Genomic DNA, 57,671 nt, shown 5'->3' on the forward strand with positions numbered 1-57,671 from the left:
AGTCCAACGCGTCCCCTGAACTGGGGTGTTGCAACAACCACTAGAAGGGAAGTGACCGGGGGGCGGGGGCCTTCTTGTCCAGGGGCAGCGGGGGCTGGTCGGTCAGTGCAGTGACCGGCTGACCGGGGGTGCCCTGACCGGCCGCTGGCTGCTGCTGACCGACCCGGTCGGTCGGGGTGGCTTCGGCGGCGTCGAGCCGGTCGACCTGACCCGGGTGACCGGCCTGACCGAGGTCCTCGCGGTCACTGCTCTTGACCGGCCTCCGGGCGATGAGGATGTAGAGGTGGACCGCTCCGGCCAGGGCGAGCGGGGCGATGGTGGACAGCACCGCGACCACCGTGTCTCCGAGCCGGAGGCCGGTGCCGGCGACGGTCTGCTCGTTGAGCCGGACGGCGTGGAGGGCGTTGGCCCAGATGCTGGCGGCGGTGGCCGTGCCGAAGAGGGTCCAGACGTAGAGCCTGGCGCGCAGCGGCGCGTCGCGCAGGACCAGGAGCGCCCGGACGCCGTAGGCGATGAACCCGTCGATCACCAGGGGGAAGAGGTAGGTGAGGAAGCCTCGGATGTGGATGGCGACGGCCATCTGCTGGAGGGCGTCATACGACAGCGCGCAGCCCGCGCCGCCGAGGGCGATGACGACCGCGCGGTCCCAGCCGGATATGTGCGCCGTCTTCGGCGCGGTCATGGCGCTCACGCCGCCGTCCCGAAGTCGTCGCGGCCCAGACGCTCGCCGCCGACCTCGGGCGTGGCGGTGGCCGTCTCGGTCTGCTTCAGATCTCGGTTGCGCAGGGCGCGGCGGAGTTCGCGGTACCGCTTCTGGGCATGCTCCTCACTGATCTTCAGGAGTCGGGCCAGGCGCTGCTCGGTCACCCCGTGGCGGAAGGCGGCGCGGATGACCGCGCGGCGCTCGGCCTTGGTGAGGTGGATGTCGCGGCCGGCGATGGTGTCGTTGACCCGGCTGTAGTCGAGGCGGTCGGCGATCTTCTCGTGGAGCGGCTGGCGCTCCTCCTCGGTCAGTCCGCCTCGGATGCCGTCGGCATCGCCGCCTTCCAGCGCCGCGTCCAGGCAGGTTCGGCGGACCGGACACTGGTTGCACAGCGCCTTCGCTGCGGTGATCTTGTCGGTCTCGTCCGGCTCGGGGAAGAAGATCTCGGGGTCCACCGGGTTGTACTCGGTGCTCTGGCAGACGGCGTCGGCCCGCCAGGTCTGGTCACCGAGGAGGCGGTGGCGGGTGGGGCTGTTCGTCGTGGGGGTCATGCGGGGTGCTCCGATCGCTCTCCGCGCGCAGGGGCGTCGGCGGAGAGGTGCGCTGGGTCGGGGAAGGGCTCGGGGCGGCGCGCAGCGGGCGCGGCCCGGCGTGGTGACTTGGGGCTGGTCAGGCCGCGAGGCGGTGCCGTCTGCGGTCGACCTGCTCGAACTCGACCCGGGTGGTCATCTGGGCGAGCCGGGAGGCGACGCGGTCGCCGAGCTGGGCCCGGAGATCGCTGATGCGCAGGTTGGTGGTGATCAGGGTCGGAAGCTCGTAGTTGTACCGGCGGTTGATCAGCCGGTACGTCACTTCCTCGGTCCAGTCGCTGGCCTTGGCGGCGCCGAGGTCGTCGATGATCAGCAGCGGGCAGCGGCTGACGGCAGCCAGCTCTCGCTCGCTGTCGACTCCGGGCCGGGGGCGGAGGTCGGCGTACAGGTCGGCGGCGGTGGTCGCGCGCCAGCGCACACCGACCCCGCTCTGCACCAGAGCCCGGACCGCGCCGTACGCCTGGTGCGTCTTGCCCGCGCCGACGACGCCGGCCATCAGCAGGCTGGGGCCGATGGTGACCTGTCGTCGGGCTCCCCGGTTGGGGGCGACGGCGGCCTCGGCGACGGTCCGGACCCAGGCCAGGACCTGGGGGTGGTCGGCGACGGCGGCCCGGTAGCGCGGGGGCATCCCGGCCGACAGGGCCTCCAGCGGGGAGACGGTCTCGTCCTCGGCCGGTACGGCGACCGTGGCGGGGTCGATGTTGCGGGCGGCCAGGATTCGGGCCATCCGGTCCAGGGTGCCTTCGCCGAGGGTCTGCGGCTCGCGGTGACGGGTGCGCATCACAGCTCCTCGGCATAGGCGGCAGCGGCGTCGGTCGGGTTGGTCCACGCCTGGTGGGCGGGGACGTTAGGCCGGATTCCCGGCCGTGCCAAACCGCTGAGGCGTGCGTTCATGGCCTCGTTGACCATGCTGGTCAGCACGCTGGGGTGCTTGGGGTTGGTGGCGAAGTTCGCCAGCCCGGCGCGGATGTGCTCCGGGGCGATGCCTTCGCCCAGGAGCTTCTTGGTGATCCGGCCGAGGTGTCCGATCACGTCGCTGGGCGGGCGCTCGTCGCAGGCGGCGACGTACTCGCCGACGAGCTGGTTGGCCGAGACGCCGGCTGCGGGCGCCGTGCGCCCCGTAGGGACAAGGGATCCAGGATCCAAGATCCTAGATCCAGGCGCCGAGCCCTCCCCGACGCTTCGGGGAAGGTTCGGAGAACCCTCGGCGAATGCGCCCTGACCTGCGCTTTTTTCCGCCTCGTGCTGTGAGGCTCCGATCATGCCGTCGAGGGCGTCCTGGTGGGCAGCGGGAGCCTCGCCTGCGCGGTCGCGAGGAGACCCGGTGGCCAGAGCACCCGAATCGAGGGTTCGAGGAGTATTCGGCGAACCCTCGGCGAGCCCTCGGCGAGTGGTGGACGAGTCCTCGGTCCGCTTGCTGCAGGTGCCCTTGCAGGGGGCGCACCGGGCAGCGGCCTGGTGCGCCGGGCAGGTCGGGATGCGCGACTGGCTCGGCTTGTCGATCTTCTGGTGCTCGGACCAGGTCACGATGTGGAGGTAGCGGCGGCCGTCGCAACCGGTGTATCGGCAGATCAGGCCGGCGTTCGCGAGCTGGTGCAGGTCGTCCTCGACGTGGACCGAGGTGTGCTCGGCCCGGAGGGGCCAGAGGAGCCCGGCGATGATCGCGGCGTTGTCGCGGTGGCGGCCGTGGTCGTCGGACTGGGTGAGGAGTCCGAAGAAGGTCCGCTCGGCCTCGACGCTCACTTCGGCGAGCGATTCGGAGACGAAAGCCTCCGGCTTGATGGTTCGTATCCGCGCCATGTCAGCGGCCCCGGCCGGCGGCAGCCGAGTCGCTGTGGGTGAGGGTGGCGTCGGCGAGGTCGAAGACGTGCGGCCTGGTCCAGTCCGCCTCGGGCCAGGCCCGCAGGATCCAGCGGGCGGCGACCCTGGCGGTCGTACGGTTCGTCGTCAAGATCCTCCCGGACTCGTTCCTGACGACGGCGTGCAGATGGGGCCACCTCTGCTTCGGGTCGTCGAGACCGACCCGGACCGTGGCCGCGCCCGGGATCATGTCGGCGAGCTGGGTGGCGAGGCGGTGCTGGCGGCCGGTTTCCGGGCAGGCCAGAGTTCCACTCGGCATAGCGAGCATGCGATACTCCGTTGTTCGTAGGAGCGCGGTGCGGTGGTTCTCGTGCAAAAGCCCCGCCGCCCGCGTGATGTGTTGGACACCTCTTGAGGTGTCGGCCCGGCGCTTGGGAGTTAGCAGCTCCCGGGCGCCGGTTCTTTATTGCTGGCGTTCATCACGGGCCGTTCGCCTGCATCGTCCACCTCCCCTGTGCTCTGCCTCTGCGCACGCCTGCCCTCGAGGGCAGGGGTGCGCATCCCTGCGTTTTTCGGTAGCCTGAAGCTATCTTGACCAGCTCGAAAGGTCAACGTCTCGAAATTTCTTCGGCTCTCCCGAAAACGAGGTCTGATGCCAGCTCGCCGCTTCGACAGAACTCGCATGCGCTCGGTGCGCCGGGCTGCCGAGATCTCTCAGTCCGACGTGGCGTCCGCCCTGGGTGTCGCGGATTCGACGGTGGCAGGGTGGGAGCTCGGCTCGTCCACGCCGGATCAGGAGAAGCTGTCCGCCCTGGCCCAGGTGCTCAAGCAACCGGTGGACTCTCTGTTCCCCCGGGACGGCCTGCCCGACCTCACCGACCTGCGGTGCGACGCCGGCCTGCACCGGTACGAGATGGCGGCGGTCATCGGCACCAAGAGCGACGGCCCAGTGGCCGGCGCGGAACAAGGAGTGCGGCGCCTCAAGGACAAGTACCTCCCCTCTTTGGCCGAGGCGTACGGCGTCACCGTGGACGAGGTGAGACGGGCGCAGGAACGTTCCATGGCCAAGGCTCGCGGCGAGGAAGTACAGCGGGAGGCCGCTTTCGTTCCCGAGGCCGAGGAGCCCCCTCGTACGCTGGCCGGGAAGATCACCTTGCTGCTCGAACGCTCGTATCCCGAGGGAACGGCGCCAGGGGACGCGGAGATCGCCAAGGCCGTGAACGCGTACGCCGGGGCGGAGGTCTCCAGCCCCGAGATGATGGCAGCCCTCCGGACGGGCTCTGCCGGAACCCCTGCTCCCGTTGTTCTGGAGGGGCTCGCCGACTTCTTCGGTGTCGCGCGTTTGTACTTCGAGCCTGACGATGCCGTCGTGCGCCAGGTCTATGAAGGGCTGCGCCTGATGTCAGCCGCCAAGCGCGGGAAGGTGGGTCGCGTCCGCGCCCGCGGCCTCGGCTCCGAGGGTCTACCCGCAGAGGTCCTTTCCATCCTGAACGAATTCGCGACCGAGTTCGAGAAGAAGGCCGGCCCCACCGACAACGAGTAGTGCCCTGACTCCGGCTTCTCAGCTTGGGAGGCAGGGCACTTGGGCAGGCGTCCCCTACTCGGCCGCCGACGTCGGCTCGTAGTGCTCTCCGCCGACGAACACGGCACGGACGTTCTTCAGCGCGCCCAGGTCCGAAAGCGGATCGCCGTCGACGAGGAGCAGGTCGGCACGGTGTCCGGGAGTGATCCGCCCGGTCGTGGTGTCCAGCCCCAGCGCCGTGGCCGCTTCGGACGTCGCCATGTCGATGATCGCGGCGGGCGTCAGGCCCAGGTGGGCGTAAAACGAGAGAGCCGGGACCAGTCCGTCGAATCCGGCACGCTGCACGCCGGCGTCCGTGCCGGCCACCAGGCGTACGCCCGCGTCGGCCATCCGGCGCACCATGTCGAACATCGCGGCGGCTCGCTCCTCTCCGAAAATTCGGGGAAGCATCTGCCAGTGAGGGCTGACCGCCGGGCAGACGGCGATCCCCCGGTCGATGATCTGCTGCACCACGTCCTGCCGGAAGTCGAGGCCGCCGCCGGTCATCCAGGTGCAGTGCTCGATGGTGTCCACCCCCGCCTCTACGGCGGCGGCAATGCCATCGGCTCCGTGCGCGTGGGCAGCGACGGGAACGCCTGCCCGATGGGCCTCGTCGACGAGGGCGCCCAGTTCTTCCTTGGTGAACTGGGACTCGTGGCTCTTGGGACCGTCCTTCGTCAGGCCGCCGCCGGTGACCATGGCCTTGATGACTCCGGCGCCGGCCGCGAGATTGCGACGGACAAGGTCGCGGGCCTCGGCTTCACCGGTGATCTCGCCTCCGAGGAAGTGGCAGTGCCCGCCCACTGTGGTCGCCGGCGTGCCTGCGGACACGATCCGCGGCCCCGGAGTTCGGCCCTCGCTGATCTCGGCGGCCAGCCTGAGGGCCAGCCCGCCCCGGTCGCCGAGGTCGCGGGCCGTGGTGACGCCGCTGCGCAGAAGCTGCTCCGCGCGATGGCGCATGTCTTCGAGCAGGACTTCGTCCGTCGAGGTCTGGAGGCCGGCCACCGGGTCGGGGCTGCCGTCAAAGACCAAGTGGACGTGAGCGTCGATCAGGCCCGGCATGATCGTCCCGTCGAACGCGAACCGAGGCGTGTCGGCGCCGGCCTGTTCCTCGACCTCCTTGCGCGGTCCTACAGCAGCGATCAAGCCGTCCTTGACGAGGACGGCCCCGTCTTCGAGGTACGTCCCCGATCCGACGAGGACTCGTCCGCCGGTGATCAGCATGCTGGCTCCTTGGGCGTGGGGGGTCATACGGCGTTCCTCAGAGCGTCGGACACCTCTATCAGTTGTTTCACATCCGACTCGCGGTCGCTTCCCAGCGCCATCGCGAGAGGGACGGCACGGCGCGGCGCCGGAACCCCTTCCTCGATTCGTCCGGCGGCCCTCCGGAGTCGGGCCGCGAGCTCGTCGGTGTCGAGGTCGAGCATCGCGCTGTCGTCGCCGTCGTCCAGAAGGTACGGGCTGATGTCCACCAGGCCGTCGCGGCATTCGACGATGCGACGGTGGTAGCGGCGGTGCACACCGCGGGCACGCCAGCGGTCGAGCGCCGCCGGGGAGGCCGGCCGCAGCACAGTGTCGGGATACGCCTCCGTCAGCAGTTCCCACAGGGGGGCGAGGCGGCGGTGGTCACGTCGATGCCGGAGCCAGAGCCGCAGGGAGGAGAGCCGTGCTCGCGCGCCGGAGTAGGTGATACCGGCCGCGAACAGCAGGATGGATGCGACCAGGAGGAAGGCGACGGCTGCCATCACGGGATGAGGCACCTCGCCGCCGCCCCATCGAACGGCGACGATGACGGCGCGGATCGCGCAGGCGACGGCCATCGCGCCCAGGCCGACGGCCGTCATCCACAGCCCGGTGGAATGCGGCCGGCGAGACATGCGCGCGTACTGGGTCGTCCAGCGGTACGCCATGCCCAGGGCGTACATGAGGTAGAGGCCGGCGCTGGCGTAGAAGAAGGCGATCTGCGGGACCGTCATGTCGGCCGTGCTGAAACTGCCAGCGAAGACCTCGTGCGGGACCGTCAGCGCCGCCGCGCTGATCGCGATCACGACGAGGCCGACGGCGACCGCTTCCTTGCGCGCCCGCCGGCGCCCCGCCTCTTCGTCGGCAGCCGAGAAGAGGTAGAAGCACATCAGGAAGTAGACCGTCAGGAGCAGCAGGACGTTCTGGATCAACTTGGCCGCTCCGTGGCCGGCGACCGTGTCGACGCCGGAGGCGCCTCCCGGCATGGCGACGGGGTACGAGAGCGTGGCGCAGAGAAGACAGAGCGTGACGGAGCGCAGGGGTGCGTCGTGGGGAGAGCGTTTCAGCTGGTAGACCTTCCAGCCGAGGGCGGCGACAAGCACCAGAAGGAGCAGTTCCACGGCTACAGCCACCCTCGCCGGTCACCGAGCGCCGCCTCGACACGGCGCAGCGAGGGGTCGGTCGACAGCGGCGTTGCGCCGGCCAGCAGGGACGACCATTCCAGGATGATCGTGGCCACCAGCTCGACGGAGCACTCCTCGCCGTCGTCGTACGAGCAGCGACGCGCCACGCGCTTGATGGTCTTGGGCGCGAAGACGGGCAGCATGGCGGCCCAGCCTTCGACGAAGACGGCGGTCTCCTCCTCGGCGGCGACCGCAGAATCCGCCTCCGGCCGAGCCTCGACGGCTTCTTCGTTCTCCGCGACGAAGATGTGGCCTACTTCGTGGAGGATGATGTGCTCTTGGTGCATACGGGTCGTTTCCTGCTGATACAGGATCACGTCGTAGTCGTCGTACTCAACCCACATCCCCGAAGGACCCGGCTTCGGCAGAGGGGCTTCCCGCAGGTACAGAGGTCGGCCCCGGCGTCGGCTGAGCGCCTGGCACAGCTCCTCGATATCGAGTGGCGGTGCGATTCCAAGGTCCTGCAGCTCACGCCGAACCAGCCGATGCAGGTCACCTTCCACGGTGCGGTTCACGGTCGGCCGCCAACGACTGAGTCGCCCGGCTCGACCGCCTCCGCCTTGCGAAGGAACCGATCGCCCTACCGCGCCTCGGGCACGATTCTCTGACCACACTGGGTAATCCTCCAACCGTCCAGTGATCGCTCCCCCGAGCAGGGGTAAACCCCCATTGATGACATTTGATCCCTGAGCCCAGTCAGCCTTGGCCGGATGCGACCACAGGCTCCACGAGGTGCCCCACGGTCCGTGACCACTCAATCGTCAGGCCGCGCCACTTCACGGCGATATCGCATACGCGAACATCACGAACCCGCTGATGGGGCACCTTCGGCCAGGCCTCGGGAACCTGATGGACAGTACGTGATCGCGCGGGCGAACCACGAACCCCGACTCATGATCCACTGGGTCAGTACAAATAACCCAAAAACGGCCATCGGTATACCATCAAGTGCCCCCGACCTGGCCTTTTCCGACCTCACCATGCGCACCTCAAGCGCCGAGTTGCAGCACCGGTCCGTTATGAATCCGAGATATTTACACTCAGGCAAACCCTGACAGATGGTCCACGTTTTCACGAAATACTCACCTCAAGGCCACATGTTGCACCGGTCACTATGGGGCACATCGGGCGCTAGCGACCATTACCCTTTCCCGCATGTCGAAAGCCCTCCCCGAACAGACCGACGACTACAAGAAGTTCTGGAGCGAATACCACCTGTGCACGCTCACTACGCTGCGGCCTGACGGCGGACTGCACGTGGTCCCGGTCGGAGTGACCATCGACCCGACCGCTGGCATCGCCCGAGTTATCACCCGCAAATCAAGCCGGAAGGTCGCCAATATCCTGGCTGACGGCGGCCAGGGGCGCGTTGCGGTATGCCAGGTGGACGGAGGTCGGTGGGCCACGCTCGAAGGAACGGCGAAGGTTTCAACCGAAGCTGCCGAAGTCGCAGAGGCCGTGGCCTGTTACGCAGAGCGATACGGACGCATGCCGGCTCCAGACCCCGAGCGCGTCGTCATCCGGATCGCCGTGGAGAGGGCCATGGGGCAGGTTTCCGCCCAACGCCACGGTCCCGCCTCAAGGGCTGCGGCGTAGCACCTCGTTGGAGGGGCTTCCTCAAGCTCTGACTGATCGAGCGTTACTCCTCGTAGGCCCATGCCCGGCCGGTCTGCCGGTACTCCTCGACAGGGATGGGGTCGACGCCGGCCCTCATGCGTGAGGTGTAGAGCAGGCCGTCCAGGTGGTCGATCTCGTGGTGGACCAGCCGGGCGAGCCCGCGTTCGTAGACCGTGGTCACTGTCTGACCTTCGAGGGTGGTGGTCTCCACGGTGATCCGCAGCGGCCGGGGGACGAGGCCGCGTACGTCGAAGTAGCTGAGGCAGCCCTCGTACTGCTCATCCTCGTCGGGGGAACTGTCGGTGATGCGGGGGTTCAGCAGGGCGATAGGCGGGGTCCCGGGGCCCGGGGGCTGAACCACGGCAGCGGCCCGGCCGATCGCGATCTGCGGCGCTGCGAGCCCCATGCCCTTGGCGAACGGGTGGACCTGCCCGATCCGTTCCATGGCGGAGAACAACCGCTCGACGGCTTGCTCGGCTGCCTGGCGCTCGGCGGGCAGGTCGAAGGCGCGGGCCGGTTCGGCGAGGACGGGGGCTCCGCGCTGTACGACTCCGAGGTCGCGCATCTGCTCGCTGGGCCGCACCTGGGTCACCTGAACTCCCCTTGATTCATGTTACGTTCGGGCCTCGCCCGGAATCTCCATTCGAGACGGTACCGGGCGTGGGGGGCAGGTGTGGACGTGCTCCAGGAGAAGATCCGCTTCCCGTTCTCCTCGTGCTGGACCGGTGCCGTCCTGAGCGGGGCGGCCTCGGCGGTCATGGAGGTCTCGGTGCCCCACACGGCGGGGTCTAGGTCGGCAGGGAAGGCGAGTTCGACCGCCAGGTGTTCGGTGGGCAGGCGGACGGCACGCTGGAACCAGCGGCCCCACTGTTCCTCCCCCACGGAGTAGGTGTACTCGATCCAGACCGACTCGCCCGGGTAGAGGGGGAAGCGGCCTTCGCTGTTCTCGAAGCGCAGCCAGACTTCCTTGAAGGCGTCGCGGTCGTGCTTGGCCTGCCAGCGCATCTCTTCACCGCGGCAGGTCGCGGTCAGGGCGAGGTCGTCCCAGGTCAACGGGTTTTCGCGGTAGTGGGCGTTGGAGCGTTCGGGTTCGCCGGGGTAGCGGTCGACGCTGATGCGGATGAGGTAGCGGGTGATGGGCTCGGTGCCGGTGTTCCGCAGGAGCCGGCGCATCGTGAGCCGGTAGAGGCGGCCGTCGTAGTCGAGGCGGGCGGCGTCGTGCTCGACGACGATCGCCGAGCCGGTCGCGTACGGCTGCTCCGGCCTGCGGGGAGCCGGTACGGATGCGGACGGTGCGGTACGGGCCTTCGCCGCCTCGTAGTCGAGCCAGCACTTCCAGATGGCCTTGCAGGCACCGAGGGTCTCCTCGGCGCGGCGGGCGAAGTCCTCGGTCGGTTTGTGCCGGCCCGACTCGATGTGGCTGACGTAGGACGGATCGAAGCCCATCCGCAGGGCTAACGCCCTCTTCGGAAGGCTCCGTACCTCGCGCCAGTGGGCAACGGTCGCCGCGAAGTCCTCGGCAGCTTGGTCGACCGTCTGGGCATCGTTCCGCGCGTCCATCGAAGCCCCCGCCTGGATGCTGGATGAGATGAGTGAACCGTGCGTGATCTCGATTCATCATTCTGTCACGGTCCCGGTCATCGGTTTCCTTCCTTCACTGGCCCAGGTCGATTCCCGGGCCCCGACGAGGAAGGCGGCAGCGATGCGCCTGCTGTATCTGCTCAATGTCTCCAACGCCAGCCAGTTGGCTGCCGATTCGGGTTTCACCTTCGCCGACCTGCTCGCCCCGGCCCTGACGGACGCCGGGGTCGAGGTGACCGTGGCCTCGCCGGTCGCGGTCGGTGACGCCCGGGTCGCCTTCGAGCCCACCGTCTCGCCGTCCACGAAGTACCGGGCCCGCTTCGACCCCGGCATGGACGCCCTGGTCGCCCTGTTCCGGGCGCGGCAGCCCGAGGTGGTGGTGGCCAACCAGGTCGAGGCCGCCCCGGCGATCCGGGCCGCGCTCCTGGAGGCCGGGGTGGACGCGACGGTCGTCGGGTACTGCCATTACCTGCCGTTCTCCTTCACCGACACCGGCGTCCTGGAGCTGGACCCGGCGATGGACGACCGGGGCCTGGGCCGCAGTGTGCTGCTGGCCTTCGCCGCCGGCCTAGCGGCCTGCGACCGCGTCCTGGTCCACTCCTCCACCGCCGCCTCCTGGACCACCGCAGCCGCCGCCCGTACCGGCGTCGACCTCGGCGACAGGCTGCACATCGTCCCCGCCCCCAGGGACGTACGGCTGGTGCGGGACCCGGCCGGCATCACCCCGCCCGACGGCCGGGCCACCGGCCTCTACAACCACCGCCTCTACGCCCACTACGGCACGGCCCGCTTCACCGAGCTGGCCCGCCGTCTCGTCGCCGGTGGCACGGTGCGGCTGACGGTGATGGACCTGTTCGGCACCCGCAGCCCCGAGCGGATCCGTCTCGACCCCAGCCCCGAGCGGCACCTGGAGGAGCTGGCGACCACGGACGGCGTCACGATCGCCTCCGACCGCGGCGACCGCGTGCGCTACCGCAGCATCCTGGCCGGCGCCCACTTCGGCATCGCGCCCTTCCGCCCCGGCTGCCCCTGGTCGATGTCGGTGATCGACTGCCAGGCCATGGGCCTGCCCGTGATCGCCCCGCGTACCGGCTGGCTGGCCGAGCACATCGACGACGAGCTGCTGTTCGACACCGACGAGCAGGCCGTCCAGATCGCGGAGCGTCTCGCCAACGACCCGGAGTTCTACCTGCTGCACGCCAAGCGCGCGTACGCCTCCACCGCCGACCTCACCCCGGCTGCCGTGGCCGCCCGCTACCTGGAGGCGATCCGATGACCGGCTTCGACACGCTCCTGCTCTCCTACGACGAGCCGCAGGCCGACCTTCTGCACACCCGTCTCGGCCACGTGCTGGGTTGTCCGGTCAAGCGCCTGCACGGTGTGCGCGGGATGCGGCGGGCCTACCGGCTCACCGCGGAGCTCGTCGACACCGAGCAGTTCTTCCTCGCCGACGGCGACTTCGCCATCGACGAGGACTTCTGCGCCGGCGAGGTGGAGCCGCTGGCCGACGGGGTGGCGATGAGGGTCTGGCAGGCCGCCAACCCGGTCAACGGCCTGGTCTACGGCTACGGCGGGCTCAAGCTGATCCGCCGGTCGGCGCTGCGGGAGATGGGCCAGGCCGTCGACGTGCTGGCCGCCCTGCCCGGCCGGGTCGAGTTCTGCCGCCAGACCGCCGGGGTCACGCGGTTCAACCAGTCGCCGTTCCACGCGTGGAAGGCGGGCTTCCGGGAGTGCGCGATGCTCGCCCGCGGCAGCGAGTACGGCATGACCGACGCCTCCGCCCAGGAGCGGATCGACGCCTGGAAGGCCAGCAGCAGCGGCGACTTCGCCGCCTACGCGGCGGCTGGCGCCTTCGACGGGCTCGACTTCGCCCAGGCCGTCGGCCGCGACCCCGAGCGCTTCGAGGCGATCAACGACCCGGCCTGGCTGCTGCAGCACTTCGCCGTGCTGCGCGACGAGCAGGCGGTCGCCGGATGAGCACCGTGCCGGGGCCGCTGGTGCTGATCGAGCCGTACGCCCACCGGGGCGGCGGGCACCATCAGCACACGCTGACCGGGCTCGCCACCACCGGGGCGAGCCTGGTCGTCGCCCCGGCCGGACTGAACGAGGACCGGGGCCCGCTGGCCCGCTCCGGCGCCCGGATCGCGGCCGGCCCGGACGGGGCAGCGGCGCGGTTCCTGCTGGCCGCCGCGCGGACGGCGGAGCGCGTCTCGACGGCCAGCCGGCGGGCCTTCACCTCCCGCCGCTGGCCCCGGCCGATCCGACGGCTCCCGCACCAGGTCACCCTTCTCGCGAGGTGCCTGACCGAGGCCGCCTGCCTGCGGACCGCGCGCCGCCTCGCCCCGCGGGCGTCGGCGGTGGTGATCCTCAGCGCGAGCGAGGGCCTGCACGGCCTGGCCTCCCTGCTCGGCGGGGCCCCGCACCTGCGGTTCGTCCACGAGCTGGTCACCACCGAGGACCTCCCTGTCCGCTGGTTGGGACGGCTCGCCCGCCGGGGCGAGAAGCGGGTGGTCGCGCTGTACCCGACCACGGCCATCCGCGACCAGATCACCGCCGCCTTCCCCCACCTGCCCGGCGAGGTGCGCGCGTTCGCGGTCGACGACGGGCGGCGGCTGACCGAGGCCGAGCGCGACGGCGGCCGGACCGCCTTCGCCATCCCCGACGACGCGACGGCGGTATGCCTGGTCGGCGGCTGGTGGCCGTACAAGGACATCGCCACCGTCGACGCCGCACTCGCCCGCCTCACCACCCCGCTGCACGTCCTGGTGTGCGGCACCCCGCTGGACGACGCCGTCCTCGCCCGCTGGCACCGGCTGCCCCACGTCCGTCTGCACACCGTGCCCGGCCCGGTCGCCGACGAGATCCTGCGGCTCGTCTACGGCGCCGCCGACGCGGCCCTCGTCGCCCGCCACCCGGGCGTGGGCAAGGAGTCCGGGCTCGTCATGGACGCCGCCCGCCTCGGTGTTCCGCTGATCGTCTCCGAACACGACCCCGACCTGACGGCCCGGTTCGCCGGCCAGCCGTGGGCCCGCTCCTTCCTGGCCGGCGACACCAGCGCGCTCGCCGAGGCGCTGGACAAGCTCTCGGCCGACACGCCCGCCCGGCCGGGAACCTCGGCACGAGCGGTGCTGGACCTGCATCCGGCGGCCGAGCAGGCCGCCTTCCTCACCACCACCTACACCCGCCTGGTCAAGGAGTGCCGCCGATGACGTTCATCCCTCCCACCCTGGTCGCGGTCATCGGCCCCGTCGAGCCCGCGCTGCTGGCCGCCTGGACCGCCCACTACCGCCGGCTCGGCATCGAGCGGTTCCTCCTCGCCTTCCACTTCCCCGACCACGTCCCCGACGCCCAGCGCCACGAGCTTCTCGCCGCCACGCGCGCTCTCGGTATCGTCCCCACCCAGGTCAGTACCGGGCCGTGGCACGAGCACACCAACACCGAGCTGCGCGACGGGTTGCGCGAGAAGGCCGGGCCCGGCTGGCACCTGATCGCCGACGCCGACGAGTTCCAGACCTACCCCGCCCCGCTGGCCGACGTGATCGCCCGGGCCGTGGGCACTGCGAGGAGAGTGGTGGGCGGGTTGATGCTCGACCGCGTCGCGGCCGACGGCAGCCTCGCCCCCTGGCGCCCCGGCCCCGGACTGGAGCGGGCCTTCCCACTCGGCGGACACCTCACCCACCGCCTCCTCCAGGGCGACCCCCGCAAGATCGTCCTCGCCCACTCCTCGGCCGACGTGGCCTCTGGCAACCACCGCGCCTCCGGCCACAAGCCCGACCCGGATACGCTCGCGTGCGTGCACCACTTCAAGTGGCGCTCGGGCGTCCTGGACGACCTGCGCCGGCGGGTCGAGCACTTCTCCTCCGGCGCGTGGGCCGAGCACACCCCGGCCGTCCGCAGCGAGGCGTGCCGCCTGCTGGAGCACATCGACCGGCACTCCGGCCGCATCGACGTCGCCGACCCTCGACTCGCCTTCCGCCGCGTCACCCTCGACCGCCTCCCCGAGGGCTGGGCCGCCGAAGCGGCCACGATCACCACCGCCTGGCGCCCACCGACCGCTCAGGGCCAGCCGGGTTCCACGATTTCCTCGCCCTCGCCCTGAGGTTCCTCGAACCGGGCGAAGAAGTCGTCCAGCGCCTCCGGCGTCACGACGAGCGCGTTCGCATCCGCCCGCTCGTTGCGCTCCGCCAGCCGGCGCAGCAGCTCGTCCCGCCCGACCGGGAAGTACAGCAGCCGCCACCGGCCTCCGGCGGCCTCCACCAGCGTTTTCATCGCCTCGCGGTCCTTGCGCGGCCACAGCCCGTGGTCCCACACCACGTCCCGCCCCTCTGCGACCAACTCGGCCAGTCGCTCGTGCAACTCGGCGACGACCGGGGCCTCCTTCTCGAAGTAGGTGGCTTCCGGGTAGTCGACGCCGTACCGGCCGTGCCGCTCGAAGACCACTTCGTCCACCGACAGCCGCACCGCGCCCCGGGGCTCCAGCACCCGCTGGGTATAGGTCGTCTTCCCCGATCCGGTGAGCCCCACCAGCAGGAAGACCGTCGGAGCGCCGCTCTCGACCACCATCAACTCCCCTCACCTCCGCCGTCGTTCCCGGCAGTCTGCCACCGCCGGCCGGGACCGGACTCCCGGTCCCGGCCGCCGCCACCCGAAGGAGCCCGTCCGTGCCCGCCTCCGCCCTCGCCCGCGCGCTGCGCGCCTACGTCCGCCACGCCCCCGGCACCCTCGGCAAGGCCCAACTCGTCGACCGCTTCCTCGACGACCACCTGCGCACCCACCCCGTCCACACCACCGTCCGGCTCCTGTCCGGCGATACGGTCCCCGTCACCACCAGCGACGTCATCCAGCGCTTCCAGTACCTGTTCGGCGAGTGGGAGCCGAACCTGTCGGCCTTCCTGCGCGACCGGCTCCGCCCCGGGGACACCTTCATCGACGTCGGCGCCCACCGCGGCGCCTTCAGCCTCCTGGCCTCCCACGCCGTCGGCCCCCACGGCCGCGTCGTCGCCATCGAGCCCCACCTCCAGTTCCACGACGACCTGGCCGCCGCAGCCACCGCCAACCGCCGCACCAACATCCGCACCGTCCGCTCCGCCGCCTCCGACACCACCGGAACCCTGGTCCTGTACCTGGAGGACCCCTCCAACTTGGGCCACACCACGGCCGTCCGCCCCCGCCATGTCCACGCGACCGTCGAGGTTCCCACCGCGCCCCTCGCCGACCTGATCAGCCGGGCCGACCTCGCCACCACCCGCGTCATCAAGATCGACGTCGAAGGCGCCGAAGCCGCCGCGATCCGCGGGCTTCTCCCCGCACTCCCGTACCTGCGCGACGACGCCGAGCTCGTCGTCGAGATCACTCCCCGGCTCCTGGCCAAGCAGGGTGAGAGCGCCGACGCCGTCATCGCCGCCCTGCGCGAGCACGGCTTCCACCCCTACACCCTGACCAACGACTACGACCCGGCCACCTACCCGCAAACCATGCGCCGGCCCCAGCCGCCCATCCGGTGCACCGCGGCCCCGAAGGAGATGACCGACCTGGTCTTCTCCCACACCGACGCCCCCAGACTCCCGCTCGCACCCTGAGCACCGCCGGCTGATCGTCGACGACGGCCAGGAGCCACTCGCGGGCCGCCCGGACGGTTCGACAAGTTCGGCAATCCGTGTTTTACCTGTGGCGCGTGCATGGGATGATCGCCGCACTCGGTAAACAGAGGGAGGCGGTGGGTACATGACCAGCCCGGAGAATCCCTTCGAGGCATCGGCGTCAGCGCTCGGCTACCTCTATCAGCTCCGTGTGGCATTGCAGCGGTGTGTAGAACTTTCCAGGGGCGGGATCGAGTGGAGTGTGGCGATTGAGGCAACGGACGATGTTCAGGCTCTCATCGGATCGCGCACCGAACTGACCCAGTTGAAGAAGCGGGCAGACAACGTGCGACTGACGGACCTGTCCCAGGACCTATGGAAAACACTCAGGGTCTGGTCGCACGCCGTGACCGAGGGACAGATCGACCTTGCCGAAACAAACTTCTACCTGATTACCACCGCAGAGCTGCCAGAAGACAGCGCAGGTTTCCTCCTGCAGCCCAAGGCCAGCGGGCATCGTGACGAGCAGGCCGCCGAGGCCCTCATCGTCCGGGCGCGACAGTCCTCGAAAAGTACGACGTTGGACAAGGCATTCAAGGCGTTCGACGCGCTCGGGGAACAGCGCCGGGCCGAGCTCATCAGCCGGATCGAGGTCATCGGTGACGCGCCGGGGATGGACTCCATCAGGGAGGAACTACTCGGCTACGCAAGCCTGGCCGTCGAGCGCCGGTTCGCAGAGTCCTTTCTTCAGCGTCTTGAGGGCTGGTTCTTCGAGCGGGCGTCCGTCCAGATGAGCTTCCCGGGGTCGGATCCGGTGAGCGGCGCCGAGTTCGACGAGCTGTTTAACGATCTGCGCAATCAGATCGGTGAGCACAATCTGCCGATTGACCCTGATATCGCCGCGCTCACGGCTGCGGCCCCGGCCGCTGCCGATGCAGCCGATAAGGTGTTCGTGCATCAGCTCCGGTTGATCGACGTGGGTGCGGAGCGGATCGGCTACGCGGTTCGGGACTGGGTGAGGGCCTTCGCGCAGCGCTCCCGTTGGGTGAATGAGAACCTGCTGCGTGCCGGCGAGATCGGCGCGTATGAGCGCAGGCTCGTGGAGGAGTGGCAGTCGCGCTTCGCCGAGATGCGTGAAGACCTCGGTGATGAAGCCGCCGAGGAAGAGATGAAGCGTGAGGCCAGGCTGATCTACAGGTGGGTCGACCGGGAGGCCCGGCTTCGCATCCGCACCGGCTGTGAAGAGGTGTTCGTCGTCAAGGGGTCGTACCAGATGCTTGCGGACGAGCTGCGGGTCGGGTGGCATCCGGACTTCAGCGTCCGGCTGGCGGCTCTGCTGGAGCCGGCCGGAGCCACTGATGGCCGAGCGTGACCTCAGCCGCGAGGAGCGCGCCCTGTTCAACCCGGCCTTCACAGCGCTCGTGTGCGTCCGGGCTGTGCAGGGGTACGAGAAGCAGTACCGCGCGGTCTGCCCGCTTCCAGTCGCAGTGACCGCTGCGGTTATGGCCTTCCAGCCGTCTATCCGGACGGCGCTGCCGGCCACTACCCGTACCGGGCTGATGAACTGGCTCGACGAGAACGAGGCCGTGCGCGTGGCCATGGGTCTCAACGCCGCCGCCCTCGCCGCCGTCGTGCGACCGGGCCTGCTCTTCGCCCTACAGGGCGATGTGCTCAGACTTGAAGGCTCTGGGCTGACGGTGAAGCCACGGGCTGTGAAGGCCCTCAAGGACGGCCCCGAGCAGAGCACCGCGATCCAGAAGGCCGCCCACCAACTCGGGCGCTGGCTGCCCAGCACCGGCAGTATCAGCACCGTCCTGACGCTCCTGGGAGTCCAAGCGTGACCTTTCAGATCCAAGCGGTCACCGTCTACGGCAAGCAGCCCGGACAGGTCCGCACGGTCCCGTTCCGTACCGGCAGCCTGAACATCGTCACGGGCGACTCCCGGCGCGGGAAGAGCGCACTACTGACGATCATCGACTATTGCCTGGCCAGTTCTGACTACCCCGTCAAGGCCGGCAAGGTCCGCAAGTACGTGGGCGCCTACGCCGTCACCCTGGCGAAGCCCGGCCAGCAGCTCTTCGTCGCCCGGCGTGCCCCGGAGCCGGGGAACGCTGTGAGCACTGTGTTGTGTGTCCTATCCCAGGCCCCGGGGACCCCGCCTCCCCCGCTGGAGGAGCTGACCTTCGCGACGCCCCTGGACACCGCCAAGGACATCCTCAGTGACTTCTGCGGCATCGACCGCACCGTCAAGGTGCCTGCGGTCGCCCGCGCCCAGACCATCGCTCCGTCGATCCGCCACGCGCTGTACTTCTGCTTCCAGGCGCAGAACGAGGTCGCCAACCCTGACCTGCTGTTTCACTCCCAAGGTGAGGAGTGGCGACCGAACACCATCCGGGGTGTGATCCCGTACTTCCTCGGCGCTGTCGACCCCGAGCAGGCAGCGCTGCGCAACCGGCTGCGGCTCCTGCGCCGGGACCTTTCCGTCCTTGAAGCCAAACTCGCCCAGGCCCGCGACCTGGGTCCGGCATCGGGCCAGGCCCGAGCACTTCTCACTGAGGCGGTCGAAGCAGGGCTTCTATCGCACCGCGATACCGAGCCGACAGCCGAGGAAGTCCTTGGCCTTCTGCGGTTCGCCCTGGAGGGCAGCATCCGGCTGGAGACGGAGTCCCGACCGGACGACAACGGCGCCCCGTTGACCGCCGCCATCGGTCGACGTGCTCAGCTGCGCCAAGCCGTCGGGCGGTCCCGGGCCCGCATCGCTGACCTCAAGCGCGCAGTCGAGGAGAATGACGACTTCGCGGGCGAGGCAAGGGAGCAGCGTCGGCGTCTCGCGTCTCTCGGGTTGATGCGATTGTCTCCGGACACCTCCCAGGCCGCGCAATGCCCGGTGTGCGAGAGCCCGATCGCCTCAGCCAACACCACGGTGGCAACGATCATGCAAGACCTCGAACGCCTCGACGGCGATCTGCAGGTGATCGGCAGCGACACACCCGCCCTGCAACACCAGGTGGCCCTGGAGGAGGAGCAACTGCAGCAACTGCGCGCGGCGCTCTCCCGCAGCCAGGACGAGATCAACGAGATCAGCGCCGGGATGCGCGCGCTGCAGCAGGAGCCGGACCAGGTGCAGCGGGCCGCCCATGTACGCGGCCGTATCAGCCTTTACCTCGACACCACGGCTCAGCATGTGAGTGGCCCGCAGGTCGAAGACAGTCGCGACGACCTCCAGCGGCAGATCTCTGAGTTGGAAGAGCTCCTCAGCGACGACACCCAGGACGACCGGCTCACCAGCTACCTGTCCCTGATCAGCCAGAACATCCGCACCAGGGCCGCCGCGCTCGAGCTCGACCACTCAAACGCGCCCATCCGTCTCGACGTCAACCGGCTGACTGTCGTCGCCGACACGGCCGACGGTCCCGTTCGGCTCGCCGATATGGGCAGTGCCGAGAACCACCTGGGCTACCACGTCGCCACGCTGCTGAGCCTGCATGAGTGGTTCAGCGAGCACCGAGGACCCGTCCCGCGGACTCTGATCCTCGACCAGCCGTCCCAGGTGTACTTCCCACCCGACTACACCGGCGAGCCTATGCCCCAGGGGACCGACCTCAGCCACCTGCTGAACGTCTACCGGATCATCAACGACACCGTCCAGGCACTCGATGGCACGCTTCAGGTCATCGTCGTTGAGCACGCCGACCTGGCCGACCCGCTCTTCCGTGACCACGTCATCGAACGCTGGCGCTACAGCAACAACCAGGCCCTCGTTCCACCGGAGTGGATCACCGAGCCGATCGACGACGAGGACGAGTAGTACTCATCCTCTTCTCTGGCCGGGGCCGCAGCTGGCTCGTCGCCCCGGCCTGCGAGATCGGGCCCTGCGCCGCAGCACGACGGCTTTTCTCTTCGTGATCATCAGGACGGCCCGCCGGCCTATGTCCCGTTCTCGCCGTGGAGGATCGCCGCTCTGGCCGCCCAGGCCAGAACGCTCTGGCTTCGTAGGGACAAGCCGAGTCGGTTCCAGTGGAAGATGACGTGGTAGCTGAGCACCTGCCGCAGGCCGCGGTCGAGGGTTCCGTCTTGAACGGCATGGCGCAGTTTTTGTCCGGCGCTGCGGAAGGCGTCGGCCCAGTCGCTGACCGGCTCCAGCAGCCCGCCGGGGCGCAGCAGTACGTTGCTGTCGGCGAAGAGCAGGGGCCGGATCTCCTGGGCGCGGGCGTCGAGCAGGTCTGTTGGGACGTCGCTGACGGCCGACCGGTGTTCTTCCGTGATGACGCGGTGCCAGACGTCCCCCTGCTCGTACCACTCCAGGCCGGCGGCGCGCATCATGTTGGTGCAGAGGAGAACGGATAGTTCGCGCAGTCCCACGGTCAGGTCGTTGCGCTGTCGCAGCCGTGACGCTTCGCGGCTGTCGGTGATGAACAAGGCGTGTGCGGCCGTCATGCTGGCCTCGCCGCCGAACGCGGGGGTTTCCGGCTCGTAGATTCCGGGCCACCACCGTTGCAGGTGCCCGTCCGAGACCAGGCGGTCAAAACTATGGGCGAAGGCCGGCTCGGCTCCGGGATCGGGCTGGAGGCGGAGACGGAGACGCCAGCAGGGATGCTTGCGGGTGTACCACCAGCCGTCGATGGTCCCCTCTGACTCCGCTTCCTGGAGTACGGGGAGCACATGCGTGGTGAAGGTGGTGTCGGCGTTCGTCCAGTCGGTGAAGTGGAGGTACGCCTGCCACCAGTTGGTGGTGGGGTCGAGATGCACCAGGGCTTCCCGGCCGGCCTGGTTGTAGACGGTCACGGCGTCGGACAGGACTGTGGGCTCTATCCCGTGGCGGGTGGCGGCGGTGGGGATCGGCAGGCCGGTGAGCACAGCGGAGACCGCGCGCTGGATCCGGCTTGGATCCGTCAAGGTCAGTCGATCAAGAGACATGCGTCCCATCCGGTGTTCGGCGCCGAGGCGCAGGTGGTGAGGGCGAGCGCGGTGCCGGCGCCGCCGTTGATCAGGCCGGACTCGGAAAGGTTGGGGTGGGCGTTCGCTGCGAGGATGCTGCTGAGGCGCCTGGGGAGGGCCTGGAGCCGGAGGTCGAGGGCGTCGGCGGCGGCGCGGGTGGCGGTCTGGTAGATGCCTGCCCAGCCGTGGCACAGGCCGGAGTCGGTGACCTGGTCGAGTTGTTCGGGGTCGGTCAGGGCGCGGTACAGGGCGTCCTCGTAGAACTCCTGGATGTTGGGGGCGTGCAGGGCGATGCCGGCGAGTTGTCCGGCTCGTGCGATGCCGGTGGTTCCGTAGCACCAGCTCGGCCGGGTGGGGAAGTCGTGATGTGGGCGCCCACGGGCGAGGTCGCGGCGTGAGATGTGCTCGGGCCACCAGGGACCGGAGGGACTGATCTGGCACCATGTGTCCAGGTGCTCGCAGATGCGCCACAGGGCTTCGCGGTGGCCTTTGACACTGATCCCGCGCCGTAGGGCCTGGGCCAGGAGGAGGAGCGGGCCGGTGATGCCGTGCGCGGCGCCGAAGTTGCCGTGGCCACCGGGGAAGTGGGCGGATTCACCGCGGGCCGGGTCGTGGCGGACCCACCAGCCCGGCAGGCCGCGTTCGTCGAAGCCGATGGGGCGGGTCAGCGCGACGAGGTACTTCAGGACTCGTTCCAGCGCGAGCCCTTCGGGGTCGGTCCGCAGGAGGTACGCCCCGATGCCGGTGAGGCCGTAGAACAGGTCGTACTCGGCGAACTCCGGCAGGTCTCCCCTGCGGATCCGGGTGAGGGCGGCGTCCACCCGGCGGTGGGCCAGGTCGATGACGTGCTGGTGCACGGTCTGACGGGCCGAGTCGTACAGGTACTGGAAGTCCGGGGGGATGGTGGCGAGGACGAAGCCGATGGCCGGGGCGCCGAGGAAGAGCCCGGCGGTGTCGGCCGCGCTGATGTGCCCGGTGGCCGCAGTGGTGATCCACTGGTGGGCGGGACGCCAGGGGGCGCCGTGACGTGCGGCCATCTCGATGTGCAGCAGGCTGATGCCGGCGGCGCCATCGGCCAGGGACTGCGCCGCCCAGGGCTCGTCCGGGGGCGGCGCAGCGGGTTGGGTCAGGCGGGCGGTGTACTGCTCCAGGAGCGTCGCGGAGGCGACGGTGGCCGAGGTCATCGGACTGCCCTCCGATGCTGGAGGGCGGCGGTTCGTACGAGCCGCATGGTGGTCTCCTCGGCGCGCGGTTCGACGCCCAGGGCCCGGACGTGGTGCTGGTGCAGGAGCGAGCGGGCGACGTCCAGCGGGTCACGTTGGTCGGTCAGGGCGTTCCGGTAGGTGTCGACTGCGGTGGCGCGGGCTGCCCACGCGTCGGCCACCGGCTGGCCGCCAGGGAGGGCCGCGAGCACGGAGGGGCCCTTCGGCCCGGCCAGTTCGAGCGTCTGGGTACGCAAGGCCCGATCGAGCCGCCCCGTACCCTGGGAGAGGCTGCGCACCAGCCACTCCTCGGCGGCCTCGACGTTTGGGGCCAGCGGGGTGACGAGGCGCAGGGCGCTGGCCGCCGCGAGGGCCTGCGGGGCGACGGCGTCAGTGCGCTCGACGAGCTGGATCTGGGCGAGTGCGGCGGCGGAGTCCGCGGCGAACACCTGGTGGGCGGCGTCCATGTCCTCCGCGCTGCCGAAGCGCCCGGTCTGCGGCTGGTAGGGAGCCAGGACAAGCCCGGCTGCCAAGCCGGTCCGGTGCAGGTTTTCCGCCCACGTACGGACGTGCTGGGCGGCGGCCGCGTAGGCGTCCGGCGGCAGGTGCAGGGTGATGTCGAGGCGCTGGTCGGCGTCCGGACGCGCCATTTCCCGGTGCCGGATGAACCACCAGAGCGGCGGGGCCTCGCCGAACGCGGTGAGGAGGCCCGGGAGGTAGCGGCTCAGGATCTCGTCGTAGCGCCGCGGGTGGGCGTGGAGCTGCGCGAACACCACGTTCCCAGCGCCAGGCAAATGCCGTCCGGCGGCCGGGGCCGTGGCGGGGCGCGACCGGGGCACGGTGGTGGTGTCCGGATGCGTCCGTCCCATGGAAAGCCAGATCTCGTGCGCGCGCCCGATCCAGCCGTGGGCGTCCGGGTCCGGGACCTCGCGCAGCTCCAGGCGGCGGGCCTTGTCGAGGTGGGTGCGCAGTATCCGGCGGTGGACCGGGTGGGACAGGTCGAGGGGGAGGCGCTGGTCGTACTCGATGATGGCGACCTGCGCCGGGACCCGCAGCCGTTCCCGCCAGGCGGTGAAGGCGTGCTCCCACTCCTCGGTCGGGGTCTTGGGGCCGGGCAGGCTGTCGGCCATCAGCAGCCATCGGGCCTGCGTGAGGATGGTGCGGCGGTAGCGCACCCGTGGGAGGAAGGGGAGCTTGGCGCCGGCGCCGAAGTCGAACGGTTTGTAGGCGGCGTACCGGCCGTGGGCCACTTCGGTAAGGAACCGAGCCAGGGGCGGGGTCTGGGTCCCGCCTTCCAGGGCATGCAGGACCCGTACGTCGACGCGCCAGCCGGTGGAGATCTGCACGAGGTGGAAGCTGCGCGGGTCCGCGGTGACGGCGATGTCGGCGAGAGGGATCGCCGCCTCCTCGCTCTCCTGGCTGCCGGACAGCTCCACCACGTGCGAAAGCAGCCGGGGTGTCCGGGTGACGTTCTCGTTGCGGTGCCGGCGCGGCGGGAACACGAGCTGCGCGGTAAGGCCATTCGGCGCCCCGTGGTACGTGGCGGCGAGCGCGTCCTGCTGCTCGGGCGGCAGCACGTGGGCGAACCGGCCAGCCATACTGCTGCCGGGCCTGGGAACCGCGGTGAGGAGGAGGTCGAAGGTGCCGCTGGACAGCGCCTGGGTACTGGGAGAGTGGACCTCGAAGGCCACCTCCACTCGGGGCACGAACAGCCGCTCGTCCGTTCCGGCGGCCTTCTCCAGGGCGTCGACCATGTCGTCCGTCAGCAGCAGCTCACGGCCGCCGCCCAGGAGGACCTGTTGCATCAGCGCGAGCAGCAGTTCATCGCGTTCGGTGCGCACCTTCAGCGCGGTGCCGCGTTCGGATCCGACGTATCCGGCGGGCAGGCCCAGGCCGCTGTCGGCGACCAGGTCCATCACCGGCACCAGGGCTCCGACGCCGTACCGGGCCCGGAAGCGGCGGTGGTAGTCACGCCAGTGCTGGTAGCCGTAGGGCTGTGGGGTGGTCCGGTAGAGGGCCGACACGGCTGCTTGCGCTTCCGCGATCACGGCCTGCGGGAGCTGGGTCTCGCAGTCGAGGGCGGTGTCAATGAGCAGCGGCGTCGGAGTGACCGGTGTCAGGGCGCGCATCCGTGCGGCGAGGGTGCTCACGCTGGTGTCGGAGAGCGTCGGCTGGTGGGCGGCGAGGTCGTCGCGCAGGGCGTACAGGTTGTGGACCAGGGCCCGCACCTCGGGGAGGTTGTCCGCCTGGTGCTGGTCCAGTTGGCGGCACAGGTGCTGGAAGGCGTCCACGGTGGTCATGGGCGCCCACAGGCTGGTGAGGAGGAACCTCTGCTCGACGAGGTCGGCGAGAAGGGCGTCGATCTTCTCCGAGGTGGCCTGCGGGAAGCGGTCACGGAGTTGGTCGTGGAGTTCGCTGTAGGGGATGGGGGTGCGGGCCGCGTCCATGGCGGCGGCCACCGGTCGGGTGTTGCGGACGGATATCTCGACCGGGGCCAGGAGGATGGCGTGGCCGTCGGAGGGCGGGCCCGGCGCCACGAGGCGGTCGCCGCGGACGCGGGCGGCGTTGTTGGCGACGAGCGGTAACCGCTTCAGCAGCGCGGGGGTGCGCTGGAGCCGGAGGACCATGTCGGTGACCCATTCGGCGTCCGGCCGGATCAGCGCGCGGTGCTTGTCGCGCCACCGCGCGTCCGCCCGGGGCCCGACGAACACCGGAGCGATGCCGGCGAACAGGCCGAACGGGGTCGGCCGGTGCTGCCAGCGCAGCAGGTAGGAGACCGTCGACAGCGCGGTGCGGCGAACGTGGCGGGGCTCGGTCTGCCGGCCACGGACGACGGCCTCGACGGCGTCGGACAGAACCGGGGTGGTCAGCTCCAGGGCGCTGCGGAAGTCGTCGCGCTGCCAGATGCGGTTCAGCCAGCTGCGGGTGACGGCCACGTCGTCCAGGTCGAGGGTACGGGGGATGTCTGCCGGCCCCGGGCTGGTGGTGGCGCGCAGCATCGCAACGCCTTGCCACAGGTATCCGGCGGCTGCTCGGGAAGCCATGAGGGCCCTTCCATGAGGCGGCACGGGGAGAGGAGAGGGGCCTGGGGGCCGGGCGAAGTGCGTCGCCCGGCCCCCAGGAGAGAAGCGGCCTTGATCAGGCCGGGTCCTCGGTGAAGGAGCCGCAGGCGGAGGCACCGGTCGCGCAGGTGGTGCCGCAGCCGTCGCCCGTGGAGCACATGAGGTGGCCGTAGCCGTGCTCGGCGATGACGATCTTCACGTCCAGGGGCGCGAAGTCGTCGTCCAGGACCTTCGTCGGCGTGGCCGAGGGCGGGTTGAGAGCCAGGATGGTCATGGCGTGCCTTTCTCTTGTCGGGATGGTGCGGGACTACCTGGATCCCGGCGTTACGCCGAGGGCCAGGAGAGCGAGACCCGGCTGTGCACCTTGTCGATGACCCGGTCGGCCGGGATCTGGTCATCGGGGGTGCCGGCCGGATAGACCCGGATGACCGGACTGGGGCCACCGCGGCGGTTGGCCTCCCAGTCGCGGAGCACGTCGGCGACCTTGTCGGCGAGCTGCTCCGCGTGCGGGCCGAGAGCGTGCACGCCGTACTCCAGGTGCCGGTTGTCCTCGGTGCGGCGGGTGACGAGGTAGGCGAAGGTGTCGTTGTCGACGGCCGCGAGGGCGAACCGCTTGTTCACCGGGGCGACCAGGCTCGTCTCGGAGTTCTCGTCGACGGCCATCGTGCAGAAGCCCGGCAGGCTGATCGCCATCGCCATCTGAAGGGTGTCGATGAGTTCCTGGATCCGGACGGTCACGCCGGTCCACATCTCGTGGCGCGGGAAGGTGACGGCGTTGTCGAGCCGGTGCGGGTCGGCCGGAAGGCCGTCGTCGAACTTCAGCCCGATCTCCGGGGTGCCGTTGACGAGCAGGAGCTCTTCGCGGTGAGCGGTCGAGCCCTGCATCGGGACGAAGCCGCAGATCCGGGCCGACTCGCTCTCCAGGTAGCGCCCATGCTCGCCCATGATCTGGGTGAAGGCGATCGACCGGGTCAGACCGCGCATCCGCAGCGGGACGACGAGCCGGCCGCCCTGCTTGAGCTGGGCGGTCCAGGCCGGGGAGATGTCCCAGGCGCCGGCGGTCACCATCACGACGTCGATCTCGCCGAGGTCCGGGATGGGCTCAGCGGCATCGGCGGTGATGATGTGGACCCGGCCATAGCCGTGCTCGTCCAGGAGCCGGCGCGCGCGGTCGGTCACGACGGGGTCGATGTCCACGGTGACGACTTCGCCGTTCTCACCGACCAGTTCGGCGAGGTAGGCCGCGTTCAGGCCGCCCGAGCCGATCTCCAGGACCCGCATGCCCGGCTTCACCTGGGCCTGTTCCAGCATCATCGCCTGGATCTGCGGCGCGGAGACGGAGCTGAGCTGCACGCCGTGCTCGTCCGTCTTGGTAATCACGGCGGCGTAGGTGTCGTACGCCTTCTCCAGCGGGGTGTCGGGGGTGAACGCGTGCCGGGGCACCTTGCGCATCACCGCCTCGATCTCAGGGGAGGAGATGTTGCCATCCGCGCACAGCTCGTCCACCACTTTGTTCCGCAGGCGGGTCGCCTCGTCGGGCTCGACGGTCGTGTTCGTCATGGGCTTCCTTCGGTTGTTCATGTTCGGGGAGGGGAGACCGGCATCGCGTGCCGGTGGGCGGGGAGGCTATCGGCGAGGGCTCTCCGTTCTGGCCAGACCACCAGGGGTTGGTGATTCCCGGGCTGGATGGCGCGCGATGGCTCGGCGCCGGGGGAGGCCGCCCGGCGCTCCTGTTCTGATCGCGCAGGAGGGCCGGGCGGCTGTCTAGGCGGCGGTCACGAGATCATTCGGATTAACGACCTCGTAGTCCCGCAGTTCGCGTACGAGCTGGCTTGCCAGGAACCAGCCCAGCTGGGGGTGCCCGTAGGGCACAGGAGCGTCGTCTTCCTCGACGGGAAGTGGCGCCAAACCGCTGGCCGTGAGGCGGTACCGGGAGCCGATGACACCCCAGACCGACGTCGTCCGCGCGCGGAAGACGAGGTACCCCTTTCGTAGGTGCGGACACAGCTCAAGGGCCGGCCGCAAGTGCTTCAGGCACACCGGCGGCTGGGCCGTCCTCACGGGTCCCCCGGCACGGTGGGACTCGTCTTCCGTGACTCCGGCGAGGAAGAGGTAGCCCTGGTCGGTCTCGGCCGGGCAGAGACCGACCTGACACCGGAGCCGCTCCATCGCCTCCCGCTGCCGAGCCGGGTTGACCAGTCGCCATTGCGGTTTGCCCGTCGGCTTCCCGGCGGCGTTGAGCGACTGGGAGCACCGCGCCCAGAGCTCTCGGCCCGGCCCGCGATCCGCCGGGGTCTCATCCTGGTAGGCGATGCGCACGGAGCCGAAGACGTCCATGCTGAGCGTGAGTTCCGACGCCAGCCAGCCGTACTCGCCTTCTCGCTGGGTGATGTACGGGACGAGCTTCGGTGCTGCGCTGGTCCGCTTCACGCAGCTGCCCTCGCCCCGGTGAGGGGCCGGCGCGGGGCGACGATACGGCCGTCGGGGAGGAGTTCCCCGGTGCCCTCGAAGAGAAGCACTCCCTTGCACAACAGGCTCCAACCCTGCTCAGGCCGGTGCGCAAGGGAGTATGCGGCCTCCCTGTCGGGGTCCTGAGCCGTGGGGCACGGCGGGTTGTGCGCACGCATGGTGCTCGTCCTCTCGGGTGGGAAGTTGGGCCCTCTTCGGCGAGCTACGGTGCCGTGGGGGAACACGGTTCGGGCATGGCCGAAGAGGGAGTCGTGGGGTGCCGCCGCCGTGTGAAGGCGGCGATGGCCGTTTCGCTGTAGCCGTAGAAGCGGCCAAGGGTGGTGTCGTCGTCATTGCCCCAGAGCCTCGGGGGTTTCTCTCCCCACTCGACGACGTCGCTGGTTTCCGGATCCTGCGACCAGTGCAGCCGTAGGTCCGGGAAGCCGGCGTGCTCTCGGAGGAGGTCACGGACCGCGAGCCCGAAGCAGATGCACGGCACGGGGTAGTACCCGCCTCGCCGTGCTCCTCCGACGGGTACCGCGAGGAACGGCATGCGCATGATGCGTACCGCGATGCTCTTCTCCACGAGCCAGGTGTCCTCGAGCCTCCGGACGTAGTAGTCGTAGTCGTAGGCGTCTTGTGGGTCGCCTATCGCCGTGGCTGTCACAACCGGGTGTCTGGCGGAGTTGGGGTTGTGCATCACTCCGCCTCCTTGATGTACCGGGCTTCGATCAGTGCTTCGACCAGGTCTGAGGTGACGAAGGCCAGGCGGCGAGCGAGGCCGACGGCCTGCTGGTAGTTGGGCGGCGTGCGCTCTTCGTGCAGGGGGCGCCCTCGCTCGACGAGCTGAACCATCTCCGTGGTGGGCGGGTACTTGTCGTCGGCCACGGCGATGTCACTGAGTTGCTTCACGTGCCCGCGAAGGCGGTCGATCAGGGTGTCGGTCGCCGCGACGGCTGGCGGATGGTTGCCGATGGCGGTGTCGAGATCGTCGAAGACCTCCTCCACGTCGAACGGCTCCCAGTCCTTGATGCGTTCCAGGACCAACCGCAGGCCGTCTGCGTCGAGTGGGGGCACCCACTGCGGTGCCTTAGGCTCGCCGGCGGGCGGAGGGACCACGTCGTTGTCCGGAACCAGAACGCTGAGGGGCATCGGGACTCCTGAAAGGGACCAGGTGCTGGCCGGGGACTAGGGGTGCTCGATCGCTTCCGGGAGCCCTATGAAGACCCACACGTCCTTGCCCGCGGGGGTCACAGAGACAGACGTGTCGTCCGCCAAGGCCCTCAGCAGCAGCAACCCGCGCCCGTCTTCGGCCATGAGGTCCGGCGTCGCGTACATGGGCAGGCTGGGGTCCTGGTCACGGACGACGGCGGTGACACCATCCGGCACCTTCTGGAGGAGGAGGCTGGCCATCCGGTGTCCGTCCGCGCCCGCGAGCGTGTGCTGCAAGACGTTGGTGAGGAGTTCGTTGACCACGGTCAGCAAGCGGTGCGCGGTGCTGGCGTCGATGCGCCACCAGCGAAGGTGGGCTGCAACGATGTCCCGCACGGTTCCCAGATCCTCCGCGCGGACGTCGAAGATCATGTCGAGTTGGGCGTCCACGCTTCTGGACATGGCTCGAACAGAAGCATCCCGCTCGGTGGTGTTGACGAGCAGTTCCATCGTTGCTTCCTCCGTTCTGCCAGAACCCCTTCAGCGGGGGTGGATTGCGGTGTGTACTGGGCTGGAACCGATCAGCAACCATTTAGGCAGAGCGCGCCGAGCGCGTGCAGAGCCTGATGCCGAGAGCCGCAGAGTTCGGCATCAACGACTTCGGGGACAGACCATGCCGCAGCCAATGAAGCAGCTCGACCCGGGGGCGTCCCCCCAGGAATGGTTCGGAAACGAGCTGCGCAGACTCCGCCTTGAGCAGGGCCTGTCCGCCAAGGAGTTGGGCCGGTTAGTGCAGGTCAGCGACGACATGATCTTGTCGATCGAGAAGGGCAAGTACCCCAGCTGCCGCCGTGATGTCGCTCAACGGCTCGACGACATCCTGCGCACCGGTGGGCTGTTCGATCGCGCGTGGCCGATGGTCTTCGGCAACCGTGATGCCGAGAAAAAGCGGCCTGATGCCGATAAGCCTCCCACGCGCGGGAAGGCGAGCCCCGCCCAGGCGTCGGCAGGCCGCATCCTGGGCAGAGACGAACCCACTCCGCGCCCTGGGAGCCATGAGCCCGTGATTCGACGCTCGTTCCTCCACCTGAGCGGCCTCGCCGCCATAGCCCCCCTCGACCTCACCAACCTCTTCGCCTCCTCCGAGTCCCTTCCAGCAACCGTCAAGCCGAGTCACATCGATCAGGTCCTGGCTGCTGCCACCGCCATCAGCGGCATGGACAACGAGCTGGGCGGCGGCGGCATGGTCCGTGACGTGGCCAGTCGTGCGATGCAGTGGTCGGCCGGCCTGCTGCAAGCCCAGTGCCCCGAGCACCTACGCACCGAGTTGTTCGCCGCCGTATCTCGACTCGGGATCGTGGTGGGCGCCTCCGCCTTCGACGCCTATCACCACGATGAAGCCACCCGGACGTTCCGGTTCGCAGCAGACTGCGCTGAGGAGGCCGGGCACTGGCATCTGCGGGCCAAGACGTACTCATTCCTCGCACGGCAGGCCGTCTGGATCGGAGCACCCGATGACGGCCTGACCTACGCCGAGAAGGGGCTCGTCCGCTCCGACCGCCTGACCGCGACGGAGCAAGCGATGCTCCACACCGCACGGGCCCGAGCCTTCGGGAAGATGGGCAACGTGCGCGACACGATGGCGGCTGTCGGCGCTGCGGATGAGGCGTTCGCCCGTGCGTGTCCTGCCGAAGACGCGCCGTGGATGGCCTACTACGACGAGGCGCAGCACAACGGGGACACAGCCCACGCCCTGTTTGATCTCGCCGTGCTCGCCGGGCAGGACCCCGGTCGGGCAGCGCGCCGCTTCGACACGGCCGTGAAGGGGCACGCGGACGCCTACAAGCGGTCGCGGGCGATCTCACGGACCAAGCTGGCCTCTCTGATCATGGCCAAGGGTGACCCGCGCCAGGCGGCGGCACTCGGTCATCACGCCCTGGACGAGGTCTGCCGACTCACTTCCCGGCGGGCCGCCGATGATCTGCGGCAGCTCGGCAACTTCGCTTCGAAGCATCGGAGGGTTCCAGAGGCAACGGGGCTGCGAGAGCGCATCGCCGCTACGGTTTCCGCATGACCACTTCGGCAGCACCCGCGCGCCAGGTCCTGGAGCAGGCGTGTGCTGCGGCCGGGCTGGACGCTGGGGAGGCGGAGCCGCTTCGTCTGGCCGAGAACCAGATATGGCGGCTCCCCGGTCAGCGAGTGATCGTACGAATCGCGCGCGAGGGCCAAGGCGCTGCGACGGCTCGTGAGGTACGCGTCGCGCGCTGGCTCGCCCAGGAGGCCGTCGCCGCCGTTCGCCTGTTCGACGTGGAGCAGCCCATCACCGCAGACGGCAGACCCGTGACCTTCTGGGTGGAGCTCCCGCCACAGGAGCACGGATCCGTCGAAGACGTCGCTCGCCTCCTGTCCCAGCTCCACTCCTTGCCCGCACCGGACATCGACCTGGGGTACCTCGATCCCTTCGTCCGGGTCAACGAACGACTGCAAGCGGCCACCACGATCAGCAGCGAGGACAGAGAATGGCTGCACGGCCTGCACCGTGACCTCGCAGCGGCATGGGCCGAGCGGCCGGCGGGTCTGCCCGATCGGGCTGTGCACGGCGACGCCTGGCCCGGCAACATCGTCCGCACGATCGACGGCGTCCTGATGATGGACTTGGAGCGTTTCTCCGTGGGACCTCCGGAGTGGGACTTGGTGTCCACTGCGGTGCGAGCGATGACCACGGGCGCGGTCAGCAGGCCCGAGTACGACCGGTTCTGTGCGGTCTACGGGTACGACGTGACGGAGTGGGAGGGGTACCCCCTCCTCGCGCGCGCCCGAGAGCTGCGCATGGTGACATACGCGGCCCAGCACGCGGCCAGCCACGTGGAGTGGAGGGAGCAGGCGCAGCACCGGATCGACTGCCTGCGCGGTCGATCCGGTCCGCGGCCGTGGTCGTGGAAGGGAATTCTCTGACGAAGGGCCGACTGGCTGGCTAGGACAGTAGAAACATCAGAACCGGCAGGCACACCGCCATCGACCCGGCAAAGCCGAATCCAGCGCCCCGAAGACGCTCGGCCGTGGATGCACCCTCGCTCTGCTTCACATACGCAGCGGTGAGAGCGACACAGAAAGAGATCGACACGGCCAGCAGAAGGTAGAGAATCTTCAGTTCCCTTGGGCTCACCACAGCATGTCCTTCCCAGCATCAAGGAAGACAGTCTGGTCCGTCGCACTATGACATCAGGAGCCAGACCGCCCATGAAAGCGATCAACCTGCCGCACTGGCGGCATTTCCCTGATGTGCCTGCGAGGTGAGCTGTCGGGTGCCGGCGGTAACTAGCGCCAATCGGCCCTGCGTTCGCAGAGCTTGCACCCCGAGGCGCGGCTCGTAGAGCCGACCTCCCGCGCTCTTGCCCCCTGCTGCTCTCCTGCGCAGATTCTGACAGTCGCATGCCCAACGAGGGCTGCGGCGCGGATGGGCAAGATTCGGCAAGGCCGCGCAGGAGCAGTGTACTTCGGCAGGTTGATCGGTGGTGGGCGTCGAACACACCCGGTGCTCTCCTCGACGGTGCGCAGGGAGCGGGTGGCCTTGTCGGGTCCTGGTGGAAGATCCAGCCGCAGTCCAGGCCGTCGAAGACTCGACCACGGTGCTGCCAGACTGCGCGCGCAGCCAGGCCAGGAGGATCGGGTCCATGGGTCCTCCGCTGGATACAGATGTCCGCCCGCCCCCGGGATGGGCGCGGGCGGACAGAGAGTGATGGCCAGGGTGGTCAGGTGTCGGGGCCGACAGTCTTCCTGCGGCGGCTGGTCGCGGGCTCCGGCTCGGGACCACTCCCAGGCGTCGGGGTGGGTGATGAGCACGGCGACCGCTTCCTCGGGCTCATCGCCGGGAGGGAGGACGACCGGCTCGATCATGCTGAGTAGCAAGGGTGAAGTAGCTGGCGCCAGCGGTGGTTAATCAATCGGCGGCCCCATCAAGGTCGGCGGCCTTGGCCTCGGCAAACGTGCCGTACTCGGTGGAACGGTTGAGCAAGGTGAAGTCCATGTCGCCAGCGGTGAACCGGCTGGTGTAGTAGTGCCCGGTGGCGGCCGTGGGCTTGAGACCCGTCATCGTTATGCGGCAGGCCCCCTCATGGCGGGGACTGCGATGCTGATGCTCCACGCGGGGGGTGTTGTCGTACAGGAAGCCGATCTCGGCGGTCCCGGAGTTCTCAGGGGCGACGATGGTCGCGTTACTCGACCGCGAGGTGCTCTCCCTCGTCCGGAGGGTGGCGTGCAGGCTCCAGAAGGTCTGCTCGATCGTCATGTAGGTGGTGATCGGACCCCGGTTTCCCCCTTCGGGTATGTGGCTGTCGGGGCTCGGGCGGAGGGTTACGCGCCATGTGCCGGTGACCCAGGGTTTGCCGGTGAAACGATGGATACCAGGCCAGCGCCAAGCCCACTTGTCGAAGACGAGCACGCCGTACCCAACGAGGGCTGGAATGTAGGCGAAGAGGTACCGGAACTCGGAGGGGTACAAGCCGAGGACGAGCAGGGCGACCGTGTAGAGGGTGGCGGCGATGGTGGCGCCAGTTCGGATGGTGCTGGCCACGTTCATCATCAGCTCTCGTAGTTGAGGTATCGCCAGGCGGACACGATCAGGTTCTGAGCGTCCTTCTCGTCCCATTTCTGGCCTGTGCCGAAGACCTTCTTCATCTTGTTCGGCTCCACCATGCGCTGGGCGCCAAACCAGGTGCTCGTGAGCTGCCGGTGGATCTCCAGGAGGCTCGCGCGGACCGCGTCGTCGAAGTCGCCGGCGAGCAAGATCCGGTCTGGCACGTTGTAGACAAGGCACTCGGAGAAGTACGACGGCAGCGCCTTGATCACGCCCTCCTCCGCCAGGTCGTTCTCCACGTTCTTGAGCACGCGTACCACGACCTTGTACCGACGCTTGGTGTTGGCGTTCTTCTCACGGCCGTTGGCAAGCTGGAGCTCGGGCCAGTTGATGACCTTCTTGCCGTCACGGCCATAGACGACGCTCCCCTCGTACTGGCCCTTCGGAGCCGTCTGGTCGCGCACTACCCATTTGAAGCAGGGCACCACGTCGATGCTTGGACGGCTGCCGGAGACCTCGGGGATGTAGAAAGCGAGGTTGTGGTCCGCGTCCACCGAGCCGAAGTGATCGGTGAGCGCGACGTGGACTTCCTGGCGAAGCTTCTCCTTGGTCCATGGACCCGTGTAGCCGGGGGGCTGGCCGAACCACCATGCCGCCATCCCGTCAACGTGGACAGGGTCGTTGAGCTTCACCATGATGTCCACGTCACTGTCGCCGCGGACGTTGGTCTTGTTGGGGTAGGACCCCTTGGCCGCCACCGTGATGTCGAGGCCCTGGAACGGCACGTGCTGACGGACCGCTTCCTTCACCATGCGTTCCGCACGCTCCAGCCGATCCTGCTCTGAGCGCCCCGGTGGAACCTTCCACTTACTGATCAGATCGAGTCGCTGCGCGTTCGTCAGCTGCTTCGCCATGAACCCCTCCCTGCTTCCCGCCCTACCCCATCGGAAGCCTACGAGCCGGGTCTGACATTTCTACTCGTAGCGGGTTCCGGTGGCCGTGGCTGAGGGTCTGGCTGACGTCCTGCTGGGCTGTCCTGCGACTGTTCTGTCCGGTCGCCGAAATCCGTTCTCCATGGCTCCGGCCAGGTAGAACATGACCTGATGGGAGCTTGGCCGGAGGCCCCCTCGATGCCCCGTCCCAACCCACCCGGCCGACGTCACCTCCGGCCCGGAAGGCAGCTGACAGGATGACCGTGGCAATCACGCCCGCTCACTGAACCGGACGCGGTGTTCGGCGGAGTGGACTTCCACGCGGACACGATCCACGTCGCTGTCATCGCCGACCGGGGCGGCCACATCCCCCGACGCCGAGTTCCCCACCAGGGCCGCCAGATACGCCGCCGCGATCGCCCGCAGTCGCAGGGCCTCCTGCGCCGACGGCGACAGATGCCGCGCGTCCCCCACCAGATCGCTCACACCCCACGAAGGGCCCAGAACCCGAAACGCTTCTGATCAATAGCGCCCGGTGGCGGCCCTTACCCCCGCCCCCGCGGCGCCACACAGGTACGTTCGGTGAAGAACCAGCCCCCTTTGGAGCAGGTGGCACCCAGAACCCGGCCCTTCTCCCGGAGCCAGGGATAACGGCCTTGCAATTCCGCAAAGTTGTCGTTCGTCACGACCGTCGCGCCGGATTCATCCGCGATGACTGCCACGAGCGCGTCGCCCTTGCCCTCGGTGCCGGCTGGCGGCTGGATAATGTCTCCCTTGCTGAGGGCGGCCTCCACGGCCTCACGTTCCGCGTTTGCGACCTTGTGCCGGAAACTGGCGTCGACCACGACATGAATGTCGGCCTGCGGGTACTTCTTGGCCAGCGCCGCCCGCGCGGCCTGAAGCTGAGAGAAACTCGGGTGATCGTCGTCTTCGTAGACCCCCGGGCGAACCGGTGAATGACCGATCCAGGCGAGGTTGGAGCCGTCGACGACTATGGTGTGCGGGCCACCGTCGAGCGGCACCGACCGCGCCTTCGGAGGCGCGGGAACGGGGCGGGTGCCTGCGGCCGAGGCTGCCGTCCCGAGGGGGTCCGGATTCGAGTTGCCCTTCAGCAGGCGGTCCAGCTCTTCTCGAACCTCGGGCGTGGGGCCACCCGAACCGAAGCTCTCGACCTCTTGGTCGACCACGACCTCGCCCGTGTGCTCCAGGGTGGCCTTGACGTGGAGCAGGCCGTTGGAGTCGTACGTGTACTCCAGGTCGAAGCGGGACTCGTCGCGGACCCGCGGCGTGGGGTACGTGAGGGTAAGTTCGGTGAGCTGCACATTGTCGCGGTGGGCGAGCTCCTTGTCCGGGTCGCCCTCCCAAATCTCCACGGACAGCTTCCGCGCGTGGTCCTTCTGCGGCGTGTAGCTCTTGCGCTCCTTCCAGGGCAGCGGCGAGTTCCTGGGGATGATCTGGCTGAACCGCTTGCGTCCCGAGGAGTCCTTGACCATCGTGCCGAGGGCATGGCTGGTGGCGACCTGGATGACTCCTTCGGTCTCACCGGCGAGCACAGCCGCCGCGATCGACGCGCCGCGCGCTACCGCTGTCATCGGATCGCACAGTTCGGTAGGCACGGGCTCCGTCTGGAGTGCCTCGGCGACCGCGGCCCGCACGCTGGGGATCTGGCTCGTACCGCCGATCATGAGGATCTCGTCCACGTCGAGCGGGGCCATGTGCAGGTCCTTCAGGCACTGCTCCACAGGCCCGAGGGCGCGGTCGACGAGGTCGCCGATCGCCTCCTCCAGTTCGCCCTGGTGGATCTCGACACCGACACCGTCGGGGGTGACCACCATGACGGACGGCTGGGAGGAAAGCAGGATCTTGTTCCGCTCCACGTCCAGCCGGAACTGGCGCTCCTGTGCCGGAGTCCAGGCCCTGCGCGCAGGCGCTCGCTCAAGCACGAGCTCACGCAGCCGCCGGTCGATCTCCAGGCCGCCGAGCTCTGTCACTCCGCGTGACGCGCGCTCCTCGAAGAACCCGTCCGAGTAGTCGAGCACGGTCACATCGATGGTGCCGCCGCCCCAGTCGAAGACCAGGATCTGGGAGTCCTCGCGGAAGTCGTGGACATACGAGATGGCAGCCGCTGTCGGCTCGTTGAGCAGAGCCTGGACCTCGATGCCGGCGAACCGCGCCGCTGCCCTGGTCCGATACCGGGCGGCGCCCGTCGCGTTGGCGGGCACAGTAATGACGGCGCGATCGATGTCGGTGAGGTTGTGCTGGGCGCCGTCGCGCATGGCGGTGAATACACCCGCCGCGACGGTGGTCGCCGCGAAGCGTCTGCTCTGGATGGTCACGTACTCGTCGCTCTTGAGGAGACGCTTGCAGGCTTCGGCCGCCTCCTCGGAGCGGAGCTTGGCCTCCCAGCCGAACAAGGGGCCGCGCCGAAGCGAGCTGACACCCACGACCGAGGGGAAGAGCTGCTCAAACCCGGGCCGCCGCCAGTCTGCATCGATATGGTGGGCGTCGAGTGGCAGTACCTCGGCGTCGTCGCCCTGCCACTGGGCCACGACGGAATTGGTCGTACCGAAGTCAATTCCTGTCGAGGTCACTTGGCATCGTCTCCCCGCACGTCCGCCGCACTGGTCCCGTCACGCTCCGCCAGGATCCTCGGGGCTGGGATGCGGCGGAGTTGGCCGGCAAGCAGCAGCTTGTCCGTCGCCTGGTCCACGTAGGCCGGCCGGAGCAGCTCGAATCCCTCACCTTCGCCCTCGACGACGACGAAGAGCTCCTGCTCGTCGGCCTCCTCGACCACACGGACCCCCATGTCGATGAGGGAGGCGCGCACCGCCCGGCGGATGGCCTTCGCTCCCTGTTCGGGCGTGCTCGCGAGGACGTCGGTCTCAACCAGCCGCGCGATGTGCTCGTCCCGCGTCCTGAATGCCTCCAGCACCCCCTGACGCAGCGCCGCGTTGACTGTGGCGGGGGTCGGACGGGCGTCCTGCGGAAGCTGCGCGATCAGCTCCGAAGCTCGCTCGGTGAATCGGGCGAGGAGCTGCGCCGGATGAAGGAGTTCCTCGGGCCTGAGGGTGCGCAGTTTCATGTCCGCCGCGAACTCCTGGTTCTCCTTGCGGCGGGTCCGCCCCGTGGGCTTCTTGGCCTGTCCGACCGCGTTCGGGCTGCTCTTGCGGCGTGTGGACTCGCTGCTCATGAAGTCGTCCTGTGGTCGTGATCGGGGCGCCGGGGCGCAGTCAGCAAGGTGGGGAGAAGATCGGCGATCGCCCGGTTGCGTATCGCCGCGAGGTCAGCGTCGGCCCGGTGCGTGGTCCGGCGCGGCATCGCGACGGGTCCCGGCGTCAGGGACCTCGGTCGCACCGTGGGCAGTCGCAGGGACGCAGGGTCCAGCGGCAGCACGAAGAAGTCGGACCAGTCCTCGGTCCGTTCGGCCTGCTCAATCCGGCGCTTCGCCCAGTTGGCCTGCGCCGCCAGGTCGAGGTCGTCCCGGTCGGCCCGTCTGCGCTCGCGCCACTGGTGCTTCCACTGCTCACTCTTGTGCGGCAGCCCCAGCTCCAGATACGGATTGGCCGGCTGGTCCCGATCGTTGCGCCTGGTTCCCCGCCGACGGTCCAGCAGAGCCAGGTTCTCCTCGACCCGCCGGTCGGTTCGGGCGACACGCGCCAGCGAGACGTAGGCGAGGTCGAGATCGTCATTGAGCAGAGCAAGGTAGGCGAACATGTTCCACGCCTCGGCCGCGTGCTCGGCTGACGCGCCTTCGTGATCGACGAGCTTGTCCACCTGTGCCTGGGCTTTCTTCCTCTCGCCCTGGCAGATCAGGTCGTAGGCGTGCCGCAGCGCCACGAGGGCGTAGAACGGCCCGCGCGCCGGATTTACCGCGGCCCTCGGCTCCCACAGGGAGCACATCAGCCGCCACAGCCCGCGGTCGGCGGGGATGCTCGGGTCCCAGGAGCCCGTGACAGCGCCATCACGCACCTTGCGCAGGCGAAGCACCAGCTCGCGAGGCAGCAGCCTCTCGAGTTCCTTGAGGACGTCCGTCTCACCATCCGCGACACGCAGGAGCAGGTCGTAGAGGCTGCCCGGTGCCGGCTGGACCGGGTCGCCCGCCAGGAACGCCTCCCGCTCGCCGGGCTCGTCCCAGCCGAGCGAGCGGGCAAGGGCGGCATCCGTCTTCTCCGGTGCGAGCCTGGCAAGTAGGTAACGCTGTTCACCTGCGTCCGCCCGCAGGGCCCACGGCTGATGGCCGCGGTCCAATACGCCTGCCTCGATCAGGTCGTCGATGATGCCGAGGGGCGCCCAGGGGACGATGGCCCCCAGATGGTGCGTGGACAGCTCTTTCAGGTTCCTCCGGGCAACAGCCTGCTGAAGCGCGAAAGCCCCGGTGGGATCCGCCTCGGCAAGGATGTTGTCCGTGCCAAGGTCAGCCGCCGGGACCGCTCCCATGATCACCGCGAGTCGGCGCTCACCAACGGGGGACAGCCAGGGCAGGCCGACTTCGTAGACGGTGGAGAGCACGGCGGCGGTCTGCTCGACGGCCCGGCCCGGTTCAACGGCTTCGAGCAGGGCCTTAACGGCGTGGACAAGTTGGGGCGTCGGCTGTCCGCCCAGACAGGAACGAACGGTGTCGGCGCCCCACCTCAGGGTTTCGTCCTCGGCGTTCGTGGACTCCAGCAGCCCGCGCAGCACATCCTCGACACGCGCCACCGCCTCCGCACCGAAGACCCCAGCCCTGCGCCATTTGCGCAACGCGAATCCGTCGACCACGCCCCCGGAACTGGTGACCGCGGCGGAGCGTCGGGCGGACCGCCGCGCCCGCCACGCCTCGACCATCTCAGCGCGTGTCATCGACTCCGTAAACGGCGGTGCCCCCGCTCCGAATCCACCGATCCGATCGGCCGAAGCGTCCTCGTTCCCCATGCGCTCCGCTCGTCTCCCGCGTTCGCAACCTGCATCGTATTTTGACAGGTCTTCTCAGATGGCGGCAGGCACCCTCACTAGGGGGCGATGTGCCGCGCGCCTGGCCCAGCCCAGGTCCCGTCGGCTCGCCAGGTGAGGAGCGCGCTGAAAGCGCCATCGACCGCGTCAACCACCCATGGCTCCGCCGGTTCGCCGCCCAACACGACGACGAGGAACTCCGCCTGGCCTTCCGTACGCAGGTGGGACACCTCCATGAGGTGAAGCACTGACTCCCGGATGGACGGGTACGTGCTGTCCTCGCTGCCCAGTACGTCGAAAAGCACGGTCCCGTCAGCCCGCGTGCACCAGGCGTCCACGAAAGCGCTCTCCCCGACCTCCGACGCACTGTCGTAGAGGTCGGCGAGCAGGCGGTGCCGGAGCGCTTCGTGGGACCGGTCCGACCGCGCCGCCACCGTGCGGGCGACCACCAGGTGTTCCAGGTTGCTGCTCGCTGCGGCCGGCTGGTCTTCCTTCGCCTGCTCCTCTTCGACGAGCAGGGGTGCCGGGTCGGTGGGGGACATGGTCGTCCTTCGGGGCTCGGGAAGGGAGTCGGTGACGGCCGGCGGTTTGCGGTAGTCCGTACCAGGTTCGCGCACGGTCAGCAGGGAGCGGCCGTCGGGCGAGAGCCGCCACTGGAAGTGGCTGCCCTTGACGATGACACGGGTCTCGAACAACTCGATATCCGCAGTCCGCAGATCATCGGCGAGCGCTCCACGCATCGCGCGTACGAAGGTTTCATCGGCCATACCGCGAATCTGCCCCACCCGCTCGTATCCGGCGCAGGCGGAGGCGGTGGCGTGCACCGCTTCTGCGTCGAGCAGGCGGACCGGTTCCTCGGCACCGAGCAGTGGTCCACTCTCCCTCACCGGCGCGGTCAGCGCCGATCTCCGCGCGGCCCGGGCATCCTTGCCCACCCGGGAAACGACGCCCTCCTCGAACTGCGCGAAGCTCCGCTCCGCGTGCACCGCGTCGTAGCCCGTGATCGTGTCGGCCTCGGGACTGAGCACGATGCGGAATCCCTCGAGGTCTAGCACCCAGGTGCCGTCTGCGGCGCGCAGGTGCCGGGCCCGCTCGACGAACGCGGCCAGCATGGTGTGCAATTCCACCGCCGCTTCGCGTAGGCCGCCCCGGTGCCGTACGACGAAGGCCCCGCACGCCCCCGAGCTGACCCGCACGGCGGCACGCTGCCGCGCATCGAGGTTGAGACGGCCCTGGTCCTGCGCACCGACGATTGGAGCAAGCCGCCGGGGCTGGGCCACGACCACCGGTTCAGCCGTGCGGAAGCCCCCGCAGGGGGCCGTCCTGCACCACTTGTCTGGGTGGTGAGTGGAATGGGTGCACGGAGTCCCGTCAGCGAAGTACCTGCTGCACAGGCTCGCTGCAGGATCCGCGACCGAGCCTTCCGCCTCATGAGGGGACGGCGAAGGAGCGGATGTGGCAGTGAGGGCGGGAACGCGGTCCGGGCCTCCGATCTGCGGGGGCAGGGGCAGGGCGTGGACGACGGTCAGCGACTGGGTACATCGCGTCAGCGCGACATACAAATGCCTCGGGCCTACAGCCTCGTCTGTGACGATCTCGGCAGGCTCCACCACGACGACGTGGTCGAACTCGAGACCCTTCACCTCAGTCGGGGTGAGGACGGCAAGGTTCCCGAGACTCTCCGAACCGAGCGCGCGCGCGATATCGCTGGCCCACTCGCCGCCCGGCGGCACGATCACGCCGATCGAGCGTTCATCCGCTCCGGCAGGTGCGCTCGCCCGTAGCCGTGCCACGGCCTCAGCGGCCAGAGTGCCTACCTCCGCCCCCTGGATCACGGTGACGCCCGCGCCCGTGTCGCGCACTGAGTCGGGCACTGTCACGCCGGGTGCGCAGTGCTCGCCCAGCCGGGCCACGAAGTCCATGACCTCTCCTGGTACACGGAACCCCGTGAGCAGTTGGGTGACCCGCCATCCTCCCTGGCCGGCGAGCACCGTCCCGAGCCCGTCCCAGTCCTGGTGGAGGTAGGGCCCGGTCGACTGCGCGAGGTCGCCGAGCACCGTCATCGAACCGCTGGGGCAGCGCCGTGCCAAGGCCCTGGCCTCCATCGGTGTGACGTCCTGTGCTTCGTCGATGACCAGGTGCCCGTACACCTTCTGGGGGCGTCCGCCCAGTACGTATTCCAGCTCATCGAGAAGGACCATGTCTTCGCGGCTCAGTTCCGTCCACGAGCGCGCCGTACGGCTCCCCGGACCGGCTCCTAGGCGGGGTGCGGTGAGCAGATCCTGTTCGGCGGCCGACAGAATGCCCTCGGCGGCCCGGCTGAGGCTGGCCCCGCCGGAGAACAGGCCCCGCAGAATGTCCTGGGCCGCAAGGCTGGGGCAGATCCGCTTGAGGAGGCGTACGACGGGGCGGGCCCTGGCCGTCACGGCCAGGTAGTCGATGTCGGCAGGGCCTGGCAGCAGCCCGACGTAGACATCGGTCAGGTGCTGCGTGATCCGCTGTGTGCAGCGCTCCCGACGCACCTGGTACGGACTGTCGCCGGCCAGCGCCGCAGCAGCGATCTCCGCTATCTCATCCACAGGGACAACGACTTCGCGCCGGTTCAGCTCGAAGGTGAAGACCGGCCCGCCCACGAGCGCGGCCAGCCGTTCCACCGAGCTCGTCGTCTCGCAGTCGACGGCCCTGCGCAGCACCGCGGCCATCCTCGGATCGGCCTTCACCGCGGCGATCGGACGGGGATCTCGGGGCGACGCTGCCGCCGACCAGAGCGCGGGAAGTTCGAGCATCGACACGTCGTCGCTGCCGAGTTCGGACAGGGTGACGCCCACGTAGTCGAGGAATCCCCGATTAGGGCCGATGACGAGGATTTCCTTGGCGCTCCGGTGCTTGTTGTCCAGCAGCCAGGTCACGCGGTGCAGGCCGACCGCCGTCTTGCCCGTGCCCGGACCGCCCTGGATCACGAGCACGCCCGCAGGCTCCTCCGCCACGAGCCGAAGCTGTTCCCGCTGGATGGTCTCGACGATGTCGTGCATCGAGCCATCACGCGCACGGTCTATCTCGTCGAGGAGCGGATCACGCCACGCCGATTCCTCGGTCCCTGTATCCGGCGCGTCGACGGCGACCGGTGCCGCCGGTATCTCCGGTACCGCCGGTGGTTCCGCTTCCACCCCGTGGAGATCGAGATAACGCTTGACCACCTGCCGATCACAGATGATCTGGCGCAACAGCCGCACCTGCCCCGGATCCCGCTCGCTGGTCAGCCGCCAGTTCACCGCGGCCTGCGAACTCCAGGAGACCACGACGGGATTCCGCTGCTCGTCGCGCACCACGCGCCGACCAACGTAGAACGTCTCGCGGCCCTCACCCTCGTCGACGTCGGCCCTCATGAAGACGAGGGACTTGCCTCCGATGTCGAGCGACGCCAGCTCCCGCTCCCAGGTCCGCCGGGCATCGATGGAGTCCTTGCCGCTGGCCGCGACGTCGAGGCCGCTCAGCTCCGACGCCTCCTGCCGGGCCCGCTCCAGGCAGGAATACGCGCGGTCGACCGCACGCTGTTCAGCAGCAAGCACAGTTGCACGTCGGGTGCGCTTCGGCATCCTCGCTCTTCCCCCTCCAACCGCATGCAACGCAACGGGCCAGCGAGCACGGCGGATGCTCCTACTGTAAGTGCGCGTTGATCGTTGCTCGGCGCTGCTGCAGAAGAATCAGCCCTCTGGGCGGCTCTCCACGACAGCGGGCTCGCCCGTACTGTGCGCAGCGGTCATCCTGCCGAGGAGCATCAGAAGCTGGACGCTCTCCCTCGTCTGACAGATGCACCACCTCTCGCAGATTCCTCCGGAACAGGGTTCTCCCTGTTCCGGGATCACAGCATCGCGAAATATGTCAGGCGACCCACTGGGGAACGACCCGGCCGAGAATCGGGGTGCGGTCCCCAGGGAACCGTGCGGGAACGATCGTCAACGACTTCAGGACGCAGCCCAGGAGCATCCGCCGGTCTGCCAGCGTCGACTCCGCCCATGCGTCCGCCAGCGCCTCGCCGTCCGCGAAGAAGACCGAGAGGTCGGCTTCCCGTGCGAGCTCGGCCGCTTCGAGGTCGAGGGACTCGATCACCGCCGCCTGCTCGGCTGCCAACGTCTTGAACCGGTCTTCGGACAGCGTGCCTTCCACGTAGAAGTCGTGTTCCAGCTTGTCGCGGCGTGTCCTCGCCGCGTCGAGGCCGGCCATGACCTCCTTGCGGCGCTGTTCCTTCTCCACGTCGTGGAAGACCGCCCAACGTCGGACGATGGCGTCGAGGCCCGGGGATCCGTGTTCGAGAGCCGAGACGTGGCTAAGCCACATCGCCTCGACCGCCGCGTCCATGCGCGGCGCCCGGACCACCACGCCAGGGCAGGCGTCCTTGCCGTACACCGATCGAGTGCGGCACCGGTACATGAGGCTGCGGGCACTGCCGCTGCCACTGCCGGTCATGCCCTTCTGGCAGTACGGGCAGGAGAAGATGCCGCCGAGGAAGGTGGTGTGCGGGCGTTTCCCACGTGATCCCCCGCCCATCTTCGTGATCCTTGCCTCGATCAGCGCGAGGATCCGGAGTCGCTCCCCCGGGCTGACGACACCGGTCCCGATCACCACCGGGTTACCTTCGGCATCCCGGACGGGCTCGTCCGAGGGCACCCAGACGTCGAGGGGCTGGCCGTGCTCGTCGAACCGCCTCTCCTTGGTCGGCAGCAGGCCGGCCCATGCCGTGGAGCGCACCATGCGCGTGATCGCGCGGGCGTCCCAGCGGGCGCCGTCGCGCGTCCGGATGCCGTCCCGTTCCAGGTCGTGGGCCACGCGCATCGCGGACTTCCCGGCGAGCAGCTCGTCCGCGATGCGACGGGCGTGCGGGTACTCGGCAGGGTCCGGTTCGATGTGTCCCGACCCCCTGGGAGACCGGACGCCGTACGGGGTGCGACCACCTGGCCACCGGCCGGCGGTGCGTGCCGCGTTCTTTCCGGTCGTCACCCGGAGCGTGAGGTCCTTGATCTCCTCGCGAGCGCGTTCGGCCAGGATCGCGAAAACGATGCGGGTGCCCGGCTGGCTGGAGTCCAGGCGTTCCTGGAGCACGAAGAGCCGAGCCTGCCGGCGGTCGAACTCGTCCAGGGCCGTTCCTATGGCAGCCATGCCCCGCCGGTCGAAGCGGTCCGTCTTCCAGACGGCGAGCGTCTTGATCTCGCCGTCGATGACGGCGGCCATCGCGCCTTCGAGCTTCTCTCGCCGCACGTGCTGCTTGGAGGCGCTCCGCTGTTCCAGCCAGACCTTGCGGACGGTGAGTCCCTGCCGGTGCATCTCATGACGCAGGTCGCGCGCGTGCTGCTTGAGGGTCTCGATCGTCTCCCTCTTCTTGCTGCGGCGCAGGTAGAGGTCGACCAGGTCCTCCGGGGACTTCCCTGCCAGCTCCTCGGGAGAACCGTCCCGGAACTCCTCTGCCGTCTTCTTCGCCATAGTGCCCTCCTACCTCACAGATCCGGCCGCTCCAAACGGCATCTGTGCAGGTGAGGGCTGGTGTGTACTACGCGGCGCTCTCCCAGGCCAGCGCGAGGAACCGTTCGATCCGGCCGAGGTCGAGTTCGACGGCGAGGGACATGGCGACGACCGCGTGGTCGACGTTGGCGGCGAGGATCTGGCCCTCGGACCGCTTGGAGGAGGTGGAGCGGACGAAGGCGGTGCGGCGCGGCAGCAGCGTACGGACGTACCGCGGATCGCGGCCCTCGGGGTCGACGGCGGCCCAGTCCCCCGTGCAGACGACCTTCATGGGGTCGCGGGGCACGACGAACTCGGTGTCGGCGCGGACCGTCCCGGCCTCGGTGACGACGTCACACAGGCCCCGGTCGACCCTGACGACCCGGCCGGGCACCAGACCACGCTCGGCATGGGGGGCGAACTCGGCCGCCCAGTCCTCGTCCCAGCCGTAGGGGGCGAGGGGGTGCGAGGCCGACGACGACAGCCCCGGGAGAGAAGAGAAAGACAAGGGGTGACCCTTCACAGGGTGGCCCCGGCACACGTGCGCGGACGTGAGAGAAGGAGGTCAGCCGGAGACCACGGAGGTGGAATTGATGAACTTCCGGATGCGGGCAACGCCCATCTCGACAACAGCCATCGGTCACACCTCCATGTCCTGCTCACCCCGCGTCGGCGGCCGCCCGGCCGCCGAGGGAACGACGCAGACGCTATCTTCGGGGCCGGCACCGCGCCAACCCATTTTTCCGGCCGCGGCTCTCGCCCTCCCCCTTGTCGGCCGCGAGTACGCCCGCGAACCTCAGGCCCGCGGGAGCAGCAGCCTGAAGTGGGCGCCCCGCAGGACGGGATGCCCCAGGACGCGCGAGCGGACGCTGAGGTCTCCGTCGACACCGCGGGCTAGGCGGCGCGCGTGGTACAGCCCGGTGCCCCGGTCCGGCCCGCGGGTCGACTCGCCCTTGCGGAACACGGTGTGCTCGGTCCCTTCCGCGTAGGCCAGGCCGGGGCCGTTGTCCTGGATGTCGACGGCGAATTCCGCGCTCAGCGGGGTGATGGTCGCCCGTACGGTCGGATCGCCGTGCTCCGCGCACGCCTCTGCCGCATTGGTGAGCAGTTCGTAGAGGATCCGCTCCAGGCCGGCGGCCGAGACCGTCACCGGGCAGCTGTCCGGCGCGTGGATCTGGAGTTCCACCTTCGGATACTGGGTGGTGAACGGCTCCCTCATGGTCAGGAGCGTCACGGCGAGATCGGATTCCCCCTCCAGCCGGACGCCGTCCGGGAGTTCGCCCGCCGTCGCGGTCAGCGCCTCGGTGGCGAAGGTCAGTTCCTCGGGTGTGGTGGTGGAGGCGGCGGCGAGCTGCCGGTAGTGCCGCAGCTCGGGGCGCAGGGCGTACCGGTACAACCGCCAGTCGTCGGGGCGGAAGGCGTGGCCCACGCCGGCACCGTCGGCGGAGGCCTCTTCCGCCAGGCGGGCGACCGCGCTCTCCAGTCTCCGGTCGGCGTCGCCCCCCAGCACGAGGAGGACTCCGCACCGGTGGAAGACGATCCGCTCGGCGTCGGCGCTGTCCACCAGGGGCAGGGCCGCCAGCTGGGCCAGGCCGCGCCGGACCTCCGCCTCGTGGCCGTCGTCGGCCATGTCGTCGCCGGCGACCGACGCGGCGCTCAGCAGGATCTCCTCGAACGTCACCCGCTGTCCCGGGACGGCAGCGGACAGCGCGGCCCAGAAGGCGACCTGGGCGGCCGCCGAGTCGGCGATCGGGGTGAGGGCCGCGTGCTCGACGGTCCGGGCGAACGACGGGTCCTTGGCCCAGTCCCGCACGACCGCGTACCCGTCGCGCGCCGAGGACGCCGCCCTGGGGCGGGCCAGGAACTCCAGGAAGAGATGGAGCAGTGCGGTGTCGGGTCCCGCCTGGAAGGACAGTGCGTCGGCGGTCGTCAGGTCGCCCAGCCCGGTGAGGTCGACCATCCAGCGCAGCGTGTGCCACCGCTCCCCGGGGTCGCTGCCGAGCAGCGTCTCCAGCGAGGCGGCGGACCCGCCGGTGAACGCGTCGAGGGGCCACTGCCGGCCCAGCACTCTGAGGAGCTGGACGGGGATGTGCGCCCGCAGGGTGACCAGTTCCACGAGGTGACCGAGGTCGAGCACCGCGCAGGCGGTCCGTTCGGCGAGGGCCGACGCCCGCAGCGAGCGGCCCACCGCGATGTGCGGCTGGCCGAGGTCGATCTCGGGCCGGTGCGTGGTCTCCGGCTCGGCGACGAAGAGCTCCACGCTGCCGGTGGGCCAGAACCGCGCGATCTCCGCCTCGGCGAACACCCCGGTGATCGCGGTGAGATATCCGCCCTCGACGCGGTGCACCGGCGGCGCAGGCCGGTCCCCGGCTCCGAGGAACTCCGTGAGTGCCCGGGCGAACCGGGCCACCGTCGCCTCGTTGTTGTCGGCGAGCGCTTCGTAGGCCTCCAGCAGCTCCTGCCCGGCCGGGTCGACGGGCCGCCAGCGGTCGTACGTCAAGGGCCTGGTCAGGGGGGTGAGGTGCCACTTCAGGACCTCGGAGGGGTCTTCGGCGGCCTGGGCCCAGCCCCGCAGCGGCGGCACGCCCTCCGGCCCCGGACGCGGGGCGTCGCCGTCGGTCAGCAGCAGGGCGACGGCGCGCAGTTGTCCGGCGTCCAGCAGCGCCCGGCACGCAGCGAGCGCGTCCGGGTCCCCTCCCTGCGCGGCCGTCTCCTCGCACCGCCGGCTCAGTGCCGCCCGCTTGTGGTCCACGGCCTCTTCGAGCGCCGTCACGTCCGCGGACAGCCGTTCCTCCACCCGCGGCCACGACCGTGCGCACAGTGCGGTGAGTGCGTCCCGGTCCGGTACGACGTCCACGTCGGCGGCGGCGGCCCGGTCCATGAGCTGCTGCACCCGCCCGAGCAGCAGTTGCAGGCACTCGGCCCGGCGCCGGCCCAGCCTGGTGCGCAGCTCCTCGATCCTGTCGGTGTCCAGAGCCTGGCACTCGGCGAGCATCTCCTCGGCGACCTGGAACTGGCCGTCGGAGATCAGCCCCGTGCAGGCCCGGTACTCGTCGTGGTCCCCGGCGATCCCCTCCAGGGCGGTGAGGGCAAGCTCTTCCAGGGGCACGGGTCGCCCGTCGGAGAGCGCCACCAGCAGCCCCGGGAAGCGGAACCGGCCCGGCCAGACAGCGAGCAGGGCCCGCAGTGACTCGTCTGTGTCTGTCATCGCTCTTCCGTCCTCCTGCCGCGCCGGGACCTGTGCCACTGGGCGAGCGGATCAAGCCGGTCCAGCAGGGCCAGCAGGGGTGAGGCGTAGGGGCGGCCGAGGCCGCCGGCCTCGCTGAACAGCGCGTCCCAGCGGGCCGCGATCAGCTCGGCCAGTTGGGCGCAGCCCGCGAGTTCCGCGGCTGCTCCGACGGTGGCGCCCCGCTCGTTCGGCAGGGGGGTCAGGGACCGGGCGCGGCGCACAATGTCCTCGATGGTCTGCAGGAACGTGCGCTGGTTGCCCCACTGGATCTCGGGACGCCCGCCGTCGGCCACGATCTGGTCCAGGTGGCGGCGGACGTTGACGGGAAGGCCGGCCTGGATCCGCACGCATTCGTCGGTACCGGCCTCGGCCGCCACCCGGATCGACGACAGCATCCCGCCCTTGGCGAACAGTTCCCTGTGCAGGAACTTGCCGGAGTCGAAGGTGAAGCGGTGCAGACGCTCCATCCGGTCGATCTGGTCGACGAGTTCCGCCCACTGCTCGGCCGTCTCGCTGAGCTCGGTCATCCGGGACAGTTCGGAGACGAGCAGGGCCAGCGGGAGCGGGCCGTTGCCGTCCGCGCGGTGACGTCGGGCCGCCTCCGCCAGTTCCTGCCAGGAGGGTGGCAGGGCCTCGGCGAGCAGGTCCAGCACGGCCGGTCCCTCGCCGGGCAGGCCTCTCAGCAGCGTCTCGGCGAGCCCGGCGGCCGCGCCCACCGCCTGGGCGGCCGGGTCGCAGTAGGCGAGTTCCAGCGCCGCGTCCAGCAGAACCGTGCCGAGAGGGCCTGTCTCGATCGCGGCGGTCGCCGTACAGGCCGCCGGCGGCACCGTCTTCTCGCCGTCCCGCAGGAGCCGGCCCAGCAGCGAGGCCTCGACGAAGGCGCGCCGGTCCCAGGCGTCGGCGATCAGCCAGTCCGCCCAGCGGGACCAGTCCTCGCCCCGGGTCTCACGCTCCTGGATGAGTGCCGCGGCCACCACCGGCCGCAGATCCTTGGGCGCGACCTGCTTGTCGTACCAGATGTCCAGGACGCCCCACAGGTCGTCGACCTGGCGCAGCCGTTCGGCGACGGTCGCCACGTACTGGGCACTGCCCCGCTCGGCACCCACCTCGACCAGGAGGGACAGCGCGACGGCGGTGGCGCCCCTGAGCCGGCCGTCCGGCTCGGCGGCGGCGGGCGGCTCAGGGTCGCGCTCCGGGGGGACGCCGAGTTCCGCGGCGATCCGGGTGACCGCGTCCGCACCCCGGATGTGGACGCTCACCTGGCTGGTGCGCTCGGAGGGGAGCAGGGCGCGCCGCCGTTCGCGCAGCAGCGGCAGGCTGCCGAGGACGGCCTCGTCGTCCCAGACCGCGGCCCGTGCCCCGGCCCGCTCGTCACGGACCTTCAGGCCGCGCCGTGTCAGCTCCCTGAGCGCCGGCTGGGTCGAGGGCTGCTCCTGGCCGCGCGCGGTCGGCCGGATGAGCTGCACCGACACGCCCTGGTCGATGCGCCCGCCGAGAACGGCCACGAGCCGCTCGTCCAGGGCCCGGGCGTCGACGCTGTCGTCGGCCAGCAGCAGCCGCCGGGTCGCGGTGTGCAGGGCCTGCTGGACGAGATCCCGCGGCGCCCCGTCCTCCAGGATCTCGACGACCGGGTCGCCCTTGGTGGCCCGGTACAGGACGTCCGTCAGCACGGCGTGGTGCTCCGCCCAGCTCTCGGCCCACAGGCCACGGGCGCTGGCGTCCTGGCGGAGGACGGCCATCCGGCCCTCCTCCTCGCCGGGGGGCGACACGGCGGCGGGTTCGGTACGGCGCCGTTCCGGTACGGACTCGAAGTGGTCGTCCTGGACGAGGATGCGCTGGCCGAGCTGCCAGTACGGGAAGGACTTGCGGGCCCAGATGAGCAGGTCGGTGACGCTCTGGGGCACACCGGGCGGACCGTCCTGGGCGGCACCCTCGATGAGGATGCCCACCTCGCCCCGGTTGGTGCGGGCGGTGTTCACGTCGAGCGGGCTGTGGGTGCCGACGAACGCCCGCTGGTTGTCCTGGACCACCACACAGGCCGAGGTCCGGGCGCTGCGGTCGGCGAACAGGACCCGGGAGCGGTGGCGGGCCTCCAGGTCGTACAGGGCCGTCCTGACCCGGTCGGGGAGGGTGTCGCTGTCCCGGCGGCCCCAGAGGAAGACCAGGTGCACGCCGCGTTCCAGCGCCTTGCGCAGCAGCGGCAGGATCGCGCTGAGCGCCGAGTAGCCGATGTTCGGGGTGGCGAAGACCAGCTGGTTCCTGGCGGACTGGATCAGGTCCTCGACCGTCCACTGGTGGCCGGCCGCGCGGGCAACGACGGTCACGGCGGCCTTGGCTCGGCCGATCTCGGCGATCCGGGCGGAAAGCCGCCGGGAGAGGTCGGCGAGGACCTTCTGCCGTGTCGAGACCTGGTGGGCCTCGACCTCCGACAGGCTCCCGATCGTCTCGCCCATCCGGTGCAGCAGACTCTCGGCGCTCTCGGCGGGGGCGAGCTGGGGCATGGCCCGCCCGCGCAGTGCCCGGACGAACGTGTGGTCGGGCTGCTGGTCCGCGAGGTCGGCCAGATGCTGGCGCATCCGTTCCCGCGCCCGGGAGTTCCACCCCGGCTCGTCCAGGAGGCGGGCCGAGATCCGTCCGGTGTCGCTGTCGAGGAAGACCTGCGCGTGGGCGCCCAGCCAGCGCAGTTCGCTGGCCGGACGCAGCACGGGGCTGCGGAAGCCCACGTCGAGGACGTTCTGCCGGAATCCCCTGCTGTGGCGGTCGTTGCGGATGGCGGTCTGCACGGCCCGCAGCAGTTCGGCAGCCGGCAGGTCGGTCTCGCTGAGGACCTGGTGCAGCGGTACGTGGAGGCTGGCCTGGGACGGCCGGCGGGTGCCGGCGTCGGCGGGGAAGACCCGTCCGGTGACCGGTTCGAAGAGGAACTGCCGGTGCTCCTGCCGTACCGAGCTGTCGCGCAGCGACCCGTCCGAGGTGATCACCTCACGGGCGCCGTCGGTCAGTTCGAGGGTTCCGCTCGTGAAGTCCACCATGACATGGCCCTTGCGCCACAGGCTGTGCACGACGTCCAGGACGATCCGGCGCGGCAGTGCGAACAGCTCCGCGTGGTCCTCGACCGTGGTGCGGCCGGCCGCGACGGCCTTCGCGACCAGGTCCTCCAGGGTGGTGAGTCCCTCCTCGGGGCCGAGCAGCAGGGAGAGGGTGACCAGTCGGCAGGGAATGGCGAGTTCGACGTCCTGAGCCATGGTCACTCCCACTCGTCGGCGTGGACGACATGACCGAACCGCTTCACGGTGTCGGTCACCAGCCGCCAGTCGGAGCCGCCGTGTTCGGCGAAGTGGCTCAGGCTGCCGACCATGACGAGGAGCCGACGGGCCCGGGACATCAGCACGTTGATCATTTCTCCGTGGCCGACGTGGCCGACGCTCTGGAGCGTGTTGCCCCGGACGGTGGACCGCACGAGCGAGACGACCACACGGTGTGCCTCCCTGCCCTGGAAGGAGTGGACCGTGTGCACCCGGCCGCGCAGCGACCCGCGCTGTTTGAGCAGGGCGACCTGGGCGGCGTACGGGGTGAGGACGGCGAGGCTGCCGGCGGCGTCCGGCTCGGTGGGGTCCGAGGGCTGCGGTCTCATGTCGGTGACGAGCCGGTCCACCAGGTCGACCTCGCCGGTGTTGATCCAGTACCCCTCGTCGGCGCAGTCGGGCCGCCCGGTGGTGTCGATCCAGACCAGCGGGGCGTTCTGCAGGAACGCGGGGCTGCGCACGCCGTGCGGCTCGTTGGCGGTGTCGTGGGTGGTGAGGAAGCTGACCGGCAGGCCCAGTTCGTGGTCCTGCTCCGCGGGCTCCTTGGGGTAGAAGGCGCGGCTCGCGGGTTCGGCGATGAGGTGATGCATGCGGAACTGCTTCTCCAGGCTGCCGAGGGGCGGGACCTGCCGGCTCTGCGGTGGCCGCTCCCGCTGGGTGCGGAAGAGCTCGCCGAAGAGGCCGAGCGCCTTCAGATAGCTGGTGCGGGCTTCGTAGTGCCGCCGCACGTCGGGGTCACCGTGCCCGGCGAGGCTGGTCAGGAAGGCCCGCAGGTCGCTCTCCCGGTGCGGGCCGAGCTGCCGGTGGTCGCCGATGAGCGTCCACCGCACACCGAGGACCAGCGGGGTGACGACCTCCGTCGGCCAGGCCTTGGCCGCCTCCTCCAGGAGCACCCAGTCGAACAGGTCCGAGGGGTCGCGGACCGTGTCGGTGACGGTGGCGGCCATGGAACAGGTGGCGAGGACGACGTTGGCGCCGGCCTTGATCCGGTCGGAGACCTCCACCTGGTTGGCCTCGACCTGTTCCAGCCACTGCTGTGCGAGGGCGGCCTCGCTCGGTGTCGCGGCGGCCCGGCCCGGCGTGCCCGCCTGCCGGCCCAGCTTCTGGGTGATGTCGCGCACGACCGCACGGGTCAGCTCGGGCAGGGTGTGCCGGTGCAGGCGGGCGTCGACCTTGTCGATGCCTCGCGCTTCGGACATCTCGCGCAGCAGCAGGATCTGCCCCTTGCCGATGCCGTCGGCGAGTTCCTCGGCCAGCCGGATGCCGAGGTTGTCCAGGGCGAAGTTCGACTGGGCGCTGACCAGGACGCGCGCGCCCTTCTCCATCGTCAGGTAGCGGCTGACGGCGTGGGTGGCCACCGTGGTCTTGCCGGTGCCCGGTGGGCCCTGGAGGGCGTAGAAGGGGTGCATCGACAGCATGTCCCGGATCACGCTGGGGGCGTTGCCCTCCAGGTTTCCGTCGTCGCTGTCGTTGTAGCGGCCGCGGCCGAGGTCGATGGAGAGGGGTTCTCGCAGCGCCCGGATGAGTCCGGGGAGGTTCCCCAGGGAGTGCCGGGCCCGGGCCTGCCGGCCGAGCTGGATGTCGGATCCGGCGTCGGTCGAGGGGCGCAGCCAGCCGGTCTGCGGGACGGGGCCTCCGCCGATCCTGCGCACCATGATCGAGTGGGCGTCGAGGCGCCGGAGGAACTGGAGCTGGATCGGGTTGCGTCCGAAGTACGGCCGTTCCGCGTGGTCGAGCTTGACGAAGGCCTCCTCGTCGGAGCCGAGGTCGGCAACGAAGTCGCCGAAGAGGGGGCGCCGGCGCGGCTCCGCGGCGTAGGCGGTGAGCAGCGCGTTGCTGTGCATCCGGTCGTCGTCGCGGCGCTGGTCGTACGTCAGGACGGCGGTGTTCGCGGCCGCTTCGGCACCCGTCGTGCCCGGTTCCTCCTCGACGCGGACGAACGGGTACTTGCGTGCGTTGAGCTCGACCGTCTGGTAGTCGATCAGGAAGTCGAGAGCGGTGAGGAACGCCTCGTCCTTGTGGTCCTTGCTCCGGGCGCCCACCGACACCGACTCGGTGAGCCGGGTCCACGAGGGGCGGCCGGTCCGGTGGTGGGAGATGTCCTGGCGTGCCTTGTAGGCGACCAGGTCGATGCGGGACAGCCGGCGCCGGGGGTGGGCGTTGACGAGTTCCTGGGCGTAGTCGCGGTCGCGGAGGTACTTGATGACCAGCGTGTCGTCGTAACTGCGCTGGTCGTCCTTGGGGGCCGAGCCGTCGTAGAGGTAGGCGCAGAACCACACCGCGCTCTCGCCGATGAGGACCCACTCCGCCTCGCGCAGTTTCTCCTCACGACCCGTGGCGTAGCCGAAGGCGCCGTTGGGCGATCGGACCAGTTCGGCCTGGCGCAGCTCCTTCTCGAAGAATGCCTTCAGCTCCTCGCGGCCGGCCGCGTCGTCGGGGCTGCGGGAGACCCAGTTGCGCTGCTTGTAGATCGTCTCGACGGATTCGTCGGGCATGAAGGCGACGAGGTGCGGGAGCTGGCTCTCGTCCTTGTCCTCCCAGACGCCGCAGACCGCCTCCCAGTCCCGCTCGATCCTGCGGGCCGCGTCGTAGGACGTGATGCGCGCCTCGGGGCGCTGCTCCAGCATGCTCCTGAGCAGCCGGGTGAGTGCGGCCGGTATCTCGGACCGGTGGGTCAGATGGGCCCGCATCGCGCGGTGCAGCCTGCTGAGGGCCTGGCGCACCCCGGACTCGTCGGCCGCCGCGACACCCGCGTAGTCGTCCGGGACGCAGTCGCTGACCGGACCGCAGAACAGCTCGAAGCCGAGGACACCGAGTCCGAACACGTCCGTGGTGTCCCAGTCCCGGCGCGACGCCGGGACCGCGTCGAAGAGCGAGGGATGCGTCTCGGGGGCCAGGTAGGCGAGATGCCGGGCCGGTTCGACGTGTTCCGGAGGGGTCAGATAGAGCTGTCGGATGCTCTGCTGGGCCTTGTCCCCCTGGGACTGACTGCCCATGGAGCGCAGCAGGTTGCCGATCAGCGTACTCATCTCGAAGCGTTCGAGCCCCAGGGCCATGTGCTCGGACCCCTCGTCGTGGCCCGTCTTGACCCGCAGGGCGCCGAGGGTGAGATTGCGGTGCAGGATGCCGGAGCCGTGCAACTGGCTGAGCGCGTCGACGAGCACGCTGAACTGTTCGAAGGCGGCGATACGGTGTTCCTGTGCCCAGGCGACGGCCCGGTCGATGTTCAGCGGTCTGCCGTTGTCCTGGGTCATGGTGAAGGCGATGGCCTCCGTCGCGTCGAACCCGCCGTCGCTGATCTGCGGCAGGGCGGGGTGGTTGAGGGCCTGGAGGCGCAGCAGACTGCGCACCTCGTGCTCCCAGAGCTCGCCCGCGAACTCGTGGATGCCGTCGAAGACCGACATCTCGAAGGTCTCGTACTCGTCGCCCGGGGTCTGCATGCGCACGCGCATCAGCCGGTTCTCGAGCACGACGACCGGGTCGGTGATCCGCTCGTAGGGGCCGTACGAGGCCCCGGGGCGGCAGAAGAGCCGGTCCACCAGGTCGGCGTACCAGTCAGCGTCCTTGCCCGGTCCGGACATCACGGCCCCCTTCCGTCCGTCCTGCCAGCAGCCAGGACTCCGTGCGTACGACGAGGAGTCCCTCGTCGGTTCCGATCGCGATGCGGCCGTCGCCGAGGTCGGCGAGGCTGAAGCATCTGGTGTCGAGCGTGAGGGTGTGCAGCGGCGTCCGGTCGACGGGCTCCGCGCGGCCGGCGGGGGTCGCGGGGCCGGTCGGGTCGGCGGGGTCCCAGAACCGGACGGTGCAGTCGTTGCCGTCGCCGCAGGAGGCGACGAGGTGCCGCCCGTCGCCCGCGGTGAACTCGATGACGTCGGTCACCCAGTCCTGGTGGGCGTTCAGCGGTGTTCCGTACGGGCGGCCCGTCGCCTCGACGGTGAGTTCTATCCGCTCGCTCCTGCCGTACCGGGCGTGCAGCACCGTCCCGCCCGGCCCGGTCACGAGCGTCGTGCCGGGAGGCGGCCCCGCCCGGTGGTGGCCGGGGGGCACGTCGACGGGCTGCCCGGTGAGGGCGTCGAAGGCCTGGAGGGCGCCGCGCCGGGGTTCGGCGATCAGCACGGTGCGGCCGTCGGGACCGGTGGCGGTGGTGAGCCGCTCGATCCTGCCCATGTGCGGATCGGTCGCGGTGCGGGGGCCCGCGACGGCCGTGCGCGGCCCGGGGTACGGATGCCACACGCTGACGGCGCCGTTGTCGGCGGCGGTGGCCAGCAGCGTGTCGCCGCCCGGCCCCGGGAAGGCGGTGACGGCCAGGCCCTCGGTGGCCACGCCCCGGGAACCGGGGCCGGCCGGACGGTCCTCGGTCGGTGCGCCGGCCGCGCCCTTCGCCGGTGCCTGCGTCCCTCCCTCCGTCACGCCGGTCAGGGCGTCCCAGACACGGACGGCACCGTCGCGGCCGGCGGCGGCGAGCAGCGGACGGTGGCCGTCGGCGGCGGTGAGGACGGTCAGGTCGTACACCGGGCCGTCGGACTCGAACGCGACGACCGGCTCGCCGGTGGCGGGGTCCCACACCCGCACCCCGCCGTCGTCCCACCCGCCGGCCAGTAACGTACGGCGGTCGTCCGGCCGTTCGAAGGCGACCACGGTGCGCGCCGTCGCACCGTCACGGTGTACCGGCTCGCCCCTGCGGCGGAGGTCGCCGGCGGCCCAGACCCGGATCCCGTCACCCGCCGCGCTGGCGAGGAGCGTCGCTCCGTCGGCGTCACGGAACGACGTGAGGGCCCAGACCGGTCCGCCGGTGTGGCCGCGGAACCCGCGGCGCTGCCGGCCGGTCGTCGGCTCCACGAAGCGGATTCCGCCGCCGTACTCCCCGACCGCCAGCAGCGGCACCTCGGCCGAGCCCCCGTCGGCACCGCCGGGCACCAGACAGCCGTGCAGGGAGTGCGGCCACATGCCGTTCTCGAAGGAGTCGACGAGCCGGGGCCGATGCGCGGACAGGTCCCAGATCCGCACGCACTTGTCGTGGCCCGAGGTCGCCAGCAGGGTGGTGCCGGGAAGCGCGGTCACCGAGGTCACCGGCCCGGTGGAGAACGCCGCGGCGGTCGTGACGGCGTACTCGCGGGCCGGGTCCCAGACGTGCAGAGCGCCGCCGTCGTCGACCCCGGCCAGCAGTGCGCCCCCGCCGTGGCCGGTGACGCACGTCAGCGAACGGACCGGTACGCCCGGGTAGGCGAGGGTCAGCCGGGGCGGGCGGGGCCGCAGCCGGGACCAGCACAGCTGCCAGCCCGCGCGCCGCGTGCCCTCGTGCGGCTCCTCCGGTCCGGGGGCGGTCCCGGTGGCGCGGGCCGTACCCAGCTGGCGCAGGCCCACCCGGTCGGCCGGGCCGCCACGCCGCAGGAGGTGGGCGGTGTCCAGGACGCCCAGGACGGCCGGCGGCAGGTTGCCCGACTCGCCCACCGCGCGCAGGACGTCGGTGGCGACGGCCGGTACGGACAGCCGGTCGAGCACCTCCGGCCGCTCGGCGAGCCCGGCCCAGCCCGGGATGCCGGCCGCCGCCGCATGCCCGGAGAGGTGGCGTTCCAGATAGGGGTTGAGCGGCCGGGCGCGGGACTCGTCCGCGAGACGCACCAGCGCCTGCGTGATCCGCAGCGCGCGCCCGCCGGTGTCCTGGGAGCCGGCCCCGGTGAAGTACTCGGCGAAGGTCTGGTGCGCGAGCCGGTGAACGCTCTGCCCGTCCTCACCGTCCAGCATCACGTAGGGCGCGGCGGCCTCGAGGATGTCGTCGATGTCGCCGGGGCCGACGGGGGCTTCGGGGCCGTCACCGAGCGCCGACGCGGCGGTGGCCCAGATCCCGTCCGCCCGGGGCAGCCCTCGGCCCTGCGCGTGGGCGAGGGCCTCGATCAGCCGGTGCGCGCGGGAGTGCCGGGCACCGAGCCGCCGGAGCCCGGCCGCGAAGAGGGCGCGGTGGTCGCTCAGGAGCAGCCCGGCGAGTTCACCGACCCGGTCGGCGGTCAGCAGGCCGGGGTCGGCCAGGATCTCGTGCACGGCGAGGCCCGCGTACAGGAAGTCCCGGTCCGCCGCTTCGTCGCCGACGATCAGCACGGCGGCGCGCCGGACGGCGTCCTGGAAGGCTTCCGGCCCGCCGGAAAAGCCGTCCCGTGCCTGCTCCAGGCTCTGCGTGACGAACGCGGACATCGCCTGTGCGTCGCGGCGTAACCAGTGCACGTGGACATGCTCCTCGCCCGCGCCGAGAGCGTCGAGGAGGTCGTGGTCGGAGCTGGGCGGGCGGTCGGGTGCCTCGCCGGAGGAAGGACGGGATCCGACGACGGTCCGCAGGCCCGGCAGTGTGCCGAGCTCGCGCAGGAGGCCGGCGATGAGCAGGGGCTCGTGCGCCTCGTCCAGGGCGTCCACGAGGAGCGTGTACGTACGGTCGGGGCGGGCCGCCGAACGCAGGGCGTGGACCAGGGCGTTGGAGCGTTCGACGGGGTACAGGGCGTCCGCCGGCACCTCGACGTCCAGGGCCTTGGCGAGCCGGGTGGTGACGTCGTGCGTGG

44 protein-coding genes and 2 pseudogenes (1 of these 46 running past the window's edge) are annotated in these 57,671 nt (G+C 70.0%); 12 read left to right on the forward strand and 34 right to left on the reverse strand.

Annotation, left to right across the window (positions count from 1 at the left end; translation table 11 throughout):
- Positions 1–49 precede the first annotated feature (49 nt).
- The 5 genes and pseudogenes from IE275_RS36600 to IE275_RS36620 form a co-directional block, all read right to left on the reverse strand.
- A pseudogene (locus IE275_RS36600) lies at positions 50–691 on the reverse strand (DUF2637 domain-containing protein); the annotation flags it as partial.
- The gene (locus IE275_RS36605) at positions 688–1,254 is read right to left on the reverse strand and encodes a WhiB family transcriptional regulator (RefSeq protein ID WP_030745721.1); all 567 of its coding nucleotides are present in this window, start codon (positions 1,252–1,254) and stop codon (positions 688–690) included. The gene IE275_RS36605 and the pseudogene IE275_RS36600, both read right to left, overlap by 4 nt.
- 118 nt (positions 1,255–1,372) lie before the next feature.
- Positions 1,373–2,074, reverse strand: coding sequence for an ATP-binding protein (locus IE275_RS36610; RefSeq protein ID WP_030745718.1), 702 nt, complete (start codon positions 2,072–2,074; stop codon positions 1,373–1,375).
- Entirely contained in the window at positions 2,074–3,093 is a 1,020-nt protein-coding gene (locus IE275_RS36615; protein ID WP_189716977.1) for a hypothetical protein, read from the reverse strand. Before IE275_RS36615 ends, IE275_RS36610 begins: the two co-directional genes overlap by 1 nt.
- 1 nt (position 3,094) lies before the next feature.
- Positions 3,095–3,421, reverse strand: a complete 327-nt coding sequence (locus IE275_RS36620) for a transcriptional regulator (protein WP_189716978.1) — start codon at positions 3,419–3,421, stop codon at positions 3,095–3,097.
- 354 nt (positions 3,422–3,775) lie between these two features.
- Here IE275_RS36620 and IE275_RS36625 point away from each other — a divergent pair, with 354 nt between their 5' ends.
- Complete coding sequence (locus IE275_RS36625; RefSeq protein ID WP_229870975.1) at positions 3,776–4,636, forward strand: helix-turn-helix transcriptional regulator; 861 nt, start codon at positions 3,776–3,778, stop codon at positions 4,634–4,636.
- A gap of 54 nt (positions 4,637–4,690) precedes the next feature.
- On the opposite strand, the gene IE275_RS36630 is transcribed toward IE275_RS36625, so the two are convergent.
- Genes IE275_RS36630 through IE275_RS36640 form a run of 3 tightly spaced genes read right to left on the reverse strand, consistent with a single transcriptional unit; the run spans position 4,691 to position 7,595 of the window.
- Positions 4,691–5,878, reverse strand: a complete 1,188-nt coding sequence (locus IE275_RS36630) for an amidohydrolase family protein (protein WP_189717058.1) — start codon at positions 5,876–5,878, stop codon at positions 4,691–4,693.
- 23 nt (positions 5,879–5,901) lie between these two features.
- Entirely contained in the window at positions 5,902–7,017 is a 1,116-nt protein-coding gene (locus IE275_RS36635; RefSeq protein WP_189716980.1) for an MAB_1171c family putative transporter, read from the reverse strand.
- Between the two features lie 2 nt (positions 7,018–7,019).
- Positions 7,020–7,595 carry a hypothetical protein gene (locus IE275_RS36640; protein ID WP_229870977.1) on the reverse strand — a complete coding sequence of 192 codons (576 nt, stop codon included), beginning with the start codon at positions 7,593–7,595 and terminating at the stop codon, positions 7,020–7,022.
- A gap of 640 nt (positions 7,596–8,235) precedes the next feature.
- Between IE275_RS36640 and IE275_RS36645 the strand changes: the two genes are divergently transcribed.
- Positions 8,236–8,676, forward strand: a complete 441-nt coding sequence (locus tag IE275_RS36645; protein WP_189716981.1) for a pyridoxamine 5'-phosphate oxidase family protein — start codon at positions 8,236–8,238, stop codon at positions 8,674–8,676.
- A 43-nt stretch (positions 8,677–8,719) separates the two neighbouring features.
- Here IE275_RS36645 and IE275_RS46265 read toward each other — a convergent pair whose 3' ends face one another.
- Both IE275_RS46265 and IE275_RS46270 read right to left on the reverse strand, forming a co-directional pair.
- A complete protein-coding gene (locus IE275_RS46265) occupies positions 8,720–9,289 on the reverse strand; it encodes a peptide deformylase (protein WP_229870979.1) in 570 nt (189 codons plus the stop codon).
- Entirely contained in the window at positions 9,286–10,257 is a 972-nt protein-coding gene (locus IE275_RS46270; RefSeq protein WP_229870982.1) for a helix-turn-helix domain-containing protein, read from the reverse strand. Before IE275_RS46270 ends, IE275_RS46265 begins: the two co-directional genes overlap by 4 nt.
- A 142-nt stretch (positions 10,258–10,399) precedes the next feature.
- On the opposite strand from IE275_RS46270, the gene IE275_RS36655 reads away from it, so the two are divergent.
- The 4 genes from IE275_RS36655 to IE275_RS36670 are packed head-to-tail and all read left to right on the forward strand — an operon-like array spanning position 10,400 to position 14,377.
- Positions 10,400–11,554: a glycosyltransferase family protein gene (locus IE275_RS36655; RefSeq protein ID WP_189716982.1), complete on the forward strand. Its 1,155-nt coding sequence runs from the start codon at positions 10,400–10,402 to the stop codon at positions 11,552–11,554.
- Positions 11,551–12,255 carry a hypothetical protein gene (locus IE275_RS36660; protein WP_189716983.1) on the forward strand — a complete coding sequence of 235 codons (705 nt, stop codon included), beginning with the start codon at positions 11,551–11,553 and terminating at the stop codon, positions 12,253–12,255. Before IE275_RS36655 ends, IE275_RS36660 begins: the two co-directional genes overlap by 4 nt.
- On the forward strand, positions 12,252–13,487 hold the full coding sequence (locus IE275_RS36665; protein WP_189716984.1) for a glycosyltransferase family protein: 1,236 nt from the start codon (positions 12,252–12,254) through the stop codon (positions 13,485–13,487). Before IE275_RS36660 ends, IE275_RS36665 begins: the two co-directional genes overlap by 4 nt.
- A complete protein-coding gene (locus IE275_RS36670) occupies positions 13,484–14,377 on the forward strand; it encodes a glycosyltransferase family protein (RefSeq protein WP_189716985.1) in 894 nt (297 codons plus the stop codon). Before IE275_RS36665 ends, IE275_RS36670 begins: the two co-directional genes overlap by 4 nt.
- Here the strand turns inward: IE275_RS36670 and IE275_RS36675 are convergent.
- A complete protein-coding gene (locus tag IE275_RS36675; RefSeq protein ID WP_189716986.1) occupies positions 14,335–14,841 on the reverse strand; it encodes a P-loop nucleotide/nucleoside kinase family protein in 507 nt (168 codons plus the stop codon). The two genes, IE275_RS36670 and IE275_RS36675, sit on opposite strands and share 43 nt — an antisense overlap.
- 98 nt (positions 14,842–14,939) lie before the next feature.
- Here IE275_RS36675 and IE275_RS36680 point away from each other — a divergent pair, with 98 nt between their 5' ends.
- From IE275_RS36680 to IE275_RS36695, 4 genes are all read left to right on the forward strand, one after another.
- Entirely contained in the window at positions 14,940–15,857 is a 918-nt protein-coding gene (locus IE275_RS36680) for an FkbM family methyltransferase (protein WP_189716987.1), read from the forward strand.
- Positions 15,858–16,002: 145 nt separating this feature from the next.
- The gene (locus IE275_RS36685) at positions 16,003–17,229 is read left to right on the forward strand and encodes an ABC-three component system protein (RefSeq protein ID WP_189716988.1); all 1,227 of its coding nucleotides are present in this window, start codon (positions 16,003–16,005) and stop codon (positions 17,227–17,229) included.
- Positions 17,216–17,698 (forward strand): three component ABC system middle component, encoded by a 483-nt coding sequence (locus IE275_RS36690; RefSeq protein ID WP_189716989.1) that lies wholly within the window; start codon positions 17,216–17,218, stop codon positions 17,696–17,698. The genes IE275_RS36685 and IE275_RS36690 overlap by 14 nt, the downstream gene beginning before the upstream one ends.
- The gene (locus IE275_RS36695; protein WP_189716990.1) at positions 17,695–19,665 is read left to right on the forward strand and encodes a DUF3732 domain-containing protein; all 1,971 of its coding nucleotides are present in this window, start codon (positions 17,695–17,697) and stop codon (positions 19,663–19,665) included. Before IE275_RS36690 ends, IE275_RS36695 begins: the two co-directional genes overlap by 4 nt.
- A 119-nt stretch (positions 19,666–19,784) precedes the next feature.
- Here the strand turns inward: IE275_RS36695 and IE275_RS36700 are convergent, their stop codons facing one another.
- The 10 genes from IE275_RS36700 to IE275_RS36740 form a co-directional block, all read right to left on the reverse strand.
- Positions 19,785–20,753 carry a thiopeptide-type bacteriocin biosynthesis protein gene (locus tag IE275_RS36700; protein ID WP_308435751.1) on the reverse strand — a complete coding sequence of 323 codons (969 nt, stop codon included), beginning with the start codon at positions 20,751–20,753 and terminating at the stop codon, positions 19,785–19,787.
- A 2-nt stretch (positions 20,754–20,755) separates the two neighbouring features.
- On the reverse strand, positions 20,756–21,979 hold the full coding sequence (locus IE275_RS36705) for a lanthionine synthetase C family protein (RefSeq protein WP_189716992.1): 1,224 nt from the start codon (positions 21,977–21,979) through the stop codon (positions 20,756–20,758).
- A complete protein-coding gene (locus IE275_RS36710) occupies positions 21,976–25,041 on the reverse strand; it encodes a lantibiotic dehydratase (RefSeq protein ID WP_189716993.1) in 3,066 nt (1,021 codons plus the stop codon). Before IE275_RS36710 ends, IE275_RS36705 begins: the two co-directional genes overlap by 4 nt.
- Before the next feature lie 94 nt (positions 25,042–25,135).
- Positions 25,136–25,333 carry an FxLD family lanthipeptide gene (locus IE275_RS36715; RefSeq protein ID WP_093549423.1) on the reverse strand — a complete coding sequence of 66 codons (198 nt, stop codon included), beginning with the start codon at positions 25,331–25,333 and terminating at the stop codon, positions 25,136–25,138.
- Between the two features lie 50 nt (positions 25,334–25,383).
- Positions 25,384–26,619, reverse strand: a complete 1,236-nt coding sequence (gene fxlM / locus IE275_RS36720) for a methyltransferase, FxLD system (RefSeq protein WP_189716994.1) — start codon at positions 26,617–26,619, stop codon at positions 25,384–25,386.
- A 204-nt stretch (positions 26,620–26,823) separates the two neighbouring features.
- A complete protein-coding gene (locus tag IE275_RS36725) occupies positions 26,824–27,489 on the reverse strand; it encodes a hypothetical protein (RefSeq protein WP_189716995.1) in 666 nt (221 codons plus the stop codon).
- Complete coding sequence (locus tag IE275_RS46275) at positions 27,486–27,686, reverse strand: DUF5999 family protein (RefSeq protein WP_229870985.1); 201 nt, start codon at positions 27,684–27,686, stop codon at positions 27,486–27,488. The genes IE275_RS36725 and IE275_RS46275 overlap by 4 nt, the downstream gene beginning before the upstream one ends.
- A 44-nt stretch (positions 27,687–27,730) precedes the next feature.
- On the reverse strand, positions 27,731–28,207 hold the full coding sequence (locus tag IE275_RS36730; RefSeq protein ID WP_229870986.1) for a DUF6302 family protein: 477 nt from the start codon (positions 28,205–28,207) through the stop codon (positions 27,731–27,733).
- Positions 28,207–28,659, reverse strand: a complete 453-nt coding sequence (locus IE275_RS36735; RefSeq protein WP_189716996.1) for a DUF6415 family natural product biosynthesis protein — start codon at positions 28,657–28,659, stop codon at positions 28,207–28,209. The genes IE275_RS36730 and IE275_RS36735 overlap by 1 nt, the downstream gene beginning before the upstream one ends.
- A 36-nt stretch (positions 28,660–28,695) precedes the next feature.
- Positions 28,696–29,169: an ATP-binding protein gene (locus IE275_RS36740; protein ID WP_229870988.1), complete on the reverse strand. Its 474-nt coding sequence runs from the start codon at positions 29,167–29,169 to the stop codon at positions 28,696–28,698.
- Between the two features lie 175 nt (positions 29,170–29,344).
- On the opposite strand from IE275_RS36740, the gene IE275_RS36745 reads away from it, so the two are divergent.
- The gene (locus IE275_RS36745; RefSeq protein ID WP_229870989.1) at positions 29,345–30,733 is read left to right on the forward strand and encodes a helix-turn-helix transcriptional regulator; all 1,389 of its coding nucleotides are present in this window, start codon (positions 29,345–29,347) and stop codon (positions 30,731–30,733) included.
- Positions 30,730–31,614, forward strand: coding sequence for a phosphotransferase enzyme family protein (locus IE275_RS36750; protein ID WP_189716998.1), 885 nt, complete (start codon positions 30,730–30,732; stop codon positions 31,612–31,614). Before IE275_RS36745 ends, IE275_RS36750 begins: the two co-directional genes overlap by 4 nt.
- A gap of 985 nt (positions 31,615–32,599) precedes the next feature.
- Here the strand turns inward: IE275_RS36750 and IE275_RS36755 are convergent.
- From IE275_RS36755 to IE275_RS46910, 13 genes and pseudogenes are all read right to left on the reverse strand, one after another.
- Positions 32,600–33,232: a Cap15 family cyclic dinucleotide receptor domain-containing protein gene (locus IE275_RS36755; RefSeq protein ID WP_189716999.1), complete on the reverse strand. Its 633-nt coding sequence runs from the start codon at positions 33,230–33,232 to the stop codon at positions 32,600–32,602.
- An 8-nt stretch (positions 33,233–33,240) separates the two neighbouring features.
- Complete coding sequence (locus IE275_RS36760) at positions 33,241–34,149, reverse strand: nucleotidyltransferase domain-containing protein (RefSeq protein ID WP_189717000.1); 909 nt, start codon at positions 34,147–34,149, stop codon at positions 33,241–33,243.
- A gap of 288 nt (positions 34,150–34,437) precedes the next feature.
- On the reverse strand, positions 34,438–34,653 hold the full coding sequence (locus IE275_RS46280; protein WP_229870991.1) for a hypothetical protein: 216 nt from the start codon (positions 34,651–34,653) through the stop codon (positions 34,438–34,440).
- Positions 34,654–34,712: 59 nt separating this feature from the next.
- Positions 34,713–36,758, reverse strand: coding sequence for an Hsp70 family protein (locus IE275_RS36770; protein WP_189717001.1), 2,046 nt, complete (start codon positions 36,756–36,758; stop codon positions 34,713–34,715).
- A complete protein-coding gene (locus IE275_RS36775) occupies positions 36,755–37,357 on the reverse strand; it encodes a hypothetical protein (protein ID WP_189717002.1) in 603 nt (200 codons plus the stop codon). The genes IE275_RS36770 and IE275_RS36775 overlap by 4 nt, the downstream gene beginning before the upstream one ends.
- Positions 37,354–39,078, reverse strand: a complete 1,725-nt coding sequence (locus IE275_RS36780; RefSeq protein ID WP_189717003.1) for a hypothetical protein — start codon at positions 39,076–39,078, stop codon at positions 37,354–37,356. Before IE275_RS36780 ends, IE275_RS36775 begins: the two co-directional genes overlap by 4 nt.
- A 77-nt stretch (positions 39,079–39,155) precedes the next feature.
- The gene (locus IE275_RS36785) at positions 39,156–42,692 is read right to left on the reverse strand and encodes a HelD family protein (RefSeq protein WP_189717004.1); all 3,537 of its coding nucleotides are present in this window, start codon (positions 42,690–42,692) and stop codon (positions 39,156–39,158) included.
- A gap of 286 nt (positions 42,693–42,978) precedes the next feature.
- Positions 42,979–44,574 (reverse strand): recombinase family protein, encoded by a 1,596-nt coding sequence (locus IE275_RS36790; RefSeq protein ID WP_189717005.1) that lies wholly within the window; start codon positions 44,572–44,574, stop codon positions 42,979–42,981.
- A gap of 70 nt (positions 44,575–44,644) precedes the next feature.
- Positions 44,645–45,100, reverse strand: a pseudogene (gene rsgA, locus IE275_RS36795) (GTPase RsgA); the annotation flags it as partial.
- Between the two features lie 288 nt (positions 45,101–45,388).
- Positions 45,389–47,800: an ATP-binding protein gene (locus IE275_RS36800; protein WP_189717006.1), complete on the reverse strand. Its 2,412-nt coding sequence runs from the start codon at positions 47,798–47,800 to the stop codon at positions 45,389–45,391.
- Positions 47,797–51,063, reverse strand: coding sequence for a phospholipase D-like domain-containing protein (locus tag IE275_RS36805; RefSeq protein WP_189717007.1), 3,267 nt, complete (start codon positions 51,061–51,063; stop codon positions 47,797–47,799). The genes IE275_RS36800 and IE275_RS36805 overlap by 4 nt, the downstream gene beginning before the upstream one ends.
- 2 nt (positions 51,064–51,065) lie before the next feature.
- Positions 51,066–54,704 carry an AAA domain-containing protein gene (locus IE275_RS36810; RefSeq protein ID WP_189717008.1) on the reverse strand — a complete coding sequence of 1,213 codons (3,639 nt, stop codon included), beginning with the start codon at positions 54,702–54,704 and terminating at the stop codon, positions 51,066–51,068.
- A protein-coding gene (locus tag IE275_RS46910; RefSeq protein WP_189717009.1) for an AAA family ATPase crosses the window boundary here: on the reverse strand, positions 54,679–57,671 show its 3' portion. Its footprint extends 1,084 nt past the window's final position; 2,993 of the gene's 4,077 nt are visible here — the last part of the coding sequence; its start codon lies off the right edge, out of view — the gene reads right to left on this strand; its stop codon occupies positions 54,679–54,681. Before IE275_RS46910 ends, IE275_RS36810 begins: the two co-directional genes overlap by 26 nt.

It is taken from the genome of Streptomyces phaeofaciens, assembly GCF_014648915.1.
Classification (GTDB): Bacteria; Actinomycetota; Actinomycetes; order Streptomycetales; family Streptomycetaceae; genus Streptomyces; species Streptomyces phaeofaciens.

What these genes read in the sequence shown, in the direction of transcription:
- IE275_RS36605 (WP_030745721.1), bottom strand. Translation starts at nt 1,254, where the DNA reads ATGACCCCCACGACGAACAGCCCCACCCGCCACCGCCTCCTCGGTGAC.
- IE275_RS36745 (WP_229870989.1), top strand. Translation starts at nt 29,345, where the DNA reads ATGAAGCAGCTCGACCCGGGGGCGTCCCCCCAGGAATGGTTCGGAAAC.
- IE275_RS36800 (WP_189717006.1), bottom strand. Translation starts at nt 47,800, where the DNA reads ATGACAGACACAGACGAGTCACTGCGGGCCCTGCTCGCTGTCTGGCCG.
- IE275_RS46270 (WP_229870982.1), bottom strand. Translation starts at nt 10,257, where the DNA reads ATGGACGCGCGGAACGATGCCCAGACGGTCGACCAAGCTGCCGAGGAC.
- IE275_RS36775 (WP_189717002.1), bottom strand. Translation starts at nt 37,357, where the DNA reads ATGAGCAGCGAGTCCACACGCCGCAAGAGCAGCCCGAACGCGGTCGGA.
- IE275_RS36670 (WP_189716985.1), top strand. Translation starts at nt 13,484, where the DNA reads ATGACGTTCATCCCTCCCACCCTGGTCGCGGTCATCGGCCCCGTCGAG.
- IE275_RS36610 (WP_030745718.1), bottom strand. Translation starts at nt 2,074, where the DNA reads ATGCGCACCCGTCACCGCGAGCCGCAGACCCTCGGCGAAGGCACCCTG.
- fxlM (WP_189716994.1), bottom strand. Translation starts at nt 26,619, where the DNA reads ATGACGAACACGACCGTCGAGCCCGACGAGGCGACCCGCCTGCGGAAC.
- IE275_RS36705 (WP_189716992.1), bottom strand. Translation starts at nt 21,979, where the DNA reads ATGACCTCGGCCACCGTCGCCTCCGCGACGCTCCTGGAGCAGTACACC.
- IE275_RS36785 (WP_189717004.1), bottom strand. Translation starts at nt 42,692, where the DNA reads ATGCCGAAGCGCACCCGACGTGCAACTGTGCTTGCTGCTGAACAGCGT.
- IE275_RS36685 (WP_189716988.1), top strand. Translation starts at nt 16,003, where the DNA reads ATGACCAGCCCGGAGAATCCCTTCGAGGCATCGGCGTCAGCGCTCGGC.
- IE275_RS46275 (WP_229870985.1), bottom strand. Translation starts at nt 27,686, where the DNA reads ATGCGTGCGCACAACCCGCCGTGCCCCACGGCTCAGGACCCCGACAGG.
- IE275_RS36735 (WP_189716996.1), bottom strand. Translation starts at nt 28,659, where the DNA reads ATGCCCCTCAGCGTTCTGGTTCCGGACAACGACGTGGTCCCTCCGCCC.
- IE275_RS36655 (WP_189716982.1), top strand. Translation starts at nt 10,400, where the DNA reads ATGCGCCTGCTGTATCTGCTCAATGTCTCCAACGCCAGCCAGTTGGCT.
- IE275_RS36760 (WP_189717000.1), bottom strand. Translation starts at nt 34,149, where the DNA reads ATGGCGAAGCAGCTGACGAACGCGCAGCGACTCGATCTGATCAGTAAG.
- IE275_RS36645 (WP_189716981.1), top strand. Translation starts at nt 8,236, where the DNA reads ATGTCGAAAGCCCTCCCCGAACAGACCGACGACTACAAGAAGTTCTGG.
- IE275_RS36790 (WP_189717005.1), bottom strand. Translation starts at nt 44,574, where the DNA reads ATGGCGAAGAAGACGGCAGAGGAGTTCCGGGACGGTTCTCCCGAGGAG.
- IE275_RS36625 (WP_229870975.1), top strand. Translation starts at nt 3,776, where the DNA reads ATGCGCTCGGTGCGCCGGGCTGCCGAGATCTCTCAGTCCGACGTGGCG.
- IE275_RS36630 (WP_189717058.1), bottom strand. Translation starts at nt 5,878, where the DNA reads ATGCTGATCACCGGCGGACGAGTCCTCGTCGGATCGGGGACGTACCTC.
- IE275_RS36805 (WP_189717007.1), bottom strand. Translation starts at nt 51,063, where the DNA reads ATGGCTCAGGACGTCGAACTCGCCATTCCCTGCCGACTGGTCACCCTC.
- IE275_RS36715 (WP_093549423.1), bottom strand. Translation starts at nt 25,333, where the DNA reads ATGACCATCCTGGCTCTCAACCCGCCCTCGGCCACGCCGACGAAGGTC.
- IE275_RS36675 (WP_189716986.1), bottom strand. Translation starts at nt 14,841, where the DNA reads ATGGTGGTCGAGAGCGGCGCTCCGACGGTCTTCCTGCTGGTGGGGCTC.
- IE275_RS36750 (WP_189716998.1), top strand. Translation starts at nt 30,730, where the DNA reads ATGACCACTTCGGCAGCACCCGCGCGCCAGGTCCTGGAGCAGGCGTGT.
- IE275_RS36690 (WP_189716989.1), top strand. Translation starts at nt 17,216, where the DNA reads ATGGCCGAGCGTGACCTCAGCCGCGAGGAGCGCGCCCTGTTCAACCCG.
- IE275_RS36740 (WP_229870988.1), bottom strand. Translation starts at nt 29,169, where the DNA reads ATGGAACTGCTCGTCAACACCACCGAGCGGGATGCTTCTGTTCGAGCC.
- IE275_RS36665 (WP_189716984.1), top strand. Translation starts at nt 12,252, where the DNA reads ATGAGCACCGTGCCGGGGCCGCTGGTGCTGATCGAGCCGTACGCCCAC.
- IE275_RS36710 (WP_189716993.1), bottom strand. Translation starts at nt 25,041, where the DNA reads ATGGCTTCCCGAGCAGCCGCCGGATACCTGTGGCAAGGCGTTGCGATG.
- IE275_RS36780 (WP_189717003.1), bottom strand. Translation starts at nt 39,078, where the DNA reads ATGGGGAACGAGGACGCTTCGGCCGATCGGATCGGTGGATTCGGAGCG.
- IE275_RS36660 (WP_189716983.1), top strand. Translation starts at nt 11,551, where the DNA reads ATGACCGGCTTCGACACGCTCCTGCTCTCCTACGACGAGCCGCAGGCC.
- IE275_RS36615 (WP_189716977.1), bottom strand. Translation starts at nt 3,093, where the DNA reads ATGGCGCGGATACGAACCATCAAGCCGGAGGCTTTCGTCTCCGAATCG.
- IE275_RS36810 (WP_189717008.1), bottom strand. Translation starts at nt 54,704, where the DNA reads ATGTCCGGACCGGGCAAGGACGCTGACTGGTACGCCGACCTGGTGGAC.
- IE275_RS36620 (WP_189716978.1), bottom strand. Translation starts at nt 3,421, where the DNA reads ATGCTCGCTATGCCGAGTGGAACTCTGGCCTGCCCGGAAACCGGCCGC.
- IE275_RS36730 (WP_229870986.1), bottom strand. Translation starts at nt 28,207, where the DNA reads ATGCACAACCCCAACTCCGCCAGACACCCGGTTGTGACAGCCACGGCG.